Source organism: Pseudomonas poae, from assembly GCF_001439785.1.
Classification (GTDB): domain Bacteria; phylum Pseudomonadota; class Gammaproteobacteria; order Pseudomonadales; family Pseudomonadaceae; genus Aquipseudomonas; species Aquipseudomonas poae.
Window position 1 is genome coordinate 166,649 of record NZ_JYLI01000009.1, and the last position, 57,671, is coordinate 224,319.

The 57,671-nt window shown below is 54.9% G+C and carries 44 protein-coding genes and 3 pseudogenes (2 of these 47 running past the window's edge); 36 read left to right on the forward strand and 11 right to left on the reverse strand.

The features are described from left to right. The 26 genes from mtnA to TU75_RS13225 form a co-directional block, all read left to right on the forward strand. Positions 1-708, forward strand: the 3' portion of a protein-coding gene (gene mtnA, locus TU75_RS13100; protein ID WP_060549175.1) for an S-methyl-5-thioribose-1-phosphate isomerase. The gene continues 363 nt to the left of window position 1, outside the view; 708 of the gene's 1,071 nt are visible here — the last part of the coding sequence; the start codon falls outside the window, past its left edge; the stop codon is at positions 706-708. A gap of 151 nt (positions 709-859) precedes the next feature. Beyond that, the gene (locus TU75_RS13105) at positions 860-5,683 is read left to right on the forward strand and encodes a membrane-targeted effector domain-containing toxin (protein WP_060549176.1); all 4,824 of its coding nucleotides are present in this window, start codon (positions 860-862) and stop codon (positions 5,681-5,683) included. A gap of 379 nt (positions 5,684-6,062) precedes the next feature. Further along, on the forward strand, positions 6,063-8,717 hold the full coding sequence (gene gyrA / locus TU75_RS13110; RefSeq protein WP_003235343.1) for a DNA gyrase subunit A: 2,655 nt from the start codon (positions 6,063-6,065) through the stop codon (positions 8,715-8,717). Between the two features lie 246 nt (positions 8,718-8,963). Further along, positions 8,964-10,049, forward strand: a complete 1,086-nt coding sequence (gene serC / locus TU75_RS13115; protein ID WP_003235350.1) for a 3-phosphoserine/phosphohydroxythreonine transaminase — start codon at positions 8,964-8,966, stop codon at positions 10,047-10,049. Then, complete coding sequence (pheA, locus tag TU75_RS13120; RefSeq protein ID WP_003235353.1) at positions 10,049-11,143, forward strand: prephenate dehydratase; 1,095 nt, start codon at positions 10,049-10,051, stop codon at positions 11,141-11,143. Before serC ends, pheA begins: the two co-directional genes overlap by 1 nt. A gap of 9 nt (positions 11,144-11,152) precedes the next feature. After that, positions 11,153-12,265, forward strand: a complete 1,113-nt coding sequence (hisC, locus tag TU75_RS13125) for a histidinol-phosphate transaminase (RefSeq protein ID WP_060549177.1) — start codon at positions 11,153-11,155, stop codon at positions 12,263-12,265. 28 nt (positions 12,266-12,293) lie between these two features. Beyond that, positions 12,294-14,504 (forward strand): bifunctional prephenate dehydrogenase/3-phosphoshikimate 1-carboxyvinyltransferase, encoded by a 2,211-nt coding sequence (locus TU75_RS13130; protein ID WP_060549178.1) that lies wholly within the window; start codon positions 12,294-12,296, stop codon positions 14,502-14,504. Then, a complete protein-coding gene (cmk, locus tag TU75_RS13135; RefSeq protein WP_015371566.1) occupies positions 14,501-15,190 on the forward strand; it encodes a (d)CMP kinase in 690 nt (229 codons plus the stop codon). Before TU75_RS13130 ends, cmk begins: the two co-directional genes overlap by 4 nt. Positions 15,191-15,309: 119 nt before the next feature. Then, positions 15,310-17,001 (forward strand): 30S ribosomal protein S1, encoded by a 1,692-nt coding sequence (gene rpsA, locus TU75_RS13140; protein ID WP_003235361.1) that lies wholly within the window; start codon positions 15,310-15,312, stop codon positions 16,999-17,001. Positions 17,002-17,161: 160 nt separating this feature from the next. Then, on the forward strand, positions 17,162-17,446 hold the full coding sequence (locus TU75_RS13145) for a hypothetical protein (RefSeq protein ID WP_060549179.1): 285 nt from the start codon (positions 17,162-17,164) through the stop codon (positions 17,444-17,446). A 121-nt stretch (positions 17,447-17,567) separates the two neighbouring features. After that, a complete protein-coding gene (gene ihfB, locus TU75_RS13150; RefSeq protein WP_003189779.1) occupies positions 17,568-17,864 on the forward strand; it encodes an integration host factor subunit beta in 297 nt (98 codons plus the stop codon). A 24-nt stretch (positions 17,865-17,888) separates the two neighbouring features. Next, positions 17,889-18,131, forward strand: coding sequence for a lipopolysaccharide assembly protein LapA domain-containing protein (locus TU75_RS13155; protein WP_060549180.1), 243 nt, complete (start codon positions 17,889-17,891; stop codon positions 18,129-18,131). Positions 18,132-18,550: 419 nt separating this feature from the next. After that, on the forward strand, positions 18,551-19,888 hold the full coding sequence (locus tag TU75_RS13160; protein ID WP_414860459.1) for a Wzz/FepE/Etk N-terminal domain-containing protein: 1,338 nt from the start codon (positions 18,551-18,553) through the stop codon (positions 19,886-19,888). Between the two features lie 479 nt (positions 19,889-20,367). Next, positions 20,368-21,645, forward strand: a complete 1,278-nt coding sequence (gene tviB, locus TU75_RS13165; protein WP_015371569.1) for a Vi polysaccharide biosynthesis UDP-N-acetylglucosamine C-6 dehydrogenase TviB — start codon at positions 20,368-20,370, stop codon at positions 21,643-21,645. 44 nt (positions 21,646-21,689) lie between these two features. Beyond that, positions 21,690-22,715: an NAD-dependent epimerase/dehydratase family protein gene (locus TU75_RS13170; protein ID WP_015371570.1), complete on the forward strand. Its 1,026-nt coding sequence runs from the start codon at positions 21,690-21,692 to the stop codon at positions 22,713-22,715. A 50-nt stretch (positions 22,716-22,765) separates the two neighbouring features. Then, entirely contained in the window at positions 22,766-24,190 is a 1,425-nt protein-coding gene (locus TU75_RS26545; RefSeq protein WP_069665451.1) for a lipopolysaccharide biosynthesis protein, read from the forward strand. Positions 24,191-24,227: 37 nt separating this feature from the next. Further along, positions 24,228-25,103 carry a glycosyltransferase family A protein gene (locus TU75_RS13180; protein ID WP_256097814.1) on the forward strand — a complete coding sequence of 292 codons (876 nt, stop codon included), beginning with the start codon at positions 24,228-24,230 and terminating at the stop codon, positions 25,101-25,103. A 49-nt stretch (positions 25,104-25,152) separates the two neighbouring features. Continuing rightward, positions 25,153-26,376 (forward strand): O-antigen polymerase, encoded by a 1,224-nt coding sequence (locus tag TU75_RS13185; protein ID WP_060549182.1) that lies wholly within the window; start codon positions 25,153-25,155, stop codon positions 26,374-26,376. Positions 26,377-26,386: 10 nt separating this feature from the next. Beyond that, positions 26,387-27,418, forward strand: coding sequence for a glycosyltransferase family 4 protein (locus TU75_RS13190; protein WP_169794350.1), 1,032 nt, complete (start codon positions 26,387-26,389; stop codon positions 27,416-27,418). A gap of 56 nt (positions 27,419-27,474) precedes the next feature. Beyond that, positions 27,475-29,361 carry an asparagine synthase (glutamine-hydrolyzing) gene (asnB, locus tag TU75_RS13195; RefSeq protein WP_060549184.1) on the forward strand — a complete coding sequence of 629 codons (1,887 nt, stop codon included), beginning with the start codon at positions 27,475-27,477 and terminating at the stop codon, positions 29,359-29,361. Further along, complete coding sequence (locus TU75_RS13200; RefSeq protein WP_015371576.1) at positions 29,358-30,500, forward strand: glycosyltransferase family 4 protein; 1,143 nt, start codon at positions 29,358-29,360, stop codon at positions 30,498-30,500. Before asnB (TU75_RS13195) ends, TU75_RS13200 begins: the two co-directional genes overlap by 4 nt. Beyond that, complete coding sequence (gene asnB, locus TU75_RS13205; protein WP_015371577.1) at positions 30,500-32,455, forward strand: asparagine synthase (glutamine-hydrolyzing); 1,956 nt, start codon at positions 30,500-30,502, stop codon at positions 32,453-32,455. The genes TU75_RS13200 and asnB (TU75_RS13205) overlap by 1 nt, the downstream gene beginning before the upstream one ends. A gap of 1 nt (position 32,456) precedes the next feature. Continuing rightward, positions 32,457-33,584, forward strand: coding sequence for a glycosyltransferase family 4 protein (locus tag TU75_RS13210; RefSeq protein WP_060549185.1), 1,128 nt, complete (start codon positions 32,457-32,459; stop codon positions 33,582-33,584). Between the two features lie 105 nt (positions 33,585-33,689). Continuing rightward, on the forward strand, positions 33,690-34,292 hold the full coding sequence (locus tag TU75_RS13215; RefSeq protein WP_015371579.1) for a sugar transferase: 603 nt from the start codon (positions 33,690-33,692) through the stop codon (positions 34,290-34,292). A 74-nt stretch (positions 34,293-34,366) separates the two neighbouring features. Further along, a complete protein-coding gene (locus TU75_RS13220) occupies positions 34,367-35,542 on the forward strand; it encodes a DegT/DnrJ/EryC1/StrS family aminotransferase (RefSeq protein ID WP_015371580.1) in 1,176 nt (391 codons plus the stop codon). Positions 35,543-35,616: 74 nt separating this feature from the next. Then, positions 35,617-37,611 (forward strand): polysaccharide biosynthesis protein, encoded by a 1,995-nt coding sequence (locus TU75_RS13225; protein ID WP_041931593.1) that lies wholly within the window; start codon positions 35,617-35,619, stop codon positions 37,609-37,611. A 65-nt stretch (positions 37,612-37,676) separates the two neighbouring features. Here the strand turns inward: TU75_RS13225 and TU75_RS13230 are convergent, their stop codons facing one another. The 5 genes and pseudogenes from TU75_RS13230 to TU75_RS28060 all read right to left on the reverse strand — a co-directional run. Then, complete coding sequence (locus tag TU75_RS13230; RefSeq protein WP_015371582.1) at positions 37,677-38,531, reverse strand: 3-hydroxyacyl-CoA dehydrogenase family protein; 855 nt, start codon at positions 38,529-38,531, stop codon at positions 37,677-37,679. Between the two features lie 14 nt (positions 38,532-38,545). Beyond that, entirely contained in the window at positions 38,546-39,202 is a 657-nt protein-coding gene (locus tag TU75_RS13235) for an acetyltransferase (RefSeq protein ID WP_060549186.1), read from the reverse strand. A 463-nt stretch (positions 39,203-39,665) separates the two neighbouring features. Beyond that, positions 39,666-40,090 (reverse strand): annotated as a pseudogene (locus TU75_RS26550) (transposase); the annotation flags it as partial. A 149-nt stretch (positions 40,091-40,239) separates the two neighbouring features. Beyond that, complete coding sequence (locus TU75_RS13245; protein ID WP_060549187.1) at positions 40,240-41,424, reverse strand: acyltransferase family protein; 1,185 nt, start codon at positions 41,422-41,424, stop codon at positions 40,240-40,242. Between the two features lie 255 nt (positions 41,425-41,679). Further along, positions 41,680-41,868 (reverse strand): annotated as a pseudogene (locus TU75_RS28060) (IS66 family transposase); the annotation flags it as partial. A gap of 150 nt (positions 41,869-42,018) precedes the next feature. On the opposite strand from TU75_RS28060, the gene TU75_RS13250 reads away from it, so the two are divergent. Continuing rightward, positions 42,019-42,351: a ComEA family DNA-binding protein gene (locus TU75_RS13250; protein ID WP_015371586.1), complete on the forward strand. Its 333-nt coding sequence runs from the start codon at positions 42,019-42,021 to the stop codon at positions 42,349-42,351. A gap of 324 nt (positions 42,352-42,675) precedes the next feature. Here the strand turns inward: TU75_RS13250 and TU75_RS13255 are convergent, their stop codons facing one another. The 3 genes from TU75_RS13255 to eat form a co-directional block, all read right to left on the reverse strand. Then, positions 42,676-43,656, reverse strand: coding sequence for an IS5 family transposase (locus TU75_RS13255; RefSeq protein ID WP_060549188.1), 981 nt, complete (start codon positions 43,654-43,656; stop codon positions 42,676-42,678). A gap of 255 nt (positions 43,657-43,911) precedes the next feature. Beyond that, positions 43,912-44,079, reverse strand: a complete 168-nt coding sequence (locus tag TU75_RS26560) for a DUF2897 family protein (RefSeq protein ID WP_003238624.1) — start codon at positions 44,077-44,079, stop codon at positions 43,912-43,914. Between the two features lie 111 nt (positions 44,080-44,190). After that, positions 44,191-45,555 carry an ethanolamine permease gene (gene eat, locus TU75_RS13260; RefSeq protein ID WP_060549189.1) on the reverse strand — a complete coding sequence of 455 codons (1,365 nt, stop codon included), beginning with the start codon at positions 45,553-45,555 and terminating at the stop codon, positions 44,191-44,193. A 397-nt stretch (positions 45,556-45,952) separates the two neighbouring features. Between eat and kdpF the strand changes: the two genes are divergently transcribed. The 6 genes from kdpF (at position 45,953) to TU75_RS13290 (ending at position 53,897) form a co-directional block, all read left to right on the forward strand. Beyond that, positions 45,953-46,042: a K(+)-transporting ATPase subunit F gene (kdpF, locus tag TU75_RS13265; RefSeq protein ID WP_003218754.1), complete on the forward strand. Its 90-nt coding sequence runs from the start codon at positions 45,953-45,955 to the stop codon at positions 46,040-46,042. Positions 46,043-46,051: 9 nt separating this feature from the next. After that, a complete protein-coding gene (gene kdpA / locus TU75_RS13270) occupies positions 46,052-47,746 on the forward strand; it encodes a potassium-transporting ATPase subunit KdpA (RefSeq protein WP_003238627.1) in 1,695 nt (564 codons plus the stop codon). 5 nt (positions 47,747-47,751) lie between these two features. Continuing rightward, a complete protein-coding gene (kdpB, locus tag TU75_RS13275) occupies positions 47,752-49,815 on the forward strand; it encodes a potassium-transporting ATPase subunit KdpB (RefSeq protein ID WP_060549190.1) in 2,064 nt (687 codons plus the stop codon). A gap of 33 nt (positions 49,816-49,848) precedes the next feature. Continuing rightward, positions 49,849-50,394, forward strand: coding sequence for a potassium-transporting ATPase subunit KdpC (kdpC, locus tag TU75_RS13280; protein ID WP_003238631.1), 546 nt, complete (start codon positions 49,849-49,851; stop codon positions 50,392-50,394). Between the two features lie 124 nt (positions 50,395-50,518). Next, entirely contained in the window at positions 50,519-53,170 is a 2,652-nt protein-coding gene (locus TU75_RS13285; protein ID WP_060549191.1) for a sensor histidine kinase, read from the forward strand. Between the two features lie 37 nt (positions 53,171-53,207). Beyond that, a complete protein-coding gene (locus tag TU75_RS13290; protein WP_015371591.1) occupies positions 53,208-53,897 on the forward strand; it encodes a response regulator in 690 nt (229 codons plus the stop codon). Between the two features lie 115 nt (positions 53,898-54,012). Here TU75_RS13290 and TU75_RS13295 read toward each other — a convergent pair whose 3' ends face one another. Further along, the gene (locus TU75_RS13295) at positions 54,013-55,050 is read right to left on the reverse strand and encodes a patatin-like phospholipase family protein (RefSeq protein WP_015371592.1); all 1,038 of its coding nucleotides are present in this window, start codon (positions 55,048-55,050) and stop codon (positions 54,013-54,015) included. 217 nt (positions 55,051-55,267) lie between these two features. Here TU75_RS13295 and TU75_RS13300 point away from each other — a divergent pair, with 217 nt between their 5' ends. The 3 genes from TU75_RS13300 to TU75_RS13310 all read left to right on the forward strand — a co-directional run bounded on the left by TU75_RS13300 (position 55,268) and on the right by TU75_RS13310 (position 57,254). Beyond that, positions 55,268-55,546: a hypothetical protein gene (locus TU75_RS13300; RefSeq protein WP_003238638.1), complete on the forward strand. Its 279-nt coding sequence runs from the start codon at positions 55,268-55,270 to the stop codon at positions 55,544-55,546. Between the two features lie 38 nt (positions 55,547-55,584). Beyond that, a complete protein-coding gene (locus TU75_RS13305; protein WP_060549192.1) occupies positions 55,585-56,346 on the forward strand; it encodes a CHAD domain-containing protein in 762 nt (253 codons plus the stop codon). Positions 56,347-56,456: 110 nt separating this feature from the next. Then, the gene (locus TU75_RS13310) at positions 56,457-57,254 is read left to right on the forward strand and encodes an acyl-CoA thioesterase (RefSeq protein ID WP_060549193.1); all 798 of its coding nucleotides are present in this window, start codon (positions 56,457-56,459) and stop codon (positions 57,252-57,254) included. Positions 57,255-57,263: 9 nt separating this feature from the next. On the opposite strand, the pseudogene TU75_RS13315 reads toward TU75_RS13310, so the two are convergent. Together TU75_RS13315 and TU75_RS26565 are read right to left on the reverse strand one after the other, a co-directional pair. Beyond that, positions 57,264-57,473, reverse strand: a pseudogene (locus TU75_RS13315) (terminase); the annotation flags it as partial. 196 nt (positions 57,474-57,669) lie between these two features. Then, positions 57,670-57,671, reverse strand: partial view of an Imm50 family immunity protein gene (locus tag TU75_RS26565; protein WP_082630401.1) — a 2-nt sliver only. It continues 403 nt past the right edge of the window; a 2-nt sliver of its 405-nt coding sequence is all that appears in the window; its start codon lies beyond the right edge, outside the window; only part of the stop codon is in view: it crosses the right edge, with 2 bases visible at positions 57,670-57,671.

The window sequence follows — 57,671 nt, forward strand, 5'->3', positions numbered from 1 at the left end:
CCCCTGGCCGCGCTGGAAGCTGAAGCGATCACGATCCATGAGAGCGACCGTGAAGCCAATGTCGTCATGGCCCAATTGGGCATGGAGCGGATTCGCAAGCATCAGGGCAACCTCCAGGCGATCCTCACCCACGGCAACGCAGGCGCCCTGGCGACGGGCGGCGTCGGCACTGCACTGGGGGTGATTCGCGCGGCCTTCCTGGAGGGCCTGGTCGAGCAGGTGTATGCCAACGAGACCCGGCCCTGGCTGCAGGGCTCGCGACTGACCGCCTGGGAGCTGGCAGGCGATGGGGTGCCGGTCACGGTGAATGCCGATTCTGCCGGCGCGCATATCCTCAAGACCAAAGGCGTGACCTGGGTGGTCGTCGGCGCCGACTGTATTGCGGCCAATGGTGATGTGATCGGCACTATCGGCACTTATCAGTTGGCTGTGTGCGCCATGCACCATGGCGTGCGCTTCATGGTGGTGGCGCCGAGTTCGACGGTCGACTTGATGATGGCCACCGGTGAAGACGTGACGCTGGAACAGCGCGATGTGGAGGAGTTGCTGGAGATTGGCGGTCAGCGCCTGGAAGTGCAGGCGTTGAATCCGGCGTTCGATGTGACGCCCGCCGACCTGATTGATGTGATCGTCACTGAGAAAGGCGTGGTAGAGCGACCCGATACCGCCAAGCTGGCCAGGTTGATGTGCCGCAAGCGCCTGCACTGAGGTTCAAGCGCCTCCGATGTAACCCTTGATTCGCTATATGTACTGCCATGTGAACGACGTCATTTTGCAGAGTTGAGCCTCTATCGCTCCTGCAATCGGCGCTCGTGCGCCGGATTTCATGGCAGAGCGACCATCTTCAGGGGATCTCTACATGGTTTCTGTGACCTCATCATCCACGGCCAGTCCCGACCTGGTCGGCGGGCTTGCACCTGTCAGTCAGGCATCGTTGCTCAAGAATCTGCAGGACGTCGCGGTCCTGGCTCAGCGCTTTCTGGGTTATCAACCCGATGCGGCGCAGGTCAGCAAAGACGTCTTCCGGCAGGCGCTTGAGCAGCAATTCAAGGGCATTGACCTGGACCCTGACCAGATATTCATCCACGCAGACGCTGCCGGGGCATCAGTGCGGTCTTTGACATCGGTGATGCAGGACATGCTGTCCAGCGGACGAGTCACTGTCGATCCGCCAATACACGGATTTTTTCGCAGTTCCAGTGCGGGGGGCGGTGCGCGACGCGTGGACATGACTGCGCAAGCCTTCGTGCAAGTGGTGCTACGTCACGCACAGTTGCTTTTCGGGCATTACGAACGGGCCTTGACGCGCTTTTGGAACAGCCCGGGGCCATTTACCGGCAATTTAATTGCACGCGATGCGATGCTCCACTTTCGCCGCAATCAATTGGCGGCAGAGGCCAACCTGCGCCGGGCTGACAATGTGATAGATCCGACACAAGGGATCGGTGAACAAGGGCTTGCGCTGGTGCTGGGTGTGATCGGTGCGGCAATCGCCGCCCCGGTGGTGCCAGTTCTGTACCGTTTGAGCGTGACCGTCAAGGATCGCGATGTGGGACTTGCCGGAGCCTTCGCGATAGCGCCGGAGGGTGGTTTGGGCAGCGTTCAGCCCGTGCTGCTCTATACGCCGCAGCGAGGTCTTGAAGCGTTCTCGGGCTATTCGGCGTTGCTCGATGCGCTGGGTTTGCGCGGTGCGAACGGTGACTGCGATGAAATTTTGCTTAACGTGCCTGTCGCCGACCGTGAGGCGGTGGCGCAGTTGCTCAAGGCAGGGCGCGGGCGATGGGTGACTGCTCAGTTACTTGCTGATGCTGGTGGATCTTTGCTGGGCCGGGTGCTGGACGAGCAACTGGTGTTGCAGAGGGCTAACCTCTACAGCGCATTTTTACCGTTCAGGGCGGGGATTCTCGACCGCGTGCCCGAGGTCCTGGCGCTTGCCGGCGGGTTGCCTGCCGACCTCGTTGCCCGGCCTCTGCGTGCCGATACTCTGCCGGTTGTGCCGCCTGCGGACCTGGCTCTGGGTGATCAGCAGATTTACCTCATGGAAAAGCTCGACGCGCTCAATGCGTTGACCGCCAACCTGCTCAGGGCAATGCCTGAATTCAACGGGTTTTTCCAGCGGCGGCTGGCGCTGATGTTCCCCTCGCTCAATACGCCGATCGATCCCGACGGTATTTACCTCACCCATTACCGTGTCGATGAGACCGGGCGCAAGCAATTGGTGTCGTCCAAGGCATTGGGCTCGGTACTGCTGGCATTGCTGGCGTCCACTGAGCCAGGCAATGAGCAGGATGGCGCACCACTTGCCTGGGCGTTTTTCCGCGAGGCCCTCACGCTGAACGAAGAGTGGCAGCTGCCGCACGTCGGTTCTGCGAATGACTTGGCGCACGCCGTGAAAAAAACGTTCGCCGGCGAGGTCCAGGCATTCTGGAGCTCGATACAGGCAGGCCAAGGTCCGCAGCGTGAGTTACTGGTTCGACTGCGCAAGAGCGTCATGGCCACCTTGGCGGCGTTGGGCAGTGTGGATGGTACGTTGCAGGCTTCCAGCCGTGCGGCCATTGACATTGTGCTGCGCTACCCGACCAGGGCGGCGCGCGCGTTGGCGTTTCCCGCCGAGCCTTGTCCCCAGGTTTATAGGTTGTCCATGGCAGACGGTACGCCATTGGCCGGCGTGTTTGTCGTAGGCCCCGACAGCGTGAGCGATGCCACGGGTTCCTGGGTGCTTTACACCCAGGGTGAGGGGTTCGAGGTGTTTTCCCGTCTGGCCGAACTGCTTGCTGCGTTGACGGCGCGGCTTGACGCAGGCGCGCAGCCCGGCCGTTTACTGGCCGCAAGCCTGCCCAGTGCTGTCGTGGAGCAGCAAGCAGGAATGTGGGCTGGGCAGCGTGAACTGACAGTGCACGCGGTCAGCGATGATTTTGTGTTCGAGGGGGTGAGTGAGTTGCTGGCCAAGCAACAGCGAGATCTGTCTGCCGTGCTTGGCAGTGACAAGGCATTGGACGCCCAGGCACTGGCGCAGGCGACAGACCTGGCGGCGCAACTGGACGTTGCCCATGCGTTCATGGCGCGTAACCGGCAGTTGGAGCGTTTGAACACACCTGACTGGATTAACGCGTTGAGCGCTGTGGACCGCGGGCAGTTGCAGGCGCTTGAGGAAATTGCCCAGGAGAAGAATCAACTGTTGGGGTCGCTGCTTGAGGCCATTCCCACCCTCCGCAGTTATATGAAGGACAAGCTGCGTGGCAAATTGCGTGAGTTTCTGGACGATAAACGCTTGTACAGCGTTTCGCAGGCCGATATTGATCCAGACACCGTCAACGTTGTTAAAAGTGAGTGGGTCAGAATCAATTACGTGCCGGCTCCGGGGCTGACGCCTGTTCAGGAAAGAACCAGAACCGTCGTGTACAGCCTGACCGAGCTGGCCCTGAAAAACCTCACCCCTTGGGAGAAGTCGCTCTCATGGGTTTCAAGGGACAGCCTCGACGCCACGCTGACTTACGCGGATGGTCGGCAAGTGATCGACAGTGAGGGGCAGACCGTCAAGCTCACGCGGGAGGTGCTGGAGCAATGGGTCAAGGCGCTGGATATCGGCCAACGCTACAAAAAGGACGTTTTCCAGCCGGCATTCGATCTGTCGGACAGCCCGGGGCAGGCCCGCCATTTAAGGGAAGTCTGGTTGGAGGCCCAGGCGGCAACGCTGAAGCACGAAGCGCAGCAGGCGGCGTTGAGTCCTATTGCGTACAGGACGCCGTCGACCAGCGATGCTGGCAAGAAACGCGGCGCGCAATGGCTGTCAGCCGTACTGGACACACCTGACCCAGCCCGCAGGGCAAAGGTGGATGGCGACACGGTCGGCGTCAGCCACCTGGCGTTGGGCAAGTTGGGCGTGCCGCCTCTGGAGGGTGGCAGTCAGTTGGTGCAGGGTGTCTTCATCGTTGGGGTGCAGGGGCGGGCGGAGATGGTTCTTTATGCGTCAGGTGCGCCCGATGGACGTGATATTCGCGAGATTCTCAATCAGGCTCAGTTGCGCAAGCTATTGGTGAAGCCGCAATGGCAACAGTATCTCGGGAAACAACTGGCGACCAATGATCCTCTGGTCATCAAGCGCGTGCTGCCGTTGCCCCAGCGGATGGTCATACGGCTGGTGCCCTGCGAAACGCCGATACTGCCGGAAATGTACCGCTTGATGGTCGCCCGCATGAGTCTGCACGTAGAGCGAGGCGCGGTAAGCAACGCGCAACTGGACCGTCGCTCCACGATCAACAAAGTGCTGTTTGGCATTGAGGTGGCGGGGCATTTGCTGGACATGATGCCGTGGGCTGAGCACTGGTTGTCTCGCACGCTGACGCGATGGGCGCGCCTGTCCAAAACAGCCGTGCGAACCTTTGGTACGCGCGGGCACAATGTCCCTGGCTTGATCGTGCGCGATGGCGCTGTCGGCAGGATACTGACAGTGGAAATGGCGTCCGGTGCCGCGCCTAAAGGTACCGCATTGGGAGTCAAGCCATTGGCTACTCAGGTTTTGAAATCCCGGCAAGTCACCACCGCCTCTGAATTTGCCCTGCACGTCTCTCCTTCAACAAGAGTCAGCTCATTTATTCCTCCGGCATGGGAAGTTTCGGCGGTGCCGGCCCTTGAAGCCAAGACGTTGATCAGGGGGCTTGAGCCCAATAGTCGTGGAATCTACCGTACCTCCGCCGGGGAGTACCTGATACGCCCTGAAAGTGCGCTGGGACATTCACGGGTTTACAGAATCAAGGGCGATTTCAAACTCTATGGGCGCGAGGATCTCGTCGTTCAGGTCGTTGACGCGCGCAGCGGTATTGAAGTTGGGGCGTTGGTGCGTGGCTATCGTGGCGGTTGGAAGCCGCAAGCGCTCAAAGGTGGGGGAGGGGCCAGTTCGTCATTGAGTGGCTTGCCCGATTATGAATTTCTCCAAACCCCGGCGTTCCATCGCCGGGAGCACCAGTTGGCGATGCTTTCGTCGTTTGAAAGGCGTTTCTACCAGCAGTGGTTCAATCGGGACAAGTCTCGCTTCTTCAAGCGCCTGGCACTGCCGCCCAGGCCAACGCCGGTTTTGATCGACAGTAATACGACAGTGGATGAGTTGATTGAGAAAGTGCTTAAGCAGTCAAATGGCCTCGTGCTGGGGGAGGCGCACAATGAGTTGGCCAGCAAGCTGTTTCTCAAGGAGAAAATGCAGGTATTGAAAAATCAGGGAGTTCGCACGATTTACGTCGAGGGACTCAATGCAGCAGACACGCCCTTGAGGCGCGTACGGGCTGCAAGCAAAGAACCGGTTCATCAGGTGATGGAGGCTGCGCAGGCACTCGATCTCAAGGTTCGAGGTCTGGACGACGATCTATTGACCTACCACCTGAATCCAAAAAAGGGCACTGGAATCGTGGATCTTTCCAAGCGACTCAAGGAGATGAACTATTTTGCGTTCAGGCAAATCGAGCGGCATCACCCCAAAGATGGCGGGAAGTGGGTGGCGCTGGTGGGCGCGGCCCATATGAATACGACGGAGGGGGTCGCCGGTCTGGCCGAGTTGACGGGGACGCTCGGTGTGCGGATTCGCACTGTCGGCCCTGATTGGCCGGTCGGCATCACGATTCCCAAGGCAAGAGGGGCGGACGGCAGATTGTCTGATGTTCGGCTTAATTTTGCGTCGGGCATGCCCTGAGCGGCGCGTCGGGATACGTGACGTTCGGTCCTTGAGGTACGACGACGGGTAGCGGCTATTTTATCGGCTGGAATGTCGATTTATCGCCGGTGAATATGCCTGGCCTTCGCGTCTGAGCCCCTGTCGTCCCCCTCAAGCCTGTCATCCGTCAAATTACTAGCCTCCATGCGCATCAGGGGGATAGGTGCGTGGCGGCGATTGTGATAACATCCGGCGGTTTCCAGGGCCGCCCAAAGGGGTTGCCTGTAACGTGCAGATCCGTGTCATAACTCGTTGATTTGTCGTAAGTCGTTGCCAGGCACCCTGCCGGCAGCGGCGAGCTTCGTTCATCCCGAATGGATGTGACGAGGTTTCACCCGAAAAAGGAATCAGGCTTCTCATGGGCGAACTGGCCAAAGAAATCCTCCCGGTCAATATCGAAGACGAGCTGAAACAGTCCTACCTCGACTACGCAATGAGCGTAATCGTGGGTCGGGCACTGCCTGATGCGCGCGATGGCTTGAAGCCCGTGCACCGGCGTGTGCTGTTCGCGATGAGCGAGCTGGGTAACGACTGGAACAAGCCGTACAAGAAATCTGCCCGTGTTGTCGGTGACGTGATCGGTAAGTATCACCCTCACGGCGACACCGCGGTGTACGACACCATCGTTCGAATGGCCCAGCCATTTTCCCTGCGCTACCTGCTGGTAGACGGCCAGGGCAACTTCGGTTCGGTCGACGGCGACAACGCCGCGGCCATGCGATACACCGAAGTGCGCATGACCAAGCTGGCGCACGAGCTGCTGGCCGACCTGCACAAGGAAACCGTGGACTGGGTGCCGAACTACGACGGCACCGAAATGATCCCGGCCGTCATGCCCACCCGTATTCCCAACCTGTTGGTCAATGGCTCCAGCGGTATCGCCGTGGGCATGGCCACCAACATCCCGCCGCACAACCTCGGTGAAGTCATCGACGGTTGCCTGGCCCTCATCGACAACCCCGAGCTGACCGTCGATGAACTGATGCAATACATCCCCGGTCCGGACTTCCCGACCGCCGCGATCATCAACGGTCGCGCCGGCATCATCGAAGCCTACCGCACCGGCCGCGGCCGCATTTACATGCGCGCCCGCTCGATCATCGAAGACATCGACAAGGTCGGTGGTCGCCAGCAGATCGTCATCACCGAGCTGCCTTACCAGCTGAACAAGGCGCGTCTGATCGAGAAGATCGCCGAGCTGGTTAAAGAGAAGAAGCTGGAAGGCATCACCGAGCTGCGCGACGAGTCCGACAAAGACGGCATGCGCGTGGTGATCGAGCTGCGTCGTGGCGAAGTGCCCGAGGTGATCCTCAACAACCTCTATGCCCAGACTCAGCTGCAAAGCGTGTTTGGTATCAACGTGGTTGCGCTGATCGATGGCCGTCCACGCATCCTTAACCTCAAGGACCTGCTGGAAGCCTTCGTGCGCCACCGCCGCGAAGTGGTCACCCGCCGTACCGTGTTCGAATTGCGCAAGGCCCGCGAGCGCGGCCATATCCTGGAAGGCCAGGCGGTTGCGCTGTCGAACATCGACCCGGTGATCGCGCTGATCAAGGCTTCGCCGACCCCGTCGGAAGCCAAGGAAGCGCTGATCAAGATGCCGTGGGAATCCAGCGCCGTTGTGGCGATGGTTGAACGCGCTGGCGCCGACTCCTGCCGTCCCGAGACCCTCGACCCGCAATACGGTCTGCGTGACGGCAAGTACTTCCTGTCGCCGGAGCAGGCCCAGGCCATCCTCGAGTTGCGCCTGCACCGCCTCACCGGCCTCGAGCACGAGAAGCTGCTGGCCGAGTACCAGGAGATCCTCAACCAGATCGGCGAGCTGATCCGCATCCTCAACAGCGCCGTGCGCCTGATGGAAGTGATCCGCGAAGAGCTGGAAGTGATCCGCGCCGAATACGGCGATGTGCGCCGCACCGAAATCCTCGATGCCCGCCTCGACCTGACCCTGGGCGACATGATTCCGGAAGAAGACCGCGTGGTGACCATCTCCCACGGCGGCTATGCCAAGACCCAGCCGCTGGCGGCTTACCAGGCCCAGCGTCGTGGCGGTAAAGGCAAATCGGCTACTGGCGTGAAGGATGAGGACTACATCGCTCACCTGCTGGTCGCCAACAGCCACACCACGCTGCTGCTGTTCTCCAGCAAGGGCAAGGTGTACTGGCTCAAAACCTACGAAATCCCGGAAGCCTCCCGCGCTGCCCGTGGTCGTCCGCTGGTCAACCTGCTGCCGCTGGACAGTGATGAATACATCACCACCATGTTGCCGGTCGACGACTATACCGAAGGTCACTTCATCTTCATGGCGACCGCCAAAGGCACCGTCAAGAAGACCCCGCTGGAATCCTTCAGCCGTCAGCGCAGCGTCGGCCTGATCGCCCTGGAGCTGGATGAAGGTGACGTACTGATCTCCGCTGCCATTACTGATGGCGCGCGTGAAGTGATGCTGTTCTCCGATGGCGGCAAGGTGACGCGCTTCAAGGAATCCGACGTGCGTGCCATGGGCCGTACCGCCCGTGGTGTGCGTGGCATGCGTCTGCCGGAAGGGCAGAAGCTGATTTCGATGCTGATCCCGGAAGAAGGCAGCCAGATCCTCACCGCATCCGCGCGTGGTTACGGCAAGCGCACGGCCATCAGCGAGTTCCCCGAGTACAAGCGTGGCGGCCAGGGCGTGATCGCCATGGTCAGCAACGACCGCAACGGCCGTCTGGTTGGCGCGGTGCAGGTGCTCGACGGCGAGGAAATCATGCTGATTTCCGACCAGGGCACACTGGTGCGGACTCGTGTGGCCGAAGTCTCGAGCCTGGGCCGTAACACTCAGGGCGTAACCTTGATCAAGCTGGCCAAGGACGAGAAGCTGGTAGGTCTTGAGCGCGTGCAGGAACCGTCGGAAATTGAAGGCGAAGAGCTGGAAGGAGAAGAGTTTGACGGTGAGGTGATCGCAACCGGCGATGACAACATCGACGAGCCAACCCTTGATGCTGCCGCAGACGAAGAAGAACCGCAGGAATAAGCGGACATACAGGGGGCGGATGAAGATTCGCCCCCTTGTTGTTTGTGTCCCCTTTGAAATACATGTCCTTGGTCTGGCTTCGATCCCTGTGGGAGCTGGCTTGCCTGCGATAGCATCACCTCGGTATCACTGCAGCTACCGCGGTGCCTGTATCGCAGGCAAGCCAGCTCCCACAAGGGCTCGCTCCAGCTCAAGGCCGTTGCCGAACATGATTGCAGCCCCAACCAGATCAGAGTGAGATTGGATGTGAGCAAGAGAGCCTATAACTTCTGTGCCGGTCCCGCGGCGCTTCCTGAAGCAGTCCTGCAGCGCGCGCAGGGTGAACTCCTCGACTGGCATGGAAAAGGCCTCTCCGTGATGGAAATGAGCCATCGCAGCGATGAGTTCGTCTCCATCGCCACCAAGGCCGAGCAGGACCTGCGCGACCTGCTGAACATCCCTTCAAATTACAAGGTGCTGTTCCTGCAGGGCGGCGCCAGCCAGCAGTTTGCCCAGATCCCGCTGAACCTGCTGCCCGAGGGCGGTACGGCCGACTACATCGATACCGGTATCTGGGGGCAGAAGGCCATTGAAGAGGCCTCCCGCTACGGCAACGTGAATGTGGCCGGCACCGCCAAGCCCTACGATTACTTCGCCATTCCAGGTCAGAACGAATGGAAATTGTCGAAAGACGCGGCCTACGTGCATTACGTGGCCAACGAAACCATCGGTGGCCTGCAGTTCGACTGGGTGCCTGACGTGGGCGACGTCCCGCTGGTGTGCGACATGTCCTCGGACATTCTTTCGCGTCCGATCGATGTATCGCGCTACGGCATGATCTACGCCGGTGCGCAGAAGAACATCGGCCCGAGCGGCATCCTGGTCAACATCATCCGCGAAGACCTGCTGGGCCGCACCCGTGCCCTGTGTCCGACCATGCTCAACTACAAGGTCGCGGCCGACAACGGCTCAATGTACAACACGCCGCCGGCGTTCGCCTGGTACCTCTCGGGGCTGGTGTTCGAATGGCTCAAAGAGCAGGGCGGTGTCGCCGCCATGGGCAAGCTCAACGAAGAGAAAAAGCGCGTCCTGTACGACTTCATCGACGCCAGCGGCCTGTACAGCAACCCGATCAACCTCAGCAACCGCTCGTGGATGAACGTGCCGTTCCGCCTGGCTGACGACCGCCTGGACAAACCATTCCTGGCCGGTGCCGATGCACGCGGGCTGCTGAACCTCAAGGGTCACCGCTCGGTGGGTGGCATGCGCGCCTCCATCTACAACGCTGTCGACATCCACGCGATCAACGCGCTGGTTGCCTACATGGCAGAGTTCGAAAAGGAACACGGCTAATGTCTGAGCAAGAACTCAAGGCCCTGCGGGTCCGCATCGACAGCCTGGACGAAAAAGTCCTGGAGCTGATCAGTGAGCGCGCGCGCTGCGCCCAGGAAGTGGCGCGGGTGAAGATGGCGAACCTGGCCGAAGGCGAGGTGCCGGTGTTCTATCGGCCCGAGCGTGAAGCGGCGGTGCTCAAGCGTGTGATGGAGCGCAACAGGGGCCCACTGGGCAACGAAGAAATGGCGCGGTTGTTTCGCGAAATCATGTCCTCATGCCTGGCCCTCGAGCAGCCGCTGAAAGTGGCTTACCTCGGCCCCGAAGGCACCTTTACCCAGGCGGCGGCCATGAAACACTTCGGCCACGCCGTGATCAGCAAGCCGATGGCGGCCATCGACGAAGTGTTTCGTGAAGTGGCGGCCGGCGCGGTGAACTTTGGCGTGGTACCGGTGGAAAACTCCACCGAAGGCGCGGTCAACCACACCCTCGACAGCTTCCTTGAGCACGACATGGTGATCTGCGGTGAAGTCGAGCTGCGCATCCACCATCACCTGCTGGTGGGCGAAAACACCAAGACCGACAGCATCAGCCGTATCTACTCTCACGCCCAGTCCCTGGCCCAGTGCCGCAAGTGGCTGGACGCCCATTACCCGAATGTCGAGCGCGTGGCGGTGTCCAGCAACGCCGAGGCGGCCAAGCGGGTCAAGGGTGAGTGGAATTCGGCGGCGATTGCCGGTGACATGGCGGCAGGCCTGTACGGGCTGACGCGCCTGGCCGAAAAGATCGAAGACCGCCCGGACAACTCCACGCGGTTCCTGATGATCGGCAGTCAGGAAGTACCGCCGACCGGCGACGACAAGACCTCGATCATCGTGTCCATGAGCAACAAGCCAGGCGCCCTGCATGAACTGCTGGTGCCGTTCCACGACAACGGGATTGACCTGACGCGCATCGAGACGCGTCCTTCGCGCAGCGGTAAATGGACCTACGTGTTCTTTATCGACTTCATCGGCCACCACCGCGACCCACTGGTCAAGGGCGTGCTCGAGCAGATCAGTCAGGAAGCCGTGGCACTCAAGGTGCTCGGCTCTTACCCGAAAGCGGTTTTGTGAGGCTTTGACATGAGTGGCAACTTCCTCGCCCTGGCGCAGCCGGGCGTGCAACAACTCTCGCCTTATGTGCCGGGCAAGCCTGTGGACGAACTGGCGCGAGAGTTGAATCTGGACCCCTCGAAGATCGTCAAACTGGCGAGCAACGAGAACCCGCTGGGCCCGAGCCCCAAGGTGCTGGCGGCGATTCGTGAAGAACTGACCGAGCTGACCCGTTACCCGGATGGCAACGGTTTTGCGCTGAAGTCGCTGCTGGCGCAAAACTGCGGTGTGGCGCTCGACCAGGTGACCTTGGGCAACGGCTCCAACGACATTCTTGAGCTGGTCGGCCGTGCCTACCTGGCGCCCGGCCTGAATGCGGTGTTCAGCGAGCATGCATTTGCGGTCTACCCCATCGTGACCCAGGCCGTTGGTGCCGATGCGCGGATCATTCCGGCCAGGGATTGGGGCCATGACCTGCCGGCAATGCTGGCGGCCATCGATGCGCAGACGCGCGTGGTGTTTATCGCCAACCCGAACAACCCGACTGGCACCTGGTTCGATGCGAAGGCGTTGAACGACTTCCTGCAAGACGTGCCCGAACACGTGCTGGTGGTGCTCGACGAAGCCTATATCGAGTACGCCGAAGGCGGCGAGCTGCCAAACGGCCTCGACTTTCTGGCCGCCTACCCGAACCTGTTGGTGTCGCGCACCTTCTCCAAGGCTTATGGCCTGGCGTCGCTGCGCGTTGGCTACGGTTTGTCCACGGCGGTGGTTGCGGATGTGCTGAACCGCGTGCGCCAGCCCTTCAACGTCAACAGCCTCGCCCTGGCGGCAGCCTGCGCCGCGGTGAAGGACACTGAGTACCTGGAAGAAGGCCGTCGCATCAATGAGCGCGGCATGCTGCAACTGCAGGACGGTTTCCGTGAGCTGGGCCTGGACTGGATTCCGTCCAGGGGCAATTTCATCTGTGTCGATCTCGGCCAGGTTGCGGCACCGGTATTCCAGGGCCTGCTGCGCGAAGGCGTGATCGTGCGCCCGGTTGCCAACTACGGCATGCCGAACCACCTGCGTATCACCATCGGCCTGCCGGCCGAGAACGGTCGCTTCCTTGAGGCGCTGGCCAAGGTTCTGGCCCGTGGTTGATGTCACTGCATTGCAACCTGCGGTGCCTATGATCGGTCGCCTGGTGGTGGTCGGCCTGGGGTTGATCGGCGGCTCCTTTGCCAAAGGCCTGCGTGAAAGCGGGCTGTGCGGCGAAGTGGTCGGTGTGGATCTGGATCCGCAATCGCGCAGGCTGGCGGTCGAGCTGGGCGTGGTGGACCGCTGTGAAGCGGACCTGGCAGTGGCTTGCCAGGGCGCGGATGTGATCCAGCTGGCGGTGCCGATCCTCGCCATGGAAAAACTGCTTGGGGTATTGGCCGGCATGGACCTGGGCCACGCGATTCTCACCGACGTCGGCAGTGCCAAGGGCAATGTGGTGCGCGCGGCGCAGCAGGCGTTTGGCGGCATGCCGGCGCGCTTTGTGCCGGGCCACCCGATTGCCGGCTCCGAGCAGAGCGGGGTGGAAGCCTCCAATGCACAGTTGTTTCGTCGGCATAAAGTGATTCTGACGCCGCTGGCGCAAACCGATCCGGCCGCGCTGGCGGTGGTTGATCGTTTGTGGCGCGAGCTGGGGGCGGATGTGGAGCACATGCAGGTCGAACGTCACGACGAAGTGCTGGCGGCGACCAGCCACCTGCCGCATTTGTTGGCGTTTGGTCTGGTGGATTCTCTCGCCAAGCGCAATGAAAACCTGGAGATCTTCCGCTACGCCGCTGGCGGCTTTCGTGATTTCACACGGATTGCCGGCAGCGACCCGGTGATGTGGCACGACATCTTTCTCGCCAATCGCGAAGCGGTGTTGCGCACCCTGGATACCTTTCGCAGTGATCTCGACGCCTTGCGCGACGCGGTCGATGCCGGAGATGGTCATCAGTTGTTGGGCGTGTTCACCCGTGCGCGGGTGGCGCGCGAGCATTTCAGCAAGATCCTGGCGCGCCGGGCCTATATGGAAACCGCTGTGAGCGCTGAAGCGTTGGTCTTCGTGGCCAGCCCGGGTGGCCGCTTGAGCGGGCGCATCCGTGTGCCGGGCGACAAGTCGATCTCCCATCGCTCGATCATGCTGGGCTCGTTGGCCGAAGGGGTCACCGAAGTTGAAGGCTTTCTAGAGGGCGAAGATGCCCTGGCGACCTTGCAGGCTTTTCGCGACATGGGCGTTGTGATCGAGGGGCCGCATCACGGGCGCGTGACAATTCATGGCGTTGGCCTGCAGGGGCTGAAGGCGCCACCGGGTCCGATCTACCTCGGCAACTCCGGCACCTCGATGCGCCTGCTCGCCGGGTTGCTCGCGGCGCAGCGCTTTGACAGCGTACTGACCGGCGACGCCTCGCTGTCCCGGCGCCCGATGAACCGCGTGGCCCAGCCGCTGCGGGAGATGGGCGCGGTGATCGAGACAGGGCCTGAAGGGCGTCCGCCGTTGAGTATCCGTGGCGGGCAATCGATGAAAGGGTTGAATTACACGCTGCCGATGGCCAGCGCCCAAGTGAAATCCAGTCTGCTGTTGGCGGGGTTGTACGCCGAGGGTAAAACGGCCGTGACCGAGCCGGCGCCGACCCGCGACCATACCGAGCGCATGTTGCGCGGTTTTGGTTGCCCGGTGGCGGTGGAGGGCGCGACAGCTTCGGTGGAGTCGGGTCATGGGCTGAGTGCAGCGCATATAGAAGTGCCCGGGGACATTTCCTCGGCGGCGTTTTTCCTGGTGGCGGCTTCGATTGCCGACGGCTCCGAGCTGCTGCTGGAGCATGTCGGCATCAACCCGACGCGCACTGGCGTGATTGATATCCTGCGGTTGATGGGGGCTGATATAGGCCTTGAAAACCAGCGTGAGGTGGGCGGTGAGCCTGTCGCGGATCTGCGGGTGCGTTCGGCTGCGTTGAAGGGGATTGAAATTCCTGAGGCACTGGTGCCGTTGGCGATTGATGAGTTTCCGGTGCTATTCGTGGCTGCCGCCTGTGCTGAGGGTAGAACGGTGCTGCGCGGTGCTCAGGAGCTGCGCGTGAAGGAATCCGACCGCATTCAGGTCATGGCCGATGGTCTGCTGGTGCTTGGGGTGAAGTGTGAACCGACCCCCGATGGGATTATTATCGACGGCGGTGCGTTAAGCGGCGGTCAGGTGCAGGCCCATGGCGACCACCGGATTGCCATGGCGTTCAGCGTGGCTGGTCTGCGGGCTGCTGCGCCGATTCGTATCCATGACTGTGCCAATGTAGCGACGTCTTTTCCGAATTTTCTTACCCTGTGTGCCCACGTCGGCATGCGCGTTGCCCAAGAGGCTCAATTGTGAATATCAAAGCACCGGTGATTACCATCGACGGACCAAGCGGCTCGGGCAAAGGCACGATTGCCGGCATCCTGGCCAAGCGCCTGGGCTGGTGCCTGCTGGACTCCGGCGCGCTGTATCGCCTGCTGGCGTTTGCCGCACGCAACCATGGCGTCGACCTCACCAACGAAGAGTCCCTGACGCTGCTGGCGGCGCATCTGGATGTGCAGTTCGTCGGCGCAACCGAAGGTCATCCGCAGCGCATCATCCTCGAAGGCGATGATGTGACCGACGACCTGCGTAACGAGCAGGTGGGTTCGTGGGCGTCCCAGGTCGCCGCGCTGCCGGCGGTGCGTGATGCCTTGCTGCAGCGCCAGCGTGCTTTTCAGGAGCCGCCAGGCCTGGTGGCGGATGGCCGCGACATGGGCACCGTTGTGTTTCCTGAAGCGCCGCTGAAGATTTTTCTGACAGCCAGTGCCGAGGAGCGAGCGCGCCGCCGTTACTTGCAGTTGAAGGGCAAAGTCGATGGTGTTAGTCTGTCGAGTCTGCTAGATGAGATCCGTGCACGCGATGAGCGTGATACCCAGCGTGCGGTAGCCCCGCTCAAGCCGGCGGCTGACGCCATACAGCTGGATTCAACGGAGCTTTCCATCGAGCAGGTGCTGGAACGCATCATGAGTGAAATCGCCATTCGCGATATTGCCGGATGACCAAGAAGGCTGCAGGGGACCAGTCAAAGTCCTGCGGTGCTTCTTCTAAATGAAACTGACCCACACTGTCTGGGGTGTGGAGATGGGCGTATTCTTCGCCCTTATCAACAGGAATTAAAATGAGCGAAAGCTTTGCGGAACTCTTTGAAGAAAGCCTAAAAACCCTGAACCTTCAGGCAGGCTCCATCATCACCGGTGTTATCGTTGATATCGATTACCAAGCTCGTTGGGTAACCGTTCACGCTGGTCTGAAGTCTGAAGCTCTGATCCCGCTGGAACAGTTCTACAACGATGCTGGCGAGCTGAACATCAACGTCGGTGACGAAGTTCACGTTGCTCTGGACTCGGTTGAAGACGGTTTCGGTGAAACCAAGCTGTCCCGTGAAAAAGCCAAGCGCGCTGAATGCTGGATTGTTCTCGAAGCAGCCTTCGCAGCTGAAGAAGTGGTCAAGGGCGTTATCAACGGTAAGGTTAAAGGCGGCTTCACTGTCGACGTTAACGGCATCCGTGCGTTCCTGCCAGGTTCTTTGGTCGACGTCCGTCCAGTGCGCGACACCACGCACCTGGAAGGCAAGGAACTCGAATTCAAGGTCATCAAGCTCGATCAGAAGCGCAACAACGTTGTCGTTTCCCGCCGCAGCGTCCTGGAAGCAGAGAACTCCGCCGAGCGTGAAGCTCTGCTGGAATCCCTGCAGGAAGGCCAACAAGTCAAAGGTATCGTCAAAAACCTCACCGATTACGGCGCATTCGTCGATCTGGGTGGCGTCGATGGCTTGCTGCACATTACCGACATGGCCTGGAAGCGTATCAAGCATCCTTCCGAAATCGTCAACGTTGGCGACGAGATCGATGTCAAGGTTCTGAAATACGATCGCGAACGCAACCGTGTTTCCCTGGGCCTGAAGCAACTGGGTGAAGATCCATGGGTTGCTATCAAAGCTCGTTACCCGGAAAGCACTCGCGTTACCGCGCGTGTAACCAACCTGACCGACTACGGCTGCTTCGCTGAGCTGGAAGAAGGCGTGGAAGGCCTGGTACACGTTTCCGAAATGGACTGGACCAACAAGAACATCCACCCTTCGAAAGTCGTACAAGTCGGCGACGAAGTGGAAGTTATGGTTCTGGACATCGACGAAGAGCGTCGTCGTATCTCCCTGGGTATCAAGCAGTGCAAATCCAACCCATGGGAAGATTTCTCCGGCCAGTTCAACAAGGGCGATAAAATCTCCGGCACCATCAAGTCGATCACCGATTTCGGTATCTTCATTGGTCTGGACGGCGGCATCGACGGCCTTGTTCACCTGTCCGACATCTCCTGGAACGAAGTCGGCGAAGAAGCTGTTCGTCGTTTCAAGAAGGGCGACGAGCTGGACACCGTTATCCTGTCGGTTGACCCAGAGCGCGAGCGCATCTCCCTGGGTATCAAGCAACTGGAAAGCGATCCGTTCTCTGAATTCGTTCAGGACAACGACAAAGGCGCCATCGTTAAAGGCATCGTGAAAGAAGTTGACGCTAAAGGCGCCATCATCACGTTGGCCGACGATATCGAAGCGACTCTGAAAGCCTCCGAAATCAGCCGTGACCGCGTTGAAGACGCGCGCAACGTTCTGAAAGAAGGCCAGGAAGTAGAAGCCAAGATCATCAGCGTTGACCGCAAGAGCCGTGTAATCCAGCTCTCCATCAAGTCGAAAGACGATGCTGAAGAGAAAGAAGCCATCCAGAGCTTGAAAGACAAGCCTTCGGATAGCATCGCTGCTGGTCCTACCACTCTGGGCGACCTGTTGCGTGCACAAATGGAAAAACAGAACTAAGTTCTGTCAGACCATAGAAAAGGGGCGACTTCGGTCGCCCTTTTTTGTGCCTGAAATTCGTTGAATCATCCTTGGAGGGCTCTGGTCTACAGGTCGTTGTCAGAACTGGCTATAGTCATTGTAAAAGCGCTCTCGGCGTTTTGTTTCAGTAAGGATTTGAATGAACAAGCTTATTGTGGTGCTCGTATTGGTGGTGCTGTCAGGATGTTCAGTCACCAGCGCAAAAACGCACGTCAAGCGCGGCGTGAGTGGGATAGAGATCGACTGCTCTGGCCTTGGCGGTAATTGGGAGAAGTGCGAGAAGCGCGCTGCTCGCGAATGCAAGATGCAGGGCTATAAGGTGATCACGCGGTCCAGCGATGCGAAGGATGAGGAGGGCGATTACTTGTTCGGTTGGAATCCTGCCGGTGCAGTCACTCGAACCATGCTGGTGATCTGTAAATAAGCTCGCGTGTGGTCTCGGATTAACCTGCACATAAGTTATTGTATAGGCTGTTCAAATTCATCAAGTCATGCTAAAACCTTCGAAGCGCTTTTCCTAGCTGCTTGAAAAAGAAGGGAAAAATATGACGAAGTCGGAGTTGATCGAACGAATTGTCACCCATCAGGGGCTGCTCTCATCCAAGGATGTTGAGCTGGCTATCAAGACCATGCTTGAGCAAATGTCCCAGTGCCTGGCTACCGGAGATCGCATCGAGATCCGTGGCTTCGGCAGTTTCTCCCTGCACTACCGTGCCCCCCGCGTTGGCCGCAATCCAAAGACAGGCCAATCCGTCAGCCTTGACGGTAAATTCGTCCCTCATTTCAAGCCGGGCAAAGAGTTGCGCGACCGGGTGAACGAAGAAGAGGAAGAGGGCGTCTGAGTGTTTTTGGAGTAGGAGAAAGTTATGCGTGGGGTTAAGCGCGTTGTTGCGGTATTTGCGGTGCTGATTGTTGCTTTGGTGATGCTTGGGTTTGTATTGGAAAATCAGCAGGGCGTATCACTTTCGTTCCTGGGGCAGGCTACCAGGGAGCTGCCTGTTTCGGTGTTTGTGGTGGTGGCGTTAATTGTAGGGATGTTGGTAGGGCCGTTGCTGGGTGTTGTGGTAGGTCGTCGTGATCGTGTCTCTGTCGCAGAGAGGCGAAGCTGAAGCGTACTCTCGCTTCTTTGGGCTGGTCTGAGTAAAGGATTTTAGGACCGTCTGTCAGAAAATGTCGCTCGTGGAAATGCTCAAGTGCTCAGTCTTTTTTCTAATTGAGAGTGCTTCAATGGCTGGCATTCCGTTAAATCATTGGTTGCCATCTTCAGATCTGAAATTTTCCCTACGCCTCCTTGTCGCTCAGCATAACTGATAGAGATTTGCCCGGCTTTGTAAGTAAAGACCTACAGACATGTCAAGGCTTGTAATAAACCAAAGAGATGGCAAAATGAAATCTGTTCTCGATAACAGGCAGTTTGTGCGCTCGGAATTTGGCAGAGACGCTCGGTTCAGGCGATCATCCAATTAGAAAAAACACATTTTGTCTGCATAACGAGCCCGCAGTTTCTTCTTGAAGGCAGGTTTTTGTTGTGAGTAGTAGTCTTCGCGTCACCCCGGTGCATCTTGCGGGAAAATTTGGCCTTGAAATGCTTTTTCAGGGGCTGTGGCAAAATAAGGTTCTAATTTTTGCTGTCGTTGTGCTTGTCGGCGCTCTGTCGGCCGTTTACGCCTTTTTAGTTACGCCAGAGTATCAAGTGACCAGCATGCTGCGCCCTGCCGCAATTAACGAGTTGGACGCTTTGAATAGGTCTGAAGTTTATACGCTTCCACCGGCGCAAGCGTTGATTAAAGTGGGGGAGGCGCTTGAGTCTTACGATATTCGTCTTGGTTTCTTTCGCTCGCATCAAAATCTGTTCAAGGCTTTCTCGCGCCCAGGGAGAACATTGGAGCAGAGTTTTGAGGAATTCAACAAAAATTCAATAAATCTTGAAGTTCCGGATCCCAAGAAAGCGGACGCACTAAGCAACTACATTAAGCTTGAAATGACCTATCCCAAGGGAGTAGACGGGGTCTCTATTCTCAATGGGTTTATCGAATACGCAATTAATGCGGAGCGGCAACAGATTGCTGCTGACTTGAGTGTGATTGTTAAAAATCGATTAACGGAAATTGAAGGAAAGTTAAGCGCGGCTCGCTCAAGTTACGAAATGGATAAAGAGGCCAAGATTGCAAAGTTGGCCGAGAAAGATGTGCTTCATCGTGCTCAATTGCAAGATGAGCTCAAGGCGTTGCGCGCTCAGCTAACGGCCGTTCGTAGCGATCGACTGGCTTTGTTGGGTGAGTCCATTGCAATTGCTAAATCACTTGGAATACAAAAACCATCTACGCTTTCGTCATTAGGTGATAAAACCAATAATCGGTCATCCAACGTGATTCGTACCGAAATCAATAATCAGCAAGTCCCTCTGTACTTCATGGGGGTCGAGGCGCTGGAGGCAGAGCGTAGCGCTCTGCTACAGCGCAAGAGTGATGACTTTACCGATGTCCGTATCGCGCAAATCGCCAAGGACCTTCAATTGCTGCAGTCTAATCGCGAGATTGAGTTGCTGAATAATCGTAAGAACGAAGATCTGTTTTTAAGTAATGTTGCGCCTCTTCGGGGTGAGCAGGCCCGGCTCCGTAGTCTGAATCTTGATATGGCGCAGTTGAAATTGGTCGTCATAGATAAGCTGGCGCTCGAGCCGATTAAGCCGATTAAACCGAAAAAAGTTCTTATTCTGCTGTCCGGTCTGATTTTGGGTGGAGTCCTCGGTGTTTTGATCGCCCTGGCGCGTTCACTGCTGTTAATTAGGCGCAATGCCGCAGTTGATAGAGCGGCGCACTCACAGCATGCCGTGATCGCAGAGCCAGCAAAAATTGAGCGGTGAGCTGGCATCAGGGCTATCACGCGCTCTGGCTCAAGGCGTTGACTTGCTGATCTGAGACCAAAACGATCACGCATTCGGGCCGCTGGTAGCAGATCTGGCTTTGGCGGATTCATATGGTGAAGTTAATGTAGCGCCAACGCTTATTTGGTGAGTCATCTCGTAGTATGCTTGCCACGCGTCTTCGCTCTGGCGTATGGAGCAATTACGAAGTTTTTTGCAGCGAATTGCACTTGAAAGGCTAAACTCGACGAAACCGTCCGGGTGCGGGCATGGCATAGTGATATTAGCTGTGGCGTTCACGATGTTGCCGTGACGCCCAGCTGGCGCGCAAAGAGTGTCAGCAAGTCGTTGGGAATTTCTCGCCGATGGGTGAGATAGGCCTGCGAAGCCTGTTGTCAGAGGTCTTGATTCACAGGATGTTGAAGTATTCAGTGCTGAAGATGGTTCAGTGAAATTTTATTTTTTATTAGGCTTTGATTATGCAAAAACTGGAAGATATTAAGCTCGCCATTATAGGTCTTGGATATGTTGGCTTGCCCCTTGCGGTGGAGTTTGGCAAGCATCGGACGGTGGTTGGGTTTGACATCAACCAGCCGCGTATCGAGGCCCTGAGAGCAGGGCACGACGCCACGTTGGAAGTGAGCGATGAGGAGTTGAAGCAGGCCGGTAAGCTCAGCTTCAGTTTTAATCTGGACGAATTGTCCAGCTGCAATACGTTCGTCGTGACAGTGCCTACGCCGATTGATGAGTACAACCAGCCAGACCTTACTCCACTGATCAAAGCGTCAGAAAGTATCGGTAAGGTACTGAAGAAAGGCGACTTGGTTATTTATGAGTCGACCGTCTATCCCGGCGCAACCGAAGAAGACTGTGTGCCCATACTTGAGAAGTTTTCAGGATTAAAATTCAACGTCGATTTTTTTGCCGGATACAGCCCTGAGCGTATTAATCCGGGAGACAAGGAGCATCGTGTCACTACGATCAAGAAGGTGACTTCCGGATCTACACCTGAGATCGCTGACCTAGTGGATGCTCTTTACAACCAGATCATTATTGCGGGCACGCACAAGGCAAGCAGCATTAAAGTTGCCGAAGCTGCAAAGGTTATTGAAAACACACAGCGCGACTTAAACATCGCTCTAATCAATGAATTGGCCATTATTTTCAATAAAATGGGTATTGATACGGAGTCAGTGCTCCAGGCTGCGGGTACGAAATGGAATTTCCTGCCATTTCGGCCTGGCTTGGTGGGCGGTCACTGCATCGGCGTCGACCCCTACTACTTGACTCACAAGGCTCAGTCCATCGGCTATCACCCCGAAATCATTCTCGCGGGTCGTCGTCTCAATGACGGAATGGGCGCGTATGTGGTCTCCCAGTTGGTAAAAACGATGGTTAAGCGCCGTATTCATGTCGATGGCGCTCGTGTACTGATTATGGGCCTGGCGTTCAAGGAGAACTGCCCGGACCTGCGTAACACGCGAATCGTGGATATTGTCAATGAGTTGAAAGAGTACAATATTGCAGTGGATATTTATGATCCATGGGTCAGCCCTGAAGAGGCCAACCGTGAATATGGCATAACGCCTATTGCCGAACCGGGCACTGATGTCTATGACGGTATTGTGCTGGCCGTTGCACATAATGAATTCAAGGCACTGGGCGCTGAAAAAATTCGCAAGTTTGGTAAGTCTGAGCATGTTCTTTACGATCTAAAATATCTGCTGAGTCGTGAAGAGTCTGATATTCGTTTGTAATTTTATTTATGTGTTCTATTTTTCAATAAACGAAGAGCCAATTTATGTCCCGCTATGAAACGCTCCTGGAAACACTCAAGACCTCACCTAAAACGTGGTTGATCACTGGGGTGGCTGGATTTATTGGCTCCAATTTATTGGAGACCTTGCTTGGTCTGAATCAAGTTGTTGTCGGCCTTGACAACTTTGCGACGGGCCATCAGCGCAATCTCGATGAGGTTAAAGGTACGGTCGCTGCGCAGCAGTGGGCTCGTTTTAGCTTCATCGAAGGTGATATCAAGGTATTGGATGACTGTCAGCGCGCATGTGGAGGGGTGGATTACGTATTGCACCAGGCGGCGCTTGGGTCGGTACCACGTTCCCTCAATGACCCAATCGCTACAAATGCTACCAATATTGATGGCTTCCTTAACATGTTGGTGGCGGCCAGGGATGCGCAAGTAAAAAGTTTCACTTACGCTGCCAGTAGTTCTACTTACGGAGATCACCCGGGTTTGCCGAAAGTGGAAGACGTTATTGGCAAACCACTCTCCCCATACGCAGTTACCAAATATGTCAACGAGCTCTACGCTGATGTTTTCGCAAAGTGTTATGGCTTTGATACTATTGGTCTTCGGTATTTTAATGTTTTCGGTAAGCGTCAAGACCCTGAGGGAGCATATGCAGCAGTGATACCCAAATGGGCTGCCTCCATGATCAATGACGAAGACGTTTTTATCAATGGCGATGGCCAAACGAGTCGGGATTTTTGTTTTATCGAAAATACCGTCCAAGCTAACTTGTTAGCTGCCACCACTACAGATTCGACCTCACGTAATCAGGTTTACAACGTTGCAGTCAGCGGTCGAACAGATCTAAATATGCTGTTTACTTCTCTACGTGACGCATTGGCGAAAAATGGGATTAAATATGATAAGCCACCAGTGTATCGGGATTTTCGAGCGGGGGACGTTCGCCATTCGCAAGCAGATATCAGCAAAATAAAAAATAAACTTCAGTATGAGCCGCATTTTAACATCGTTGAGGGTGTTGAAAAAGCTATGCCATGGTACGTACAGTTTTTGAGTTAAAGTTATTTTTGACTATATGTACGTATAAATGGTAGATAGGGGGCAACAAGTTGCTAGCAAAACACGGGGCCGCTTATCTGGTCGTAAAGTTGATACCAGCAATATTGTCTCTTTCGGCGTTGGTGATTTTTACGCGTATTTTGACGCCTGCTGAGTACGGAGTTTATTCGCTCACTATCTTGGTTGCTGGTGTCGGTAATGCGGTATTACTACAATGGTTAAGCTTGGGCGTCGGCAGGTATCTTCCTGCCGCAGGTGACAAAGAGGATGAAAATAGGCTGCTAACGACTGCAAAATCGATTTCATTTACTGTTTTTGTTGTTGTTATTGTTTTGTCACTTGGTTGCGCAGCCCTAGGTGGGTTTTCAAAATTTTCAATAATATTCTGGGTTGTCGGTTTTTTATTTGCGGTTCAAGGTTGGCATGAACTTAACTTAAAAATTTTAAATACGTCATTAAAACCTTTTGATTATGGGAAGGTACTCATTGTAAAAAGTGCGGTTGGCTTTTTTTTATCTGTGCTTGCAGCTTACCTGGGCTTTGGTGTCGCAGGTATATTGGTCTCTATTATAGTGGGTTCAATGATGGCTTGCATAATCAGCAGGCAGATATGGAATGGCTTACCTTGGTTTTATATTGACAGGGGTTACTTGGGTAAATTATTCGCTTACGGCGCTCCGTTAACGGTTACTTACCTCCTGATATTTATCATTGATGCATCTGATAGGTTTTTTATCGAGCGCATGGTGGGTGTTGAGGCTGTTGGCGTATATTCAGCATCGTATGAGCTGAGCCAGTATTCAATCGGCATGCTGACATCCGTCGTCCATTTGGCTGCCCTGCCATTGGTGATAAATGCATTGGCTAAAGAAGGCTTGCTGGCGGCGGGTTTAAAACTACGACAGACTTTTTCATTAGTTTTTGCGGTTGCTGTACCATTGTCGGCAGGGATGGCGTTGACCGCCCCTGATATAGCATATTCTATACTCGGAGATAAGTTTAGAGTGGGCGCTACTGTAATCATACCTTGGATCGCGTTGGCTATGTTTTTAAGTACAATGAAATCATATTACTTCGATTATGCATTTCAGTTGTCAGGATCTACTCGAATGCAGATGGGTATTGTGTTCGTAAGTGCGATCGTGAATGTTGTCTTCAACTACTTCTTAATTGCTGCGTATGGTGCTACAGGCGCAGCGATTTCGACGGTGATCGCTTTTCTTGTTTCCTTGATACTAAGCTGGATTCTAGGGTTGCATGTATTTGCCATGCCGCGCCTCCCCTATAAAAATGCGGCGCAAGTCATACTTGCTGTGGTCGTTATGGCTGTAATTGTAAGTAGCATTAATCTTGAGCTTTCTTTATTTTCCTTTTTCTTAAAGGTCATTTTGGGTGGTGCGGCCTATATAGCTGTGTTACTAGTGTTTAATGCGCGATATTTGATTGCCAATGTTCCAGTATTTTTAAAAAAATAATCACTGAGTGTTAGGGGGGATTTTGCCATATTTTACAGTGTTTACGCCGACATATAATAGAGCGTATATTTTGAGTCATGTGTATGAGTCGCTTAAGGCTCAAACCTTTCAAGATTTCGAGTGGCTTATTATAGATGATGGTTCCACCGATGGAACGCGATTACTTGTCGAAGAATGGATGCAAGAGAAAAAGTTAAATATTCGTTACATTTATCAAAATAACAAAGGTAAGCACGCGGCGCATAATAATGCGGTCGAGAATGCAAAAGGCTATTTGTTTTTGGTTTTTGATTCTGATGATAGGTGCGTTAGCACAGCTCTGGAACGATTGAAGTTTTATTGGGAGGATATTAGCCCATTGCAGAGAGAGCAGTTCTCAACGCTTTCAGTTTTATGCATGGACGATAATCATAATGTTTTAGGTCACGAGTATCCAAATTATATATGTGATGTTGCTGATCCTGACCTGCAGCGGCAATACCGTTCCACTGGAGATAAGTGGGGCGTTAATGTCACAGATATATTGAAGCAATATAAATTTCCAATCATCGAAGGTGAGCGATTTATTGCGGAAAGCATCGTTTGGAATAGAATATCACTTGCCTATTCTGCTAGATTTGTTAATGAAAAGTTATGCGTAAAGGTTTATCGCAGTGACGGGCTTACGCAGTCCTCGGTGCGAGTCAGAGTTAACAATCCTCGTGGCACCAGCATGGTGTACCTTGAAGAGTTTAAGGTGCTGAAGGGGCTCGTTTATAGGTTTAAGTCGGCTATTAATTACGTTCGATTTGCCCTAAGGACAAAAAAAGTGGAAATAATTTTTCCAAGTTATAAGTCCTCGCTGTTGATGATTTGTGCGCTGCCCGTGGGCTTTGTTTTTTATCTTGTTGATTCCTATCGAGTGAAGAAGTAGGTGTCAGGTTGTGGGGTTTTGTCGACTGTTTATCAGAGGTTGAGGCGATATGTATAGCTTTATAGCAGGCTTTACTCTATTGATAGTCGCAACTATATCGCGTGTAACTATAAAAGATGCGTTCCATCCATCTTTTATATTTCCTGCTATTTGGGGTGTTGGATTATGCTTAATAGCCTTCACTCCTTTATTAGGTTTTTATGCCGTTGAGTCTGAGGCGCTGCTGATTTTTATTTTGGGTGGTATGATATTTAGTGCGGTCTCTATTTGTATAACCTTTTTTGCCAAGAATTTCGTGTACGAAGGTTTTTTTTATCGCACACTTAATTTTAATGGTTTATTTTTCCTTTTTGCTTTTTCGCATCTTCTGGTTTTACCGGTTGCTTACAGTGATTTATCTGCGCTCGGTTCTGACTTTGAGCAAATATCATATAACGCAAGGGCAATGACGGTCGCTGGAGAGTCAATATTTGGCCGTCTAACAGCAAACTATCTGCTTCTAGGGCTGGTAATAATTCCGTTATTCACAATAGCCTTGGCTCAGAGAAGAATAGGATGGCTGAAGTATCTTGTAATCGCTTTACCATGGTGTGCTCTAATCTTAGTTGGTAGCGGCAGGGCTGGGTTGGTTCAGATGTTGTTAGGCTTGGTATTTATTTATCGAGTTGTAAATAAAAAACTTCCTGTTAAGATAATGGTGTACTTGGGGTTGTTGCTTTTGATAATTTTATTTGTTGGCGCTATCGCAACAAATAAAATTAATGTTAGCTCAGATGAAAGTTTGGGCGAAATTATTTTTATAATGCTAAAGCATGTAGCAAGTTATGCCCTGCAAGGGCCAATCCTGTTTTCACTGTATTTTGATGGTGCCGTTCAAGTCTTCGAAAATTGGAGCCCCTTTATATCGGTTTGTCACTTACTGTCCATGTTTCAGTTATGCACGCCTTCAGCCATGCACGCCGAGTTTAATTTGTACGGTGATGGATTAGATGGTAATGTTTATAGTTTGTATTTCTCCATTTTTCCTGGATTTGGTGTTATGGGTGTAGTTTTTTTCATAGCACTATATTCCGCAGCTTCAACCTATGCTTATTTGAAGGCTAAGCAAGGCCACGTTTTCTACATGGTTATTTCGGCTTACTTATATTCGGCGATTGTCCTGTCATTGTTTTCGGATAATTTTTTGCCTTCGTTATGGTTCTTTATTAAGGTCTTTGTGATTGTGATTTTTGTTTTGTTATTTTTTTCAAAAAACCAATTTCACAAGGGCTAGGGTTAAATTTATGAAAAAAGAAATTTCGGTTATGGCATTCACGCAGGGCGAAAAGGTGCCAAGTACACGGTTTAGAGTGGACTATTTAAAATGTGGATTAAAAGAAAAAAAAATAAAAATCAATATCTCTAACGCTTATGAAAGTGCTTATCCGCCCAGTGAGCGTAAGCAAAGATTGCTTTGGGCTATCAAAGAGTTTTGGTCCAGGCTTTTTGGTGTCTGCAAAAGTTTCAAATTTGATGTGGTTATATTGCAGAGGGAGATGATTTCGACGATACCTACTCTGGAGAGGTTTACCAAAAAACCACGAATTTTAGATGTTGATGACGCAATTTGGGTACGCCGAGATGGATGGGCGGCCAATGCGATTGCGAAACACGTTGATCATATAGTTTGTGGAAATACTTATATCGCCGACTATTTTCGTAGGTTTGGCAAGCCAATAACTGTTATTGCCACTCCGGTTAATATTGATAGGTTTTTTCCTTTAAAAAAAGATTGCGTTGCCAAGATAATTGGATGGTCTGGAACGTCCGGAGGTTTCAAGTTTTTATATGATATAGAAGATGTCCTGGCTCAGGTGCTTAAGGATAATCAAGGTTGGAGGTTGCGCATTGTTTCTGATCAGTACCCGCGCTTCAACAAAATACCTGATGAGTCGGTTGAGTTTGTACAGTGGGCAGTGGAGAATGAAGTCAACTCAATCGCCACTATGGATATTGGGCTGATGCCACTGGATGATACTGAATGGTCGCGAGGCAAGTGCAGCTATAAGATGTTACTTTATATGGCTTGCGGTGTTCCGGTCGTTGTATCTGACTTTGGTATGAATAGCGAAATTTTAAAAAATGGGTTTGTCGGTTATGGAGCCATTACGCCTGCTGAATGGTATAGCTCTTTAAACGCATTGATTAATAGTCCGCTAGACAGAGATCTTGCGGGTCAGCATGCCAGAGATATCGTTGTAAAAAAATATTCCCAATATCAGGCTTTTAATGAATGGGAGAGAGTGATCAGAGAGACTGCTGAAAAAAGCCGCTAATGAAGAAGTAAATTTATACTGTTTGCCTGAAAAATTAATTAGGGAAGGGTTTCGTAGTGTGTGGAATAGCCGGTTACTTTCATTCGAAGCCGTCCTATATAACTGATCGTCATGTCGTTCAGATGGTTAAGGCCATAAATAAGCGTGGCCCCGACGGTTCTGGAACATGGACTGATAATGCCCAGGTTGTATTAGGTCATGCTCGTCTGGCTATTCAGGACCTCTCACCCGCAGGCCATCAGCCGATGCAAAGCGCGAATGGCCGTTATGTGATCGCGTTCAACGGCGAAATTTACAATCATCGGACCCTCCGAAAATCACTCGAAATCCATTCCGAGGCGCCTGTTTGGCGCGGGCACTCAGACACGGAGACTCTTTTAGCATGCTTCAACAGCTGGGGGGTCGAGAAAACGCTTCAAGCTACAGTGGGAATGTTTGCTATCGCTTTGTGGGATCGTGTAGAAAATAAGCTTGTGCTTGCACGTGACCGACTGGGTGAAAAGCCGCTTTATTGGGGGTGGTTGGGTGATATTCTGGTTTTCGGGTCTGAGCTTAAAGCGCTTAAACAACATCCCGATTTCGAAGCAGCTATTGATAGGGACGCGTTAGCTTTATACCTCCGCCATAATTATGTACCGGCCCCTTATAGTATATATAAAGGTATAGAAAAACTCATGCCTGGTCAATATGTCAGTATTGCCTTGGGCCAAAACAGAAAGTCGGTTAAACCAGCATATTTTTGGACGTACAATGAAGCTGTTGTAAGGGGGTTGGATCAGCCCCTGATTGGCAGCGAAACTTCCATTGTAAACGCTCTTGAATTTCAGCTAGATGAAAGTGTCGGAATGCAAATGCTATCCGATGTGCCACTAGGCGCGTTTTTAAGCGGCGGCGTCGACAGCAGCCTAATTGTTGGGCTGATGCAGAAACAAAGTCAGCGGCCAGTCAAAACTTTCACCATCGGTTTCAGTGAGGCTGGCTTTAACGAGGCGGAACATGCCTTGGCTGTTTCCCGCCACCTGGGTACCGAGCATACGGAAATATACATTCAGCCTAAAGACGCTTTGGATGTTATTCCTCACTTGCCGGAAATTTATTGTGAGCCATTTGCCGATAGCTCACAGATTCCAACGTTTTTGGTTAGCCAGCTTGCAAAACAGCAAGTCACGGTTGCTCTGAGCGGTGACGCTGGCGATGAGCTGTTCGGCGGCTATAATCCTTATCAATTCACACCGCGGGCGTGGAATTACATCAGTAAATTGCCGGTCTCTTTACGGCGGTTGGCGGCGTCATCCCTGAAAGTTCTGCCGTTGGAAGGTAGGATCGAAAAGCTGGTGGATATTATGCACACCTCTACCCGAGAAGATTTTTATCGGCAGATGATCAGCCACTGGAAGGACCCCCTTATCGCGGTAAGAGGTGCGAAAGAGCCTGCAACGCTGTTGGATACACCCCCCAGCTGGCCCTTGGTTAAGTGTAGGTATGAAGAGTGGATGATGGCGATGGATGCGCAAACCTATATGGTCGACGATATCTTGGTAAAGGTTGATCGCGCCGCGATGGCCAATAGTCTTGAAACACGTGTTCCACTCTTAGATCATCGTGTTGTCGAATTCGCTTGGCGTATTCCCTTGCATTTGAAAATTCGTCAGGGTGTAGGCAAGTGGGTATTAAGAGAAGTGCTCTATCGGCATGTTCCTCGGCAGTTGATTGAACGTCCCAAAAAAGGATTTTCCATTCCTATCGCTTCTTGGTTGCGTGGACCATTGCGTGAGTGGGCGGAAAATCTGTTGAGCGAAAGCCGACTACGTCAGGAAGGTTATTTTCACCCAGCGCCTATCCGGTATATCTGGACGCAGCACCTTGCTGGACGTTCGGATTATTCAAGCAAGCTGTGGAGCGTTTTGATGTTCCAGGCGTGGCTGGAGGAGCAGGACCGGTGAAAGTTACCCATATTATTGTTGGTCTTAATATCGGTGGCGCTGAGTTAATGCTGCGTCGACTCTGTGAGTCTTTCAACTCCAATTTCGATGACGAACACAGTGTCATTTCTTTAACGGATCTGGGCGAAGTCGGTTCATTGTTGCGTGCTCAGGGTGTTACCGTTGATACCTTAGGCATGCGAGGTGCCTGGGACGTTTTTAGCGCATTCAGCAAGCTTGTGCGTTTTTTACGGTCTACTAAGCCTGACGTGGTACAAACTTGGATGTATCACGCTGATTTGCTGGGCGGGCTCGCTGCACGTCGGGTCGGTATAAAGGCGGTTATCTGGGGGATCAGAACCACGGACGTTAGTAGAGGGGGAGGAAAGGCGACAATCGTTATTCGCAGACTTTGTGCGTGGTTTTCGTCGAGAGTGCCTAGCGTCATCGTCTGTGCTGCGCAAGCGTCGAGAGCGTCGCATGTCGCGGTAGGCTACTCCCCAGGCAGAATGACTGTCATTCCCAATGGGTTTGACCTGGACCGCCTGGTTGCTGTACCTCAAGAACGTGAAGCAATTCGATCGACCCACGGTATCGATGAGGATGATTTGGTTATTGGTAGTCTCGGACGTTATAACAAAGTTAAAGACCACTCCAGTTTCGTCAAGGCAGCCGGGTTTGTTGCCGCCCGATTTGCACATGTCAAGTTCCTGATGGTAGGTCGTGACGTGGATCGCGCCAACGAGGCGCTAATGGCCGAAATTATGGCAACTGGATACGCTGATCGGTTCGTGCTTCTGGGTGAGCGTCGTGATGTCCCTGCATGTTTTAAGGCGATGGATATATTTTGCCTGCACTCTCTCACCGAAGGCTTTCCCAATGTTTTAGGCGAAGCCATGAGTATGGCGTTGCCTTGCGTGACGACAGATGCCGGAGATGCTGCTTTTCTGCTGGGTGAAAATGGACTTGTCGTGCCAGTACAAGACCCTCTGGCATTGTCTGAGGCCTTGGCGAAGATTGCAGTGTTGACTGCCGACGAACGCTCAGCGATGGGACAGGGGGCCTATAAGCGGATCGTTGAAAATTTCACGATGAAATGTGCAGAGCATAAATTTAAAGCAATCTATGACAGTCTTTACTCAAATCAGGACATTCATTGATGTGTGGTTTTAGCGGGATTTTCCAAGCCGGTAATGATGATTTGGTCTCTGTCATTACCCGGATGAACGATGCCCTTACGCATCGTGGCCCCGACGATCGTGGAGTGTGGGTCGACGATAATGTGGGGTTGGCCCTCGGGCATCGACGCTTGGCAATTGTCGAGTTGTCGGAGGCTGGTCACCAGCCTATGTATTCCAGTTGCGGACGATTTGTAATTGCTTTCAATGGCGAGATCTATAACCACGCCGAACTCCGGCGGAAGTTGGACATTGAGGGGTTGTCGCCGCCGGTATGGCGAGGTAATTCTGATACCGAGGTACTGGTTACAGGCCTTGCTCGCTGGGGAGTCGAAAAGACCTTACAAGCTTCGGTGGGGATGTTTGCCTTCGCGCTGTGGGATAGGCAAGAACAAGTATTGACACTTGCGCGTGACCGGATGGGTGAAAAGCCTTTGTATTATGGCTGGCAGGACGACACTCTGCTTTTGGGTTCAGAGCTTAAGGCTATCAAGGCTTTCCCGCAGTTCATCTGGGAAGTGGATCGCAACGCTTTGGCGTTGTTGCTTCGTCACAACTGCATTCCGGCGCCTTACAGTATTTACAAAGGCATCGCGAAGCTTGAGCCTGGTCACTACGTAATGCTTGCACTGAACAATCTCCCTGCCGCGAAAGCCGCAGTCCCTCAGGCTTATTGGCGTTTCAATGACGCAGTTGCGAATGGCATCGCCAATCCCTTCCAGGGAACCCCCGAACAAGCGACGGATTTACTAGAGGCACAACTACGTTCCACTATTGGCCAGCAAATGCTTGCAGATGTGCCTTTGGGGGCGTTTCTGAGCGGCGGTGTTGATAGCAGCACAATCGTAGCTATGATGCAGGCACAAAGTACTCAGCCGGTTCTTACGTTCACTATAGGATTTGACGAAGGCGGTTATGACGAAGCTACACATGCCAAGGCTGTCGCCCGGCACTTGGGTACGCAACATACAGAGTTGTACGTGCGTCCTGAGGACGCATTAGCGATGATTGCGCGTCTACCCTCGATGTATTGCGAGCCGTTCAGCGATAGCTCGCAGATTCCTACGTTTCTGGTCAGCCAAATGGCCAGCAAGCATCTGAAGGTTGTATTAAGTGGTGACGGGGGAGACGAGCTCTTCGGCGGTTATAACCGGTACCTCACCGCCAAGAAGGTCTGGTCGAAAATGCAGCAGTTGCCGCCATTTGCCCGTCAATTAAGCGCCGAGCTGTTACGGTCACTTTCGCCCTCTAGCTGGGATACTCTGTTCCATATCTTCAAGCCATTGTTGCCTCGGCGTTTACATCTTAGTACGCCAGGTGATAAGGCGCATAAATTGTCTGAGGTTCTTAAGCTCGCCGACGGTCACGAGTTCTACCACCGGTTGAACAGTCACTGGGCCGATCCTGCTAGCGTCGTGATCGATGGTAAAGAGCCCAAAACCATTTTCACTGATTCTTCACGCTGGCCGCAAACCAATAGCTTTGAACATTGGATGATGGCAATGGATGCGCAAACCTATATGTCGGATGACATCATGGTTAAGCTTGATCGTGCAACCATGGCGGCTAGCATCGAGGGGCGTGTGCCGTTGCTTGACCATAGAATCGTCGAACTGGCTTGGCGTATGCCGCTTGATCTGAAAATTCGCAATGGGCAAGGCAAGTGGTTGCTGCGTGAGGTGTTGTATCGACATGTTCCCAAGGAACTTATCGAACGCCCGAAGCAAGGATTTGGCATTCCTCTGGACAGCTGGCTTCGAGGGCCTCTACGGGATTGGGCGGAGGAGCTTTTAAGCGAGGATCGGCTGCGTAGCGAAGGATATTTTCATGCAGAGCCTATCAGGCATAAATGGGCGGAGCATTTGAGTGGCAAAAAAAATTGGCAGCACCACCTCTGGGATATCCTAATGTTTCAAGCATGGCTGGCTGAGCAATAAAATGAAATTTTTTTTAATCGCAAGTTATGCTGACTCACTGATAAATTTTCGTGGTCCTTTAGTTGATGCGTTACGTGCACAGGGACAGGAGGTTCACGTTGCCGCTCCGGATATGCCTTTTGGCTCAGATGTTCGCGTGCACCTCGAGCAGAAGGGCGTAGTGGTGCACGAGATACCTCTAAGACGAGTGGGTATGAACCCATTTTCCGATCTAATGACTCTTTTTGCACTTTGTAAGCTGATGCGGGATATCAAGCCTGATTCGGTATTAGCCTATACAGTCAAACCGGTTATCTATGGTTTGTTAGCCGCGCGGATCATGAAGATAAAGCGCCGTTTCGCGCTGATTACGGGTTTGGGTTATGCGTTTCAGTCAGAGGATAACCAGGCTGTTAGCTCTCGAGGAATGCTTAAGATACTCGTTCAACGCCTGTACGCACTTGCTCTGAGCTTCGCAACACGGGTTTTCTTTCAGAACCCGGACGACGAAGCTCTTTTCAGGTATTTGCACTTGATCTCGGTTGATACACCATCGACTATTGTAAATGGTTCGGGTGTCGACGTTAACGATTTCAACGTTGCGTCCTTTCCAGAGCATCTCAGTTTTCTCCTGATTGCTCGACTACTGGGCGATAAGGGTATCCGAGAGTTTGTCAGCGCAGCGCGTGAGGTGAAATCTACACGCGCAGATGTGATGTTCAGGATCGTGGGATGGATTGATGAAAATCCTAACGCTATTCTCCGCGAGGAACTCGATGCGTGGATTGCAGAGGGCACAGTTGAATATCTGGGTCGGCTGAAAGATGTAAGGTCCGCCATTGCAAGCTCAAGTGTTTATGTTCTGCCCTCTTATAGGGAGGGTACACCTCGAACTGTTCTGGAGGCTATGGCCATGGGACGGGCAGTAATTACAACTGATGCTCCTGGATGTCGGGAAACTGTGGTTGATGGTGTGAACGGGTTCCTGATTCCGGTCAAGAATGTCGATAAGCTTACTGCGGCCATGTTGAAATTTGCTGAGAACCCGCATCTTGTTTCTACGCTGGGTAGGAAGTCTCGTGAGCTGGCAGAACTTAAGTACGATGTTAAAAAAGTCAATGCAGCGATGTTGCAAGGCATGGGGATTTAATTATGATTTCCCGTTTCAGCTACACGTTATTCTCTAAAAAAGTAGAAGCGTCTGGTTCATAAATATATTTTAATTGTTGCTTGTATAATATATGTCAGGTGGATAATGTTGAAGCGTTCATTAGATTTTTTAGTTTCGTTGTGTGCTCTGCTTTTATTGGCCCCGGTCATGGTCGTAATCGCTTGGTTGGTCAAGCGGAAGCTTGGTTCGCCCGTCCTTTTTAGTCAAGTCAGACCGGGGCTGAACGCGAAGCCATTCACGATGCTAAAGTTTCGGACGATGCGTGATGCGGTTGGCAGTGATGGCAAACCTTTGCCCGACTCAATGCGCATGACTCGGTTCGGCACCTTTCTACGCTCCAGTAGTATGGATGAACTTCCTGGCCTCTTTAATGTACTCAAAGGGGACATGAGCCTTGTTGGACCCAGGCCGCTTCTTATGGAGTACCTCCCTCTTTATAGCGCCGAGCAATATCGCCGTCATCATGTCAGGCCTGGTGTGACGGGATGGGCTCAGGTGAATGGCAGGAACTCTTTGAGCTGGGAGGAGAAATTTAAACTAGACGTATGGTATGTTGACAACCGGAACCTTTGGCTTGACATTAGAGTGGTTTTTTTGACGCTGAAGAAAGTCGTGGCCAGGGAAGGTATTAATGCAAGTGGTGAAGCAACAATGCAGCGGTTTACGGGCTCAAAGGAGCCTGAATAAATAGTGATGAATTTTTATGAGATTGAACTTTATAGTAATATGTCCTTTTCGGCATAAAAATTAGGATTCTGTGTATGTTGGGTACAACATTTTCTGCTTGGCCTTCCTTCAGTGAAGAAGAGGGCAACGCTGTTCGCGATGTTATCCTTTCAAATAAGGTAAATTATTGGACCGGCCAAGAATCCCGCCAATTCGAGGTTGAGTTCGCGGTCTGGGCTGGTACCAAATACGCGGTTGCGCTTGCCAATGGCACGGTCGCCTTAGATCTTGCGCTCAAGGCACTGGGAATAGGCAAGGGCGATGAAGTAATAGTAACGTCTCGAACCTTCCTGGCTTCAGTATCCAGTATCGTTAACGCTGGCGCCATTCCAATATTCGCTGACGTAGATCTGGACTCCCAGAACTTCACCGCTCATTCCATTGAAGCGGTCTTGACGCCTCGTACCCGGGCGTTGATCTGTGTGCATCTAGCCGGTTGGCCCTGCGACATGGATCCAATCATGGACCTTGCTCTGCAGCGGGGTCTAAAAGTAATCGAAGACTGCGCACAAGCTCACGGTGCTCACTATAGAGGGAGGCCTGTCGGCTCCATCGGTCATATAGGGGCTTGGTCCTTTTGCCAGGACAAAATCATGACTACCGGTGGTGAGGGTGGCATGGTTACGACTAATGACAAGGAGCTTTGGGCACGCATGTGGGCATATAAAGACCATGGAAAGAGCTGGAAGGCTGTTTATGAAAGCTCTCATCCTCCGGGTTTTCGCTGGCTGCACGAAAGTTTCGGCACCAACTGGAGAATGATGGAGGTTCAGGCTGTCATTGGTCGCATTCAATTGGCCAGAATGAAGGACTGGCAAGCTAGCCGCGCGAACAATCTTGAAGCTATATGGAATTCTGCCCGTCTCTTGCCAGCCTTGAGGGTGCCGGATTTCCCTAAAGGGGATGTGCACGCCGCTTATAAATGCTATGTATTCGTTCGGCCTGAATGCTTGAAGGAGGGATGGTCCCGTGATCGAATCCTCAGCGAAATAGTCTCGCGCGGGGTGCCTGCATTCTCCGGCTCTTGCTCGGAGGTATATCTTGAGAAAGCGTTTGATGATACCGGTTTACGGCCGCCATTCCGCTTGCCGAACGCCAGGGAGCTGGGTGAAACGAGTATGATGTTTTTAGTGCACCCGACCTTAGAAAATAGTGAGATTGAGCTGACGTGTAAGGTACTGACTGATGTAATGCAACAGGCTTCTGTTTAGTAGCTCCTTCGTTATAATACTGCGTTATTTGGCAATAAAAGCTTGGCTGGGAGCAAAAAGTGTACAAGGGATTTATAGATCGTATACGTGCGTATTTGTTGAGCCTTCCTCGCCGACAGAAACGCATACTGCAGGTGCTTACGGACGTTATTTTAGTCTGGGTTGCGCTGTGGCTGGCTTTTTTAGTTCGTCTGGGAATGGACGAAATGATCAATCCAGTTAAGATGCACTTATGGCTATTTATTTGCGCACCGGTAGTTTCTGTTCCCTTGTTCATTCGATTTGGTATGTATAGGGCGGTAATGCGGTATTTCGGCAATGATGCTCTTATTGCAATTGTTAAAGCGGTGAGTCTCTCAGCGTTGGTGCTTGGTGTGGTCGTATACTGGTACAGCAACCATCAAAATGTAGTCCCTCGATCCATTATATTCAACTACTGGTGGTTGAGCCTTATCATGTTGGGCGGCTTGCGCCTCGCAATGAGGCAGTATTTTCTTGGCGATTGGTTCGCGGCGGCTCAACACGTACCATTCACCAGCCGTGAGGATGGTTTGCCACGTGTGGCTATCTATGGTGCAGGCGCCGCTGGAAATCAGTTAGTTGCTGCTTTGCGCATGGGGCGTGTCATGCGGCCAGTTGCCTTCATTGATGATGATGACAGCATTTCTGATCGAGTAATTGCAGGATTGCAGGTTTATAAGTCCAAACATATCCAACGGATGATTGATGCAACAAGCGCTCAGGAGATTCTCTTGGCTATTCCCTCAGCCAATCGAGCAAGGCGCCGTGAAATTCTTGGCTTTCTTGAGGGCTATCCTTTACACGTGCGCAGTATTCCGGGGTTCATGGACTTGGCAAGTGGGCGCGTCAAGGTCGACGATATCCAGGAGGTGGATATCGCTGATCTATTAGGGCGCGACTCGGTACCTGCCCAAGGCGAACTGCTCGAACGCTGTATCCTTGAACAGAACGTCTTAGTGACCGGAGCAGGTGGCTCCATCGGCTCAGAGCTGTGTCGGCAGATCTTGGCCCTCCATCCCAAGACTCTTCTATTGTTTGAGCACAGTGAGTTCAATCTTTACTGTATTTTGTCAGAGATTGAGCAGCGTATTGTGCGTGAGTCGCTGCCGATTCGAGTGTTGCCCATCCTTGGCTCAGTTCGCAATCAGGAACAGTTGATTGATGTAATGAAGACATGGCGTGTCGATACCGTTTATCATGCTGCGGCCTATAAGCATGTACCCATCGTAGAGCACAATATTGCTGAAGGTGTCTTAAATAACGTTATTGGAACTTTGAATACCGCGCAAGCTGCATTGCAGGCGGGAGTTTCAAACTTTGTACTGATTTCCACTGATAAAGCTGTGCGTCCGACCAATGTCATGGGTAGTACTAAGCGATTGGCGGAATTGACTTTGCAAGCGCTCAGTTTGGAGGTCGCACCGGTTTTGTTCGGAGACGAGTCTAATGCTCCCAAGGTCAACAAAACTCGTTTTACCATGGTTCGTTTTGGCAATGTGCTTGGGTCGTCGGGCTCTGTGATTCCTTTGTTTCATAAACAAATCAAGTTGGGGGGACCATTAACAGTCACACACCCGAAAATTACCCGGTATTTCATGACCATCCCTGAAGCAGCTCAGTTAGTGATTCAGGCGGGGTCTATGGGGCAGGGGGGCGATGTATTTGTGCTCGATATGGGTGAGCCGGTCCGGATAGTCGAGTTAGCTGAAAAAATGGTTCATCTGTCGGGTCTCAGTCTGCGTTCCGAAAAAAATCCTCATGGTGATATTGCTATTGAGTTCACAGGGCTTCGACCTGGAGAGAAGCTGTATGAGGAGCTTCTGATCGGTGACAATGTGGTTGCCACACAGCACCCAATGATCATGAGTGCGAACGAGGACCATATTGAATGGGAAGTACTGAAGTCCAAGTTGACTGAGCTGTTGGACGCAGTCAAGAGAGATGACTATGCTCGTGTACGGCAGCTGCTTCGTGACACTGTAAGTGGTTATACGCCGGACGGTGAGATCGTTGACTGGATCTATCAGCAACGCAGGTTGGAACCTTAGGCCTACAGTTCACGTAGCAGGTTATTGAAGGCTGGGAGGATGATCGGACTGTGCAGTCCGATTCCCTAGTAGCTGTAAAAACCTGAGCCGGATTTTCTTCCTAGCTTATTAGCTCTTACCATTTTTCTCAGCAAGGGATGAGCCCTATATTTCGGGTCTCCGGTCTCATTATGCAGTGTTTCCATGATTGAAAGATTGACGTCGTTGCCGATCAAATCTGCCAGCGCTAGCGGCCCGATAGGATGATTGGCGCCAAACTTCATCGCTCTGTCTATTTCTTCCGCGCTCGCGACACCCTCAGCCAAGATTCCTATTGCTTCATTTATCATTGGAATCAACATTCGATTGACGATGAAGCCCGGGGCTTCATTCACTAATACCGGCTCTTTGTGCAGTGTCTTGGCGAAGTCGAAGGCCCAAGAGGCTGTGTGTTTCGAGGTCGAGAAACCTACAATGATTTCCACCAGCTTCATCACGGGGGCCGGATTAAAAAAGTGCATGCCTACTACATTCTCTGGATTTTTTGTGAGGCTTGCCAGTTCAGTGATGGATAGTGAAGATGTGTTCGATGCTATTATTGAGGAATCTTTTGCATAGGACGCTATATCGCGAAATATCTTATGCTTGATAAGCATATCTTCAGATACTGCCTCAATAATTAAATCAGTGTTTTTGATTGCTTCATACTCATTGGAGACAATTACTTTTTCTGAAAAAGATATTGCATCTTTAGTAGACAATCTTTTTTTGTTAACCATACGCTCCCAGCTGAACTTGAGGCTTTCGTAAGCCGCTTTGCAACCGGTCTCGGAGCGACCTATCCATACGATAGAGGAGGTTACCTCGCTCTGCGCAAGTAATTGAACGATCCCTTTTCCCATGGTTCCTGAGCCGATGACGGCAACTTTTATCTCTTTCATGTAGTGTTTAGTCCTTACTGGGAAGCTGAACGAAGTGGCTTTGCGGGATTGCCAAACACCGTAGTATAGGGGGCTACGCTTTTAGTCACGACTGAACCCATCCCAACAACCGCTCCCTCACCAATTACAATGGGCCTTTCCGGCGTACCCTGACGAATCATTGCTCCGGTACCGATATAGGCATGGTCTTCAATAACTACACTGCCATTGCATTGAACGTTAGGAGCGAAGGTCACAAAATCGCCGATGACGCAATCATGGGCTACATAAGAATAAATGTTCGCATGGAAAAATTTTCCGATTTTCGCGTTTGCGGTAACCGTCGTGAATGCGCAAAAAACAGCTCCCTCGCCAATTGTATTATGGCTGAGGTTGACAGCACTTAGCGCTGAAACTGTAAACGATGATGCGCCTTCTGATATGAGGCGCTCAGAAATTTTCTGTCTGACCTTGCTATTGGCGATAGTAATGTTAAAAAATTTCTCTCCTTCCATCCTAAGAAAAGACTCAACATTTACTAGGCGGTAGCCGTTGAGACTGTCTTCCTGAGCATTATCGTCCACGAAAATAATTTTGAGATTTTCCTGAGATGTTGTACCTAGCATCTGGCTGACCAGAGGTATAACCTCACGCCCAAAACCGCCTGCTCCTACAATTGCGTAAATTTTCATATCCGTTCCTCATGATTCATCTGAATTCTCTCGTAGGTTTGGCAATTCTACAGATGAAATCTGGCAGTGTCAGGCACCTGTTTATCCGTTTTCAACATAAGGTCATTGCTCAAACTCAACGTTACAAACAAGACTGGCTAACCATTCATTGCAGAGTGTTCTAAAATATCAATGTGTGAAGTTTCTAAGATTTCCTAGTGGTCTTGACAGCTCCCATTAATTATGGGGTCTCTTGTTCGGGTAAACGGACAGAGGGGGCTGATTAGTTACTCCCTTTCTTGAATTAGCAGATAGTAACCTTAAACATAAGAAATCATTACTATCAATGGCGCTGTCGAAGAATATGGTATGCGCTCCATAAAGCCCACCTTAAATGATTGCGCGCTCTGCTATACGGCGTGAGCAAGCAGTTTCACGGTAGCAAGGCTTCGTAATCTTCAATTGATGTCTCCGTTAGCAAGTGTTCGAGTGCGTGGCGACCCATTACTTTTTCAAAGCGGTGCAGGGAAACCGTCCACATATTTTAGTATTCAGCAGCATTGTCAGAACGCTGGGGCTGGCCATGTTTTTCTCAATCACCTGAGCCGGTTTGTCCGCAGTGACCAGCGCACTCTCGCAGTCGCGGCAACCGTGGATTTTACGAACGTCTTTGATCACCCGTATCTGCATCGGGACGATTTCAAGTTGTTTGCTGATTTCCTCGCCAATGGCGTGTTTGCGGCAACGGCAGGCGCAGGTCAATTCATGCTCGGGCAGTTCGTGAATTACTTCGATGCGCGGCAGAACGGCGGGCAGAGGCTTGCGCTTACCACGGCGCTTGGCAGAGGCTACGACTTCTTCTTCATAGTCTTTATCGATAGCTTCGACGACGCTCTCTGCTGCGTTGAACGGGCCAACAGACGCGTCGCTGTACGATGAGCATTTTCTTGAGACTTCCCTCATAGAGTTCCCCGCTGGAGAGCAATCTGGAATCTTGAAGGTGCACGCACTCGATCAAAACACTCGCCCAGCGTTTTTTCGCTGTTCCCCAGCTTCACCTAGAGCTTTACTTGAGTTGATTTCTCCCCTCTAAGCCAATCTGTGATAACGGCAACTTTTTTCATCGTGGGTCGCTCAATAAGGGAGAACGTTAGGCCACATATAAAAACCAAAATCGGGGTGAGCGCCAGAATGAAAAAGCAGTATTTAAGTGCACTTATCTGACTAATTATTGTGCTCTCAAAAACTAACTTAAACATCACATACAATAGAATGCCGTGCAGGAGATACATGCTGTAAGCCAGCTCTCCCATTGTTCGCGAGACTTTGCTTTTAAATAAGCCAAAAACACTGTTGCCACCTGCAATCAGACAGAAAGCAGCTACCAATAACGTTTTCGCCAGCGAGCTTTCATATACTGAAGGAAAACCTATAAAGACCAAAATCAGCAATAACAATATAATTATAGAAGAGCGTTTAGATTTGGAGAAAGCCTTAAAGAGCTCTAATCTTACAACAATGGCCGCGAACATACCGCCGACGAACAACCAATACAAACCATTTACAAAATACAGGCTGCCGAACCCATACATGCATAGCGCACTCAATAAAAGATATTTGATTGATGACTTGCCGCCAATGGCCAAAAATATTAAAGGGAGTGCGAAGTAAAAAGTCCACTCATATGGGAGGCTCCATGCAACACTAGCATTAATTAGATTTGTGTTCGCTAGGCCATTTATATCAGGGGAACCATATTGAATGGTAAAAAACAGCCATTTTGAGATACTCAAAATTATTTCACTGAGTTCAGCTGGCGGATTATTCCTGGTAATTATAAAAACAACTAAAAACAGTAACCCCATTGAAAAAAAATAAAGAGGTACTAGCCTTAAAAATCTAGACACATATAGCCTGAGCCAATCAACTCCAGAGTTACGAGAGTCAAGCAATTTAGAAAAAAACAAAAATCCCGTTATCATAAAAAACAGCGAAACTCCGACCTGTCCAAAATTTACGAAAACCCTAATTGGAGGATTGGTCCAGCTGCCAGTCTTCAAATAAAAAAACCATATACAAGAGTGATGGAGAAAAACAAAAAAAGCTAAATAGCCTCTTAGCCCATCAATAGTAATAAATCGATGAGCATTATCCGAAACAGATAGTCTGCTAGAAATAAAATACGTCGACAACAAAGCTATAAGCATCGCCAAAAAGGCGAAAAGTACGCCGATTATTTCCACTGTTTTTATTCCCTATTGTATTTTTACCATTCAATCTTATCATGATATCTTTTTTACTCGCTCTGCATTTTAAACGAAAGGGCTTTTCAGCACCCCATCGGTGAGTCATTTTGATTGCTCTGACATACGCTTAGCACGCACGTAAGGCAATTACCGCGTTATCTCCGTCATTGGCGATCGCGACAATTTTTTTGCGCATGCGCTGGTTCAAGTTAAGCTCGACGGGTTGCGTGGACCAGGCTGACGGCGTCGAGGTTGGCAGGCATGTAGCATCCACGCATAGGACTCTCGGCCGTTGGAAGAGGCGTTGTTGTCGATCGGCAGGTAACCTTCCTCGACGTATCGTTCCAACTTGCTCCAGTTAATTGCGAGGTAACTGATGGCTTTGCCCAAGGCACTCTGAGCGGTGACCTGGGGCTGCGTTTCAATCCGGCTTTTCAACTGAGCCTTTTTCTATGCTTTCCTATGCGCCATTTTTTCAGCGTTCACACCCTGTAACTCAAGTACTTTTGACGCCCTCCAAACATCGCCTACCTTAGAAAAGCAGCTTCGGAAAAGCTGCTTCTCTCTAACCGATGTCATGGAGCGTCAACAATGAAAAACACTTACATCTCCTCCCTAGTCTTCGCTCTCCTCACCAGCCTCTCGGCCGCGACCACCGCAGCCCCGTCCATCAAACCCGAGCCTCCAACCCCAATCTCTGCCCAGATGATGAAAGCGGAACAATCCGCCAAGGTCAATCTCAATGCTGCCGACGCCGAAACTCTTCGTCGTGACCTCTTCGGAATTGGCGCGGCAAAGGCTAAGGCAATCGTCGCCTACCGCGATACCAATGGTCCCTTCACGGCGATTGATGAGTTATTGGAGGTCAAAGGTATCGGCAAGGCTTTGTTGGAGAAGAACCGCGAACGGTTGGTGATCAACTAAGCGAAGTACAGAAGGAGGGCCGGTCATTGATCGGCTTCTTCCTTCTCATAAATCTAGCCTTCGAATTTATCGAGTGCAACTTCCATAAGCCGATCCGCCAGAGTGGGATCCTGAATACGGCCGAATAACACCAACGCGCCTTCTTTCCATCCTCCACCTAAAATCGACCCGTGCAACTGCGCGCGCCGTCGACGTGCCTAGGGATGCTCCGATCAACTTGCCGCACGGCGGCGGCAAGTCGAAATTTCCTCGGGACGCACCGCTATTTGCCAAAAAACGACCGATGCTTCGTGTATTGAGGGCTATTTCGTCGGGTCTTCCGTGTTAAGCACGCAACTCGCCCATACCCATCAGCTGTTTTCGAGCCATCCACAGGTTTGACAGGGCGAACAGCGTGGTCAACTGAGCTGTGTTTTTCATCAGTCCACGAAAGCGCACTTTAACGTAACTAAACTGCCGCTTGATCACCCGAAACGGATGCTCAACCTTGGCTCGTGTCTGAGCTTTGCAGTACTCGATCTTGCGCTTGGCTTTGTACAGCAGGCTGCGTTTATTCAACTTGGAATAGGTGCTGCGGCGCGCTGCGATTTGCCAGATCACTTCACGATTTTCATGCTCTTCACGCTTCTCGACACCGGTGTATCCAGCGTCCGCATACACCGCGTTTTCTTCGCCATGCAGTAGCTCGGCGACCTGTGTGACATCGGCCACATTGGCGGCGGTACCATGGACGTGATGAACCAATCCGGACTCTGCATCGGCGCCAATATGGGCCTTCATCCCGAAGAAATACTGATTACCTTTCTTGGTCTGATGCATCTCGGGATCGCGCTTGCCTTCCTCGTTCTTGGTGGAACTGGGGGCATGAATAATGGTGGCATCGACGATAGTGCCTTGACGCAGCGACAGGCCTTTTTCTTGTAAATAACCGCTGATGACCGCGAGGATCGCAGGTGCGAGTTGATGCTTCTCCAGCAAGTGCCGGAAGTTCATGATCGTAGTGTCTTTCGGGATCGGCGCGCTCAACGTCAGGCGTGCGAATTGGCGCATGGGCGTGATTTCGTAGAGCGCTTCTTCCATGGCCGGATCGCTCAGGGAGAACCAGTTCTGCAACAGATGGATGCGCAGCATGGTTTCCAGCGGATACGGTTTTCTGCCACCGCCGGCCTTGGGGTAGAACGGCTCGATCAGCCCCAGCAGGTCTGTCCAAGGCACGACTTGATCCATCTCGGCGAGGAAGCGTTCGCGGCGTGTCTGCTTACGTTTTCCGGCGTATTCGAAATCGGAAAAGCTCATCTGGCTCATGGGCAGCTCGGATCAGGTTGTCAGGCGTATTTCAGCACAGTTGAAGACTTGTTCGGAGATTCCCTAGTTGGGATTTGTCGTTGCCCATATGAGGCCCGCAGGCACACGACCCACTTACGGTGTGTCATCGGTTAGGCGTCGAGATCTACAGGCTGGAGGATGAGCTGCTGACCGGCTGGAGCCAGCCTCAGCGTGCCGCCTATAAAGGCCAGCACGGTTTGCATATTGCCAGCGCAGAAGTGAAGTAAATCCGGTTCAGCGCTCCTGCGCGTCCTTGGCATCCGCTTGCGCATTGCGCTGGGCCACGCGTTTGCGTTGTTCGTCGGTGAGTTCCACCTTGTTGGCGCTGTCACGCAGCATCATGAGGCCACCGACGATCGACCCGATCGCTACTACCATAATCAACCACGCATACCACGGCATAACGCTCTCCTTGAGGCAGATCGCCGTGGGAGAATTTTCCCACGGTAATAACTGCTTTGAGTGACGGGCTTTCTGAGTAGTTCAGTGTAGGCCCGTTCTGCCTCGCACGTCTTATAGCCCGGTCAGCATGGCATCCGCCGGCGCATCAGCGCGGTCTTGTGCGGTCAATTGGAAGTACACGAAGCCGACGGCCATGAAACCCAGGAAGATCAGCCCGATCAAGGTGTTGAACCAGGCCATCGCCACCAGGCACACCACGGCCAGTACCAGTGCGATGCCGGGTACGAGGGGATAGCCGGGCGCGCGGAAGGTGCGTTCCAGCAGCGGCTCGGTTTTACGCAGTTTGAATAGGCTGAGCATGCTCATGATGTACATGACGATGGCGCCAAACACGGCCATGGTGATCATCGCGGCGGTCAGGGTCATGCCGCCGAGGTTGATCAGGCCATCGCTGTAGATGGCCGCGATGCCGACGACACCGCCAGCGATGATTGCGCGGTGCGGTGTTTGAAAACGCGACAGTTTGGCGAGGAAGGAGGGCAGGTAGCCGGCGCGTGCCAGGGCGAAGAACTGCCGCGAGTAGCCGAGGATAATGCCGTGGAAGCTTGCCACCAGGCCGAACAGGCCGATCCACACCAGCATGTGCAACCAGCCGGAGTTGTCGCCTACCACGGTTTTCATGGCTTGGGGCAGCGGATCGTTGATGTTTGCCAGGGTGCGCCAGTCACCTACGCCGCCGGCGAAGAACATCACGCCCATGGCCAGAATCACCAGGGTGAGGATGCCGCTGATGTAGGCTTTTGGAATGGTGCGCTTGGGATCTTTCGCTTCTTCGGCCGCCATGGCCGCGCCCTCGATGGCGAGGAAGAACCAGATGGCGAAGGGAATCGCTGCGAACATCCCGGCAATCGCCGGCGCGCCAAAGGTATCTGACCCGGCCCAGCCATTGAGGGCGAAGTGGCTGAAGCTGAACGCGGGTGCGACCACGCCCATGAACACCAGCAGCTCGGCGACGGCGAGTACGCACACCACCAGTTCGAAGGTGGCGGCAAGTTTTACGCCGAGAATATTCAGCCCCATGAACACGATGTAGGCGCCAACCGCCGCATGTTTAGGATCGAGGGCCGGGAACTGCACATTCAGGTAGGCGCCGATGGCCAGTGCGATGGCGGGCGGGGCGAACACGAATTCGATCAGGGTTGCGAGGCCGGCAATCAAGCCGCCTTTTTCACCAAAGGCGCGGCGGCTGTAGGCAAAGGGGCCCCCTGCGTGAGGAATCGCGGTAGTGAGCTCGGTGAAACTGAAAATGAAGCAGGTGTACATCGCGGCGACCATCAATGACGTCACCAGGAACCCGAGGGTGCCGGCCACGCCCCAGCCATAGCTCCAGCCGAAGTATTCCCCGGAGATCACCAGCCCGACGGCGATACCCCATAAATGCAGGGTGCCCAAAGTGGGTTTGAGGTGTGTGCTCATTGTGCTGCGCTCCTTGAACGGTTTGGAATGATTCAAGGTGTTGCAGCGGGCATGCCAGCATGAAAATCATGGTCGTAAAGTGGCGCATCCGTCGTATCGGGGACGGTTTGGTGTCTGAACATCCCCACCACTGCACCAGGCAGGTGCAGTGGCGCTCCTGGCCGCCGCCATCGCGGGCAAGCCCGGCTCCCACAGGTAACCGCATTCCAATGTGGAAGTCGGGCTTGCCGGCGATGGGGCCCGTTCAAGCAATGCAAACCTTCGGTGTAAACCCTACATAAACCCACTCTTTACGCCGTCTTTACGCCCCACCCACGGCCTCGCTCTCGTTCCTTTACACCACTCCTGCGGACAATTGCCCCACACGCGGCACTCGCCGCACAACGGAGAGACTTCCATGAGCGTTCTGGACGGGGTGTCACTGCTATTGGCCGTGGCGCTGTTCATTTATCTGCTGGTTGCGCTGTTACGCGCGGATCGGAACTAGGAGTTGGGCATGCACAGTTATGACTATTGGCTGATCATTGCCTTCTTTGCCGTGGTGCTGGTACCTGCACCCTTGCTCGGGCGTTTTTATTACAAGGTGATGGAAGGCCAGCGCACCTGGCTGACCCCCGTACTGGGGCCGGTGGAAAGAGCCTGCTATCGCCTGTCCGGCGTGGATGAACAACAGGAACAGAGCTGGCAGAAATACGCGCTGGCGTTGCTCGCGTTCAACCTCGCGGGTTTCCTGCTGTTGTTCGCGATCCTGCTGTTCCAGAACTACCTGCCGCTCAATCCGCAGAAGCTGCCGGGTCAGGAATGGACGCTGGCTTTCAACACGGCCGTCAGTTTCATGACCAACACCAACTGGCAGTCCTACAGCGGGGAGGCGTCCCTCAGTTACCTCAGCCAGATGGCCGGCCTGACCGTGCAGAACTTTGTCAGTGCGGCCACGGGTCTCGCAGTCCTGGTCGCGCTGTGCCGTGGGATCGGTCGCAAATCCGCCGCGACATTGGGTAACTTCTGGGTCGACATGACCCGCGCCACCCTCTACGGCTTGCTGCCGTTGTGCTTGGTGTTCGCGCTGTTCCTGGTGTGGCAGGGCGTGCCGCAAACCTTTGCCCATTACGTCGATGCCGTGACGCTGCAGGGCGTGGATCAAGTGATCCCCCTCGGTCCTGCGGCCAGCCAGATTGCGATCAAGCAACTGGGCACCAACGGCGGCGGTTTCTTCGGCGTCAACTCGGCGCATCCGTTCGAGGACCCGACCGCCTGGTCCAATCTGTTCGAGTTGGCGGCGATCATCCTGATCCCCGTGGCGCTGGTGTTCACCTTCGGTCACTACGTCAAGGACCTGCGCCAGAGCCGCGCGATCCTGGGCTGCATGCTCGCGTTGTTCCTGATTGGTGGCGCGACCTCGCTGTGGGCCGAATACCAGCCCAACCCGACCCTGAACAACCCTGCCGTGGAGCAGGCCGCACCGCTGGAAGGCAAGGAAGCGCGCTTCGGCACCACCGGCACCGTGCTCTGGTCGGTGGCCACCACGGCGGCGTCCAACGGCTCGGTCAACGGCATGCAGGACAGCCTCAATCCACTGAGCGGCATGGTGGCGCTGGTCAACATGATGGTCGGCGAAGTGATCTTCGGCGGCGTTGGCGCCGGTATGTACGGCATGCTGCTCAACGTGCTGATCGCGGTGTTCCTCGCCGGCCTGATGATCGGCCGCACCCCTGAATACCTGGGCAAGAAACTCCAGGCCAAGGAAGTGCAACTGCTCGTGGTGACCCTGTTGGTGATGCCGGTTGGCGTGCTGGTGCTGGGCGCCATCGCCGCCAGCCTGCCAGGCCCGGCCGGCGCCATCAGCAACCCCGGCCCCCATGGTTTCAGCCAGTTGCTCTACGCCTACACCTCGGCCAGTGCCAACAACGGCTCGGCGTTCGGCGGCTTCAGTGGCAATACGACGTTCCACAATCTGATGCTGAGCCTGGGCATGTTGATCGGTCGCTTCGGCTACATCCTCCCGGTCCTGGCCCTGGCCGGCAGCCTGGCGATGAAGAAGACCGCGCCGATTGGCCAGAACAGCTTTCCCACCCACGGCCCCCTGTTCGTGACCCTGTTGACCGTGACCATTTTGCTGGTAGGCGGCCTGACGTTCCTGCCGACGCTGGCATTGGGCCCTATCGCTGAACACTTGAGCATGGGCTTCTGAGGGATATGAAAATGAATATGCCTGTAAACAACGCGGCCCCGGTCAAACCCCAGGAACCCGCCAAAACCGCAATCTCCGCGCTGTGGCGCCCGGCGCTGGTCCAGGCCTTCGTCAAGCTCGACCCCCGTCAGTTGCAACGCTCGCCGGTGATGCTGGTGGTCGAGTTGACGGCCATCCTTACCACCGTGCTGTGTTTCGTCCCTGATACCGCCGTGCCCACCTTTGTGGCCGCGCAGATCGCCGTGTGGCTGTGGTTCACCGTGCTGTTCGCCAACTTCGCCGAAGCGCTGGCCGAAGGCCGTGGCAAAGCCCGCGCCGACAGTCTCAAGGCGGGCAGTGAAGGCCTCAGCGCACGGCGCAAGGAGGCCGACGGCACCTTCAAGGTGGTTCCGGCCGCCAGCCTGCGCAAGGGCGACGTGGTACGCGTGGTCGTCGGCGAAATGATCCCCGGTGATGGCGAAGTCATCGAAGGGATCGCGGCGGTCAACGAAGCGGCGATCACGGGCGAATCCGCCCCGGTCATTCGCGAATCCGGCGGCGATCGCTCGGCCGTCACCGGCAATACGCGGCTGGTGTCCGACTGGCTGCTGGTGCGCATCACCGCCAACCCCGGCGAGTCCACCCTGGACCGCATGATCGCGCTGGTGGAAGGCGCCAAGCGTCAGAAAACCCCTAACGAGGTGGCGCTGGACATCCTGCTGATCGGCCTGACGCTGATCTTCCTGATGGTGGTGGTCACCCTGCAGCCGTTCGCCCACTTTGCCAATGGCAGCTTGCCCCTGGTGTTCCTTGTCGCACTGTTGGTGACGCTGATTCCTACCACCATTGGCGGCTTGTTGTCGGCCATCGGTATCGCCGGCATGGACCGGCTGGTGCGCCTCAATGTGATCGCCAAGTCCGGCCGCGCCGTGGAAGCGGCGGGGGATGTGCACGTGTTGTTGCTGGACAAGACCGGCACCATCACGTTTGGCAACCGCCGTTGCTCGGCGGTGGTCGCCGCGCCAGGTGTCAGTGGTCGCGAGGTGGCCGAAGGTGCCTTGTTCGCGTCCCTGGCGGATGACACGGCGGAGGGCAAATCCATCGTCGAGTACCTGCGCGCCTTGCATCCTCAGGCCGAGCCGTCGCTGGATGAGTTGACTGCCGTGCCGTTCAGTGCCGAAACCCGTCTGTCCGGTGTCGACTATCAGGGCCGCGTATTTCGCAAAGGCGCGGTGGACTCGCTGCTGGCGTTTATCGGTTTGCAACGCAGTGATCTGTTACCGGCACTGTCGCGGGAAATCGACAAGATCGCGCAAAGCGGTGGCACGCCGTTGCTGGTGTGCGCCGACGGCAAATTGCTCGGCGCGATCCACCTCAAGGACGTGGTCAAGCCCGGCATCCGCGAGCGTTTTGCCGAACTGCGCAAGCTGGGCATCCGCACCGTGATGGTCACCGGCGACAACCCGCTGACCGCCGCCGCGATTGCCGCCGAAGCCGGCGTGGACGACGTACTGGCCGAGGCCACTCCGGAGAAAAAACTCGCCCGCATTCGCCATGAGCAAAATGACGGTCGGCTGGTTGCCATGTGCGGCGACGGCGCCAACGACGCCCCGGCGCTGGCCCAGGCTGACGTCGGCATGGCGATGAACGATGGCACCCAGGCCGCGCGTGAAGCGGCCAACATGGTCGACCTCGACAGCGATCCCACCAAGCTGTTGGACGTGGTGCAGATCGGCAAGGAATTGCTGGTGACCCGAGGCGCGCTGACGACGTTCTCGATCGCCAACGACGTGGCCAAGTACTTCGCCATCCTGCCCGCGCTGTTCGCCGCGATCTACCCGCAGTTGGGCGTGCTTAACGTGATGCACCTGCAGAGCCCGCAGAGCGCGATCCTTTCGGCGATTGTGTTCAACGCGCTGATCATCGTGGTGCTGATTCCCCTGGCTTTGCGCGGTGTGCGTGTGCAGGCGGCGAGTGCGGCGGCGTTGCTGCGGCGCAACCTGTTGATCTACGGCCTGGGTGGCCTGTTGGTGCCGTTCGTGGGCATCAAGGCGATCGACATGCTGCTGACGGCGCTGCTCCTGGTGTAACGCTCGCTTTCCCGACTTAGTGAGGATTTGACCATGACTAACATGATCCGCCCGGCCCTGAGCCTGCTGGTTCTGATGACCCTGATCACTGGCGTTGCCTATCCATTGGTGGTCACCGGCGTGGCCCAGGTGGCATTCCCTGCCCAGGCCAACGGCAGCCTGGTGCGCGATGCCAGCGGCAAGGTGCGCGGCTCCAGCCTGATCGCCCAGGACTTTACCGGCGACGGCTGGTTTCACCCGCGGCCCTCGGCCGGTGCGTTCGCCACCGTATCCAGCAGCGCCAGTAACCTGGGGCCAAGCAACCCGGCGCTGGCCACTCGCGTGTTCGACGATGCAACCAGGCAGCAGGTGCCAGGCCAGGGCCCGGTGCCGCTGGCCTCGCTGACCACCTCCGGCAGCGGCCTGGATCCGCACTTGCCACCGCCGGCGATTGCCTATCAACTGGCGCGGGTGGCCGCGGCGCGAAATGTGCCGGTGGCGACCTTGCAACGCTTGCTGGATGAACACATCGAAAGCCCGTTGGTGGGCCCGCCGGTGGTAAACGTTCTGGCGCTGAACATGGCCCTGGAAAAATTGTAGGCCGCGTCGCCGTCATCGCGGGCAAGCCCGCTCCCACATTGGAATGCAATCCCCTATGGGAGCGGGCTTGCCCGCGATGACGCCATAAAAGCCCTTCCATAAACACCTGAAGGAACCCTGAAGCATGAGCGACTCCGGCCGCGCCGACGCCCTGTTAGCCGATCTGCCCCGGGATGGCCGTGGCCGCCTCAAAGTTTTCCTCGGCGCCGCGCCCGGTGTGGGCAAGACCTACGCGATGCTCCAGGCTGCTCATACCCAATTGCGCCAGGGCGTGCGGCTGATCGCCGGCGTGGTCGAAACCCACGGCCGCGCCGAGACCGAAGCCTTGCTCGGCGGCCTGCCGCAACAACCGTTGCTGCGCAGCGAATACCGCGGCGTGATGCTTGAAGAAATGGATCTCGACGGCTTGCTCGCTGCCCGGCCCGGATTGGTGCTGGTGGACGAACTGGCCCACAGCAATGCGCCCGGCAGTCGCCACGAAAAGCGTTGGCAGGATATTCAGGAGTTGCTGGCGGCCGGTATCGACGTGTTCACCACGGTCAACGTCCAGCACCTGGAAAGCCTTAATGATCAGGTGCGCGGTATCACCGGCGTGCATGTGCGTGAAACCCTGCCGGACTGGGTGCTGCAGGAGGCCGACGAACTGCTGCTGATCGACCTGCCGTCCCGTGAGTTGCTCGAGCGCCTGCGCGACGGCAAGGTCTATGTGCCGGAACAGGCCCGCGCTGCCATCGATGCGTTTTTTACCCAGACCAACCTGATGGCCCTGCGCGAGTTGGCGATGCAAACCGCCGCCGCCCATGTCGACGATGACCTCGCCCAGGGCTATCGCCAACTCGGCCAGGCCGCGCCGGCGGTGCGTGGCCGTTTGCTGGTGGGGGTGGACGGCGATGCGCAGGCCGAGCGGCTGGTGCGCCATGCCAGTCGCGTGGCCCAGCGCCGGCATTTGCCGTGGAGCCTGGTGCATATCGATAACGGCCGGGCGCGGGATGAGCAATCGCGCCTGCGCCTGCAAAACGCCCAGCAACTGGCTGAGCGCCTGGGTGGCGAAGTGGTGCTGTTGCGCGCTGGCGAGGTGGCCAGGACGTTGATCCAGCATGCCGCCGAACGCCGAGCCAGCCTGTTGCTGGTGGGACAGTCGCGGATGCGCTGGCGCCGCCGGCTGCTGGGGGGCGGTCTGGCTGCACGCCTGTTGCGTCAGGCGCGGGGGCTTGAAATCAACGTGCTCGACAGCGACGAGTTGCCCGCGTCGCCGCGCTTGCCACAGGTGATGGGGCTGCGCTGGTTCGATTACGCCCTGGCGGTGGTGGCCACACTGGTGGCGGCTGCCGTGGCGTGGGGGGTGTCCAGTGTGATGCCGTTGCCGAACATCTCGCTGGTGTTTCTTGCCGCCGTGTTGCTGGTGGCAGTGCGCAGCAGCCTCGGCCCGTCGCTGGTATGTGCCGCGCTCTCGTTCATGGCCTACGACTTTCTGTTTATCCCGCCGAATTTTTCTTTCGCCATTCAGCGCGAAGAGGACGTGCTCACTCTGTTGTTCTTCCTGCTGATGGCGGCGCTCACCGGCAACCTGGCCGCGCGGCAGCGCCAGCAACTGCAAGCGTTGCGCGATACCCAGGAGGAAACCAGCGAGCTGCTGGACTTGTCTCGCAAGCTGACCGCCGCCACCGATCGCCAGGCAGTGATCAGCGCGGCGACGCTGCACCTGCAAGGTTGGAGCGACCTCGACCTGTGCCTGGTCAACCGCGACGGGCAGGGCGGCTGGACGGTCGAAACCGGCGGCCCGTTGACGTTCACCGAGGCCGAGCGCGCCGCCGCCGACTGGTCCTGGCAGCATGACCAGCCGGCAGGCAGGGGCACTGGCACCTTGCCGTTCGGGCGCTGGTGGTGGTGGCCGCTGTCGGGCGAAGAGGGCCCGTTGGGCTTGCTCGGTGTGAGCGCCAAGCCGGGTTTGGAACTGAGCGGCCAGCGTCGACGGTTGCTCACGGCCTTGAGCCAACCGCTGGCGCAGGCCCTGGCCCGCGCGCAGTTGGCGCAGGAGCTTGAGTCCGCACGATTGCATGGCGAAACCGAGCAACTGCGCAGTGCCTTGCTCGCCTCGGTGTCCCATGACTTGCGCACGCCGTTGACCTCCATGCGTGGCAGCATCGACAGCCTGCTGGCGCTCGGCGAAGCGATTCCCCTGGACGACCGCCGTGAACTGCTGGAAGGCACCCGCGACGAAGCCGAGCGCCTGGACCGCTACATCCAGAACTTGCTCGACATGACCCGCCTGGGCCATGGCGCACTCAAGCTGGCGCGCGACTGGGTGTCGCCCGGCGATATCGTCGGCAGCGCCCTCGGCCGTCTGCGCGCGGTGCTGGCGCCGTTGCAGGTGACCACCGATGTGCCAGCGGAACTGCCGTTGCTGTACGTGCACGCGGCGCTGATCGAGCAGGCGCTGGTCAACGTGCTGGAAAACGCCGCGCGCTTTTCACCGATTCACGGCCGCTTGCAGTTGAGCGCCGGCGTCGCGGACGACCAGCTGTTTTTCGCGGTGGCCGACGAGGGGCCGGGGATTCCCGAAGACGAACGCGCGAAGATTTTCGACATGTTCTACACCGCTGCACGCGGTGACCGGGGCGGGCAGGGCACGGGCCTGGGTCTCGCCATCTGCCAGGGCATGGTCGGCGCGCACGGTGGGCATATCCGTGTGGCCGATGGCATCGACGGGCGCGGCACTTGCATCACCTTGTTTTTGCCTTTGCCGGCACAACCTGGCCTGGAGCGTGAGGCGTGAGATACCCTGTGTTCTTGACGATTTATGATTGGACACCATGAGCCAGACCGCGACGATTTTGGTCATTGATGACGAGCCGCAGATCCGCAAGTTTCTGCGCATCAGCCTGGCTTCCCAGGGCTACAAAGTGATCGAGGCCGGGACCGGCACCGAAGGCCTGGCCCAGGCGGCGCTGAACAAGCCGGACTTGCTGGTGCTCGACCTGGGCCTGCCGGACATGGACGGCCAGCAGGTGCTGCGCGAGTTTCGCGAATGGTCCACTGTACCGGTGCTGGTGCTGTCGGTCCGCGCCAGCGAAGGGCAGAAAGTCGAAGCGCTGGACGGTGGCGCCAACGACTATGTGACCAAGCCGTTCGGCATCCAGGAGTTCCTCGCGCGTATTCGCGCGTTGTTGCGTCAGGCGCCGGCGGGCGAGGCTCAAGAGGCCGCGCTGCGCTTCGGCCCGCTCACCGTGGACCTGGCCTATCGCCGGGTATTGCTCGACGGCGCCGAAGTGGCGTTGACCCGCAAGGAGTACGCGGTGCTGGCGCAACTGGCGCGCCATCCGGGGCGGGTGATCACCCAGCAACAACTGCTCAAGGACATTTGGGGGCCGACCCACACCGAGGACAGCCACTATCTGCGTATCGTGGTGGGCCACCTGCGGCAGAAGCTGGCGGATGATCCGACTCAGCCGCGGTTTATCCTGACGGAGCCGGGGGTTGGGTATCGGTTGCTGAGTAGCTGAGTGCAGTTGGGTCTGGACTGGCCTCATCGCGGGCAAGCCCGCTCCCACAGGTTGATCGCGTTCCAATGTGGGAGCGGGCTTGCCCGCGAAGAGGCCATCGGTACACCGCTAAATATCAACTCTGCTCACTCTCATACCGATCCAGCGTATCACTGGCAATCTCCCGCCCCAGCGCGATCAATTCCGGCGCCTTGTAAAACTCGAAAAACCGACATACCCGCTTTGGCACATTGATCAGCACATCCGGCGGGTACCCGGCGATCTTGTACTGCGCCAGCGATGTTTGCATCACCTCGAAACTCTGATTGATCAAGTCCAGCAGCGACGCTGGCCCGACGTTGTCGATAATGAACGAACCGGTGGCCGACTTCGGCGCGCCGGGTTTTTCCGGCGCGGCGGCGGGCTGCTGGGAGTCGGGCTCGGCCGACTCCAGCCACGGGTTGATTTCCGCCGCATGGGCCTGCAGGGCTTCCTGCTCGAGCTTCATCAACTGTTCGGCCTGCTTGCGGCGAAACGGCAGGTGCGAGCCGAGTGATTTGGCCAGGCTGTTGAAGCGGCTCTTGAACGCCGGCGGACGCTGGATCACCGGCAAATGGTAGTGCTTCTGGTGGGTGGCGTTGAGGTTGACCGCGATGATCAGGTCGCAATGGCTCGACACCACCGGCACGATCGGCAACGGGTTGAGCAAACCACCGTCCACCAGCATGCGGTTGCCTTGCATCACCGGCGTGAACAGGCTGGGAATCGCCGCCGAGGCGCGCATTGCCTGGTGCAGGCAGCCTTCCTGGAACCAGATTTCCTGCTGGTTGGTCAGGTCGGTGGCGACGGCGGTGTAGGGGATGCGCAGATCTTCGATATTGATCTCGCCGACGATCTTGCGGATCTGCCCGAACACTTTCTCGCCACGAATCGCCCCCAGGCGAAAGCTCACGTCCACCAGGCGCAACACATCGAGGTAGTCGAGGCTTTCGATCCAGTTGCGATAGTCGTCCAGCTTGCCGGCGGCGTAGATCCCGCCCACCACCGCGCCCATGGAGCAACCGGCGATACAGGCGATGTCATAGCCGCGCCGTTCGATTTCCTCGATCACGCCGATATGGGCGTAACCCCGGGCCCCGCCGGACCCCAACACCAAGGCAACACGTTTCTTCATAGTTCCTGCCCTACGCAAAACAGATGCCCACAATGCACCCATTGAGGGGGCCGCTTCAATCGCCGCGGCGGCTTCACAATAGTTCTCCAGAATAACGACGGGGCTAGGGTATGCTTCGGCAATCAGCGCTTCGGTTACAGGCTGTCCTACAAGGCACTTTTCTTCGTAGGCACCGTCTACAGCGTACGACTGTTTTTCTTATTTTGAGGTGTCATCGATGAAAGCCTGGATGTGTGTGCCCGTGATCCTGTTGGCCCTGGCCGGTTGCGCCGGGAAAACCGCTTACCGCGACAGCTGCGGATCGCAATTGGACGCCGCCTGGAAAGAGCTGGACCTGGCCAAGGCCGAAGGTTTTGCCGGCACCGTCAGTTATTCCAAGGCGTTGTCGCTGTTGACGGGCGCCAAGACCCAGCAGCAGTTCGAGGCGTTCGAGGGCTGCTCCAACAAGGCCGAAAAGGCGCGGTTCTATATTCGTGAGTCGCGCGCCGGTCGTTGATCGGTTAAACGGGGTTTTCATCGAAACGGGAGGACAGGATGTCAGCGTTGGTTGATCAGTTAGTCGCTCAGGTCATTGGCCTGGAAGTAGGGTTGCTGAGCTGCCAGGCTCGCCTTGCCGCCGTCACCGATGATGAAGCCTTGCACGACCTGCGCACCACCGTGCGCCGCCTGCGCAGTCTGTTGCGCCCTTTGAGTGAATTGCCAGGTGTCGAGCAGCTTGAATTGGCGGCCGGCACGGTGGGCCGTTTGACCACGCCGCTACGCGACCGCGAGGTGCTGGCGGCGTATTTGCTTGAGCAGGGTTATCAGGTGGCCGCGCAGCGTCGCCTGCAGCTGCAGCCGGACGCCTATCGCCAAGTGGCGCAGAGTCCTGAGCTGGCGCACCTGCTACAGATTCTCGATGCATTCCCTCGGTTCATTCGTGCCGCCCAGCGCCAGAAATTACTCAAGGGATTACGGGCGCGTATCGAAAAGCGTCTTGCCAAACAATGGCGCAAGCTGGGTGATGCGCTGAACGACCCGAGCCACGATCGCCACCGCTTGCGGTTGTTGATCAAGCGTGTTCGTTATGCTGCCGAGGCTTATCCGAATCTGGACAAGCTGCCTGCCAAGGCAGTACCGCGTCTGAAAAAAGCCCAGGGCGCCCTGGGTGACTGGCATGACTGTTGGCAATGGCTGGCCCAGTCCGAACAACAACTCGACCTGCTTCCCTGCGTGGCGGTCTGGCGTACGACCATGACAAAGGCCGAGGTGCAGGCGGATCGCGTGCTGGATAAACTGCGCGCCGATTGTTTCTGAACCGTATCGTGCCCGCTGACGCCGGTCCGGTTTTTGGCGGGAACAGGCGCTGTACCTTGAAGGCGTGATGGTTAAGATGCGTCGATCGATTTTCTGGATATGAGGCTGCCATGCGCTTTAGTGACTTACTCGACGCTGTTCGGCGCAACCCGCAGGATGTCACCATACCGGCCGAATGGGGCCAGGGCCGCGCCAGCTTTGGCGGTCTGGTCGCCGCCCTTTTGTATGAAACCATGATTGCCCAAGTGCCCGCCGGGCGGCCACTGCGCTCCCTGGCGATCACCTTTGTGGGGCCTGTGGCGCCGGATGTATCGGCCAGCTATCAGGTCGAAGTGTTGCGCGAAGGCAAGGCCGTCAGCCAATTGCTCGGTCGCGTGGTGCAGAACGGCGAAGTCGCCACCTTGGTGCAGGCCAGCTTCGGCGCTTCCCGCGCATCGGAAATTGAAGTGGCCAGCGAACCGGCGCCGGTGTTCAAGCATTGGGACGAGGGGCAGGATGTGCCTTATATCAAGGGCGTCACGCCGGAGTTCATGCGGCATTTGTCGATGCGCTGGACCGTGGGCGGCCTGCCGTTCAGCGGTCAGAAATCCCGCACCATGGGCGGCTGGATTCGTCTGCGTGGCGATGTGAAGGAGGAGCCGCTGACCGAAGCGCATATCCTCGCGCTGGTCGACGCCTGGCCGCCGGCCTTGCTCTCGCACCTGAGCCAACCGGCGCCGGGCAGTTCACTGACCTGGACCATCGAGTTCATTCAGCCCTTGCAGGACCTCACCACCCTCGACTGGTGTCAGTACCATGTCACCATCGAACACGCATGCGACGGCTATGGTCACACTGCCGCCGCCTTTTGGAGCCCGAGCGGCGCACTGATCGCTATCAGCCGCCAGACGGTGACCGTATTCGCCTGACCCTCAGCGACGCTGCAGCCCCATGCCTGCCAGAATGCCTACTACACCTACGGCAACACTGGCCAGGCTGGTGCTGAACACGCCCGAAGCGATCAGCAGAAAGCCGGTGATAAACAGCGGCACAGCGATCAATTGCAACGCCTGGTGAGTGGCGTGTTGCTGGTTTTGCGGGAAGTTGCGCCATTGCCAGGCGGGGAAATCAGGATGACGTTTGCCCATGATGGTAAATCCTCTGTCCGTTTAAACAACATGGGCAGAGTTTAGGTGGGCAGGGTAGGGGGCGGCGAATTGGGGTTGGCTATGGGGGTCATAGCGTTCGTGAGCGCTTCGCCTGCGCAGCAGCCCTAAAAAGAGCTGTTGGCCTCTCTAAAGAAACGCATTTTTTTCCGCAAGATTAGGCATATCTATTTTTGTGTT

What these genes read in the sequence shown, in the direction of transcription:
- TU75_RS13285 (WP_060549191.1), top strand. Translation starts at nt 50,519, where the DNA reads ATGAGCGACTCCGGCCGCGCCGACGCCCTGTTAGCCGATCTGCCCCGG.
- ihfB (WP_003189779.1), top strand. Translation starts at nt 17,568, where the DNA reads ATGACGAAGTCGGAGTTGATCGAACGAATTGTCACCCATCAGGGGCTG.
- TU75_RS13170 (WP_015371570.1), top strand. Translation starts at nt 21,690, where the DNA reads ATGTCCCGCTATGAAACGCTCCTGGAAACACTCAAGACCTCACCTAAA.
- TU75_RS13130 (WP_060549178.1), top strand. Translation starts at nt 12,294, where the DNA reads ATGATCGGTCGCCTGGTGGTGGTCGGCCTGGGGTTGATCGGCGGCTCC.
- TU75_RS13190 (WP_169794350.1), top strand. Translation starts at nt 26,387, where the DNA reads ATGAAAAAAGAAATTTCGGTTATGGCATTCACGCAGGGCGAAAAGGTG.
- kdpB (WP_060549190.1), top strand. Translation starts at nt 47,752, where the DNA reads ATGAAAATGAATATGCCTGTAAACAACGCGGCCCCGGTCAAACCCCAG.
- TU75_RS13105 (WP_060549176.1), top strand. Translation starts at nt 860, where the DNA reads ATGGTTTCTGTGACCTCATCATCCACGGCCAGTCCCGACCTGGTCGGC.
- asnB (WP_015371577.1), top strand. Translation starts at nt 30,500, where the DNA reads ATGTGTGGTTTTAGCGGGATTTTCCAAGCCGGTAATGATGATTTGGTC.
- TU75_RS13210 (WP_060549185.1), top strand. Translation starts at nt 32,457, where the DNA reads ATGAAATTTTTTTTAATCGCAAGTTATGCTGACTCACTGATAAATTTT.
- TU75_RS13185 (WP_060549182.1), top strand. Translation starts at nt 25,153, where the DNA reads ATGTATAGCTTTATAGCAGGCTTTACTCTATTGATAGTCGCAACTATA.
- TU75_RS13310 (WP_060549193.1), top strand. Translation starts at nt 56,457, where the DNA reads ATGCGCTTTAGTGACTTACTCGACGCTGTTCGGCGCAACCCGCAGGAT.
- TU75_RS13255 (WP_060549188.1), bottom strand. Translation starts at nt 43,656, where the DNA reads ATGAGCCAGATGAGCTTTTCCGATTTCGAATACGCCGGAAAACGTAAG.
- TU75_RS13295 (WP_015371592.1), bottom strand. Translation starts at nt 55,050, where the DNA reads ATGAAGAAACGTGTTGCCTTGGTGTTGGGGTCCGGCGGGGCCCGGGGT.
- TU75_RS13155 (WP_060549180.1), top strand. Translation starts at nt 17,889, where the DNA reads ATGCGTGGGGTTAAGCGCGTTGTTGCGGTATTTGCGGTGCTGATTGTT.
- gyrA (WP_003235343.1), top strand. Translation starts at nt 6,063, where the DNA reads ATGGGCGAACTGGCCAAAGAAATCCTCCCGGTCAATATCGAAGACGAG.
- TU75_RS13300 (WP_003238638.1), top strand. Translation starts at nt 55,268, where the DNA reads ATGAAAGCCTGGATGTGTGTGCCCGTGATCCTGTTGGCCCTGGCCGGT.
- TU75_RS13230 (WP_015371582.1), bottom strand. Translation starts at nt 38,531, where the DNA reads ATGAAAGAGATAAAAGTTGCCGTCATCGGCTCAGGAACCATGGGAAAA.
- eat (WP_060549189.1), bottom strand. Translation starts at nt 45,555, where the DNA reads ATGAGCACACACCTCAAACCCACTTTGGGCACCCTGCATTTATGGGGT.
- TU75_RS13290 (WP_015371591.1), top strand. Translation starts at nt 53,208, where the DNA reads ATGAGCCAGACCGCGACGATTTTGGTCATTGATGACGAGCCGCAGATC.
- kdpF (WP_003218754.1), top strand. Translation starts at nt 45,953, where the DNA reads ATGAGCGTTCTGGACGGGGTGTCACTGCTATTGGCCGTGGCGCTGTTC.
- TU75_RS13250 (WP_015371586.1), top strand. Translation starts at nt 42,019, where the DNA reads ATGAAAAACACTTACATCTCCTCCCTAGTCTTCGCTCTCCTCACCAGC.
- TU75_RS13220 (WP_015371580.1), top strand. Translation starts at nt 34,367, where the DNA reads ATGTTGGGTACAACATTTTCTGCTTGGCCTTCCTTCAGTGAAGAAGAG.
- pheA (WP_003235353.1), top strand. Translation starts at nt 10,049, where the DNA reads ATGTCTGAGCAAGAACTCAAGGCCCTGCGGGTCCGCATCGACAGCCTG.
- TU75_RS13305 (WP_060549192.1), top strand. Translation starts at nt 55,585, where the DNA reads ATGTCAGCGTTGGTTGATCAGTTAGTCGCTCAGGTCATTGGCCTGGAA.
- hisC (WP_060549177.1), top strand. Translation starts at nt 11,153, where the DNA reads ATGAGTGGCAACTTCCTCGCCCTGGCGCAGCCGGGCGTGCAACAACTC.
- kdpA (WP_003238627.1), top strand. Translation starts at nt 46,052, where the DNA reads ATGCACAGTTATGACTATTGGCTGATCATTGCCTTCTTTGCCGTGGTG.
- TU75_RS13145 (WP_060549179.1), top strand. Translation starts at nt 17,162, where the DNA reads ATGAACAAGCTTATTGTGGTGCTCGTATTGGTGGTGCTGTCAGGATGT.
- tviB (WP_015371569.1), top strand. Translation starts at nt 20,368, where the DNA reads ATGCAAAAACTGGAAGATATTAAGCTCGCCATTATAGGTCTTGGATAT.
- TU75_RS26560 (WP_003238624.1), bottom strand. Translation starts at nt 44,079, where the DNA reads ATGCCGTGGTATGCGTGGTTGATTATGGTAGTAGCGATCGGGTCGATC.
- TU75_RS13215 (WP_015371579.1), top strand. Translation starts at nt 33,690, where the DNA reads ATGTTGAAGCGTTCATTAGATTTTTTAGTTTCGTTGTGTGCTCTGCTT.
- kdpC (WP_003238631.1), top strand. Translation starts at nt 49,849, where the DNA reads ATGACTAACATGATCCGCCCGGCCCTGAGCCTGCTGGTTCTGATGACC.
- rpsA (WP_003235361.1), top strand. Translation starts at nt 15,310, where the DNA reads ATGAGCGAAAGCTTTGCGGAACTCTTTGAAGAAAGCCTAAAAACCCTG.
- TU75_RS13235 (WP_060549186.1), bottom strand. Translation starts at nt 39,202, where the DNA reads ATGAAAATTTACGCAATTGTAGGAGCAGGCGGTTTTGGGCGTGAGGTT.